Annotated in this window: 41 protein-coding genes, 1 pseudogene and 1 riboswitch (1 of these 43 only partly in view); of the genes and pseudogenes, 20 read left to right on the top strand and 22 right to left on the bottom strand. The window is 72.0% G+C overall.

Annotated elements, in window-relative coordinates; translation table 11 throughout:
- The first annotated feature begins 135 nt into the window (after positions 1–135).
- A complete protein-coding gene (locus tag ACFWI4_RS12560) occupies positions 136–786 on the top strand; it encodes a phosphatase PAP2 family protein (RefSeq protein ID WP_387194322.1) in 651 nt (216 codons plus the stop codon).
- Here ACFWI4_RS12560 and ACFWI4_RS12555 read toward each other — a convergent pair.
- From ACFWI4_RS12555 to ACFWI4_RS12520, 8 genes are all read right to left on the bottom strand, one after another.
- Positions 725–2,563, bottom strand: coding sequence for a chitinase (locus ACFWI4_RS12555; protein WP_387194319.1), 1,839 nt, complete (start codon positions 2,561–2,563; stop codon positions 725–727). The genes ACFWI4_RS12560 and ACFWI4_RS12555 overlap by 62 nt on opposite strands.
- A gap of 122 nt (positions 2,564–2,685) precedes the next feature.
- Entirely contained in the window at positions 2,686–3,144 is a 459-nt protein-coding gene (locus ACFWI4_RS12550; RefSeq protein ID WP_387194316.1) for a hypothetical protein, read from the bottom strand.
- A gap of 127 nt (positions 3,145–3,271) precedes the next feature.
- Positions 3,272–4,699 (bottom strand): NAD(P)/FAD-dependent oxidoreductase, encoded by a 1,428-nt coding sequence (locus ACFWI4_RS12545; RefSeq protein ID WP_385403881.1) that lies wholly within the window; start codon positions 4,697–4,699, stop codon positions 3,272–3,274.
- Between the two features lie 30 nt (positions 4,700–4,729).
- Positions 4,730–5,530: an ABC transporter permease gene (locus ACFWI4_RS12540; protein ID WP_339131907.1), complete on the bottom strand. Its 801-nt coding sequence runs from the start codon at positions 5,528–5,530 to the stop codon at positions 4,730–4,732.
- A complete protein-coding gene (locus tag ACFWI4_RS12535) occupies positions 5,531–6,454 on the bottom strand; it encodes an ABC transporter permease (protein ID WP_385403884.1) in 924 nt (307 codons plus the stop codon). It lies immediately after the preceding gene.
- A complete protein-coding gene (locus ACFWI4_RS12530) occupies positions 6,454–7,608 on the bottom strand; it encodes an ABC transporter ATP-binding protein (RefSeq protein ID WP_387194342.1) in 1,155 nt (384 codons plus the stop codon). The genes ACFWI4_RS12535 and ACFWI4_RS12530 overlap by 1 nt, the downstream gene beginning before the upstream one ends.
- Positions 7,609–7,613: 5 nt before the next feature.
- On the bottom strand, positions 7,614–8,861 hold the full coding sequence (locus ACFWI4_RS12525; RefSeq protein ID WP_387194311.1) for a spermidine/putrescine ABC transporter substrate-binding protein: 1,248 nt from the start codon (positions 8,859–8,861) through the stop codon (positions 7,614–7,616).
- A 76-nt stretch (positions 8,862–8,937) separates the two neighbouring features.
- Positions 8,938–10,464 carry a gamma-aminobutyraldehyde dehydrogenase gene (locus ACFWI4_RS12520; RefSeq protein ID WP_387194308.1) on the bottom strand — a complete coding sequence of 509 codons (1,527 nt, stop codon included), beginning with the start codon at positions 10,462–10,464 and terminating at the stop codon, positions 8,938–8,940.
- A gap of 178 nt (positions 10,465–10,642) precedes the next feature.
- Here ACFWI4_RS12520 and ACFWI4_RS12515 point away from each other — a divergent pair, with 178 nt between their 5' ends.
- Both ACFWI4_RS12515 and ACFWI4_RS12510 read left to right on the top strand, forming a co-directional pair.
- Positions 10,643–11,236, top strand: coding sequence for an NADAR family protein (locus ACFWI4_RS12515; RefSeq protein ID WP_387194305.1), 594 nt, complete (start codon positions 10,643–10,645; stop codon positions 11,234–11,236).
- Positions 11,237–11,598: 362 nt separating this feature from the next.
- Complete coding sequence (locus ACFWI4_RS12510; protein WP_387194302.1) at positions 11,599–13,125, top strand: MFS transporter; 1,527 nt, start codon at positions 11,599–11,601, stop codon at positions 13,123–13,125.
- A gap of 36 nt (positions 13,126–13,161) precedes the next feature.
- On the opposite strand, the gene ACFWI4_RS12505 is transcribed toward ACFWI4_RS12510, so the two are convergent.
- Positions 13,162–13,962 (bottom strand): hypothetical protein, encoded by an 801-nt coding sequence (locus tag ACFWI4_RS12505; protein ID WP_387194299.1) that lies wholly within the window; start codon positions 13,960–13,962, stop codon positions 13,162–13,164.
- A gap of 209 nt (positions 13,963–14,171) precedes the next feature.
- Here ACFWI4_RS12505 and ACFWI4_RS12500 point away from each other — a divergent pair, with 209 nt between their 5' ends.
- Complete coding sequence (locus tag ACFWI4_RS12500; protein ID WP_387194297.1) at positions 14,172–15,233, top strand: adenosine deaminase; 1,062 nt, start codon at positions 14,172–14,174, stop codon at positions 15,231–15,233.
- A gap of 17 nt (positions 15,234–15,250) precedes the next feature.
- The gene (locus tag ACFWI4_RS12495) at positions 15,251–15,934 is read left to right on the top strand and encodes a glycerophosphodiester phosphodiesterase (protein ID WP_387194294.1); all 684 of its coding nucleotides are present in this window, start codon (positions 15,251–15,253) and stop codon (positions 15,932–15,934) included.
- 9 nt (positions 15,935–15,943) lie between these two features.
- Here ACFWI4_RS12495 and ACFWI4_RS12490 read toward each other — a convergent pair whose 3' ends face one another.
- Positions 15,944–17,308, bottom strand: a complete 1,365-nt coding sequence (locus ACFWI4_RS12490) for an FAD-dependent oxidoreductase (protein WP_387194291.1) — start codon at positions 17,306–17,308, stop codon at positions 15,944–15,946.
- Positions 17,309–17,436: 128 nt separating this feature from the next.
- On the opposite strand from ACFWI4_RS12490, the gene ACFWI4_RS12485 reads away from it, so the two are divergent.
- On the top strand, positions 17,437–17,880 hold the full coding sequence (locus tag ACFWI4_RS12485) for a hypothetical protein (RefSeq protein WP_387194288.1): 444 nt from the start codon (positions 17,437–17,439) through the stop codon (positions 17,878–17,880).
- Between the two features lie 84 nt (positions 17,881–17,964).
- Here ACFWI4_RS12485 and ACFWI4_RS12480 read toward each other — a convergent pair whose 3' ends face one another.
- The 3 genes from ACFWI4_RS12480 to ACFWI4_RS12470 form a co-directional block, all read right to left on the bottom strand.
- Complete coding sequence (locus ACFWI4_RS12480) at positions 17,965–18,456, bottom strand: RNA polymerase sigma factor (protein ID WP_387194285.1); 492 nt, start codon at positions 18,454–18,456, stop codon at positions 17,965–17,967.
- 94 nt (positions 18,457–18,550) lie between these two features.
- Positions 18,551–19,201, bottom strand: coding sequence for a class F sortase (locus ACFWI4_RS12475; RefSeq protein WP_387194282.1), 651 nt, complete (start codon positions 19,199–19,201; stop codon positions 18,551–18,553).
- The gene (locus ACFWI4_RS12470; RefSeq protein WP_387194279.1) at positions 19,198–19,632 is read right to left on the bottom strand and encodes a sortase-dependent protein; all 435 of its coding nucleotides are present in this window, start codon (positions 19,630–19,632) and stop codon (positions 19,198–19,200) included. Before ACFWI4_RS12470 ends, ACFWI4_RS12475 begins: the two co-directional genes overlap by 4 nt.
- A gap of 335 nt (positions 19,633–19,967) precedes the next feature.
- On the opposite strand from ACFWI4_RS12470, the gene ACFWI4_RS12465 reads away from it, so the two are divergent.
- The 3 genes from ACFWI4_RS12465 (at position 19,968) to ACFWI4_RS12455 (ending at position 28,899) form a co-directional block, all read left to right on the top strand.
- Positions 19,968–22,529, top strand: a complete 2,562-nt coding sequence (locus ACFWI4_RS12465; RefSeq protein ID WP_387194276.1) for a S8 family serine peptidase — start codon at positions 19,968–19,970, stop codon at positions 22,527–22,529.
- Positions 22,529–25,483: an FG-GAP repeat domain-containing protein gene (locus ACFWI4_RS12460; protein ID WP_387194273.1), complete on the top strand. Its 2,955-nt coding sequence runs from the start codon at positions 22,529–22,531 to the stop codon at positions 25,481–25,483. Before ACFWI4_RS12465 ends, ACFWI4_RS12460 begins: the two co-directional genes overlap by 1 nt.
- Positions 25,484–25,563: 80 nt before the next feature.
- Positions 25,564–28,899 (top strand): ATP-binding protein, encoded by a 3,336-nt coding sequence (locus ACFWI4_RS12455; RefSeq protein WP_387194270.1) that lies wholly within the window; start codon positions 25,564–25,566, stop codon positions 28,897–28,899.
- An 86-nt stretch (positions 28,900–28,985) separates the two neighbouring features.
- On the opposite strand, the gene ACFWI4_RS12450 is transcribed toward ACFWI4_RS12455, so the two are convergent.
- From ACFWI4_RS12450 to ACFWI4_RS12440, 3 genes are read right to left on the bottom strand one after another with little or no spacing between them, the layout of a single operon-like run.
- Positions 28,986–30,176 carry a spermidine/putrescine ABC transporter substrate-binding protein gene (locus ACFWI4_RS12450; protein ID WP_387194267.1) on the bottom strand — a complete coding sequence of 397 codons (1,191 nt, stop codon included), beginning with the start codon at positions 30,174–30,176 and terminating at the stop codon, positions 28,986–28,988.
- Positions 30,177–30,227: 51 nt separating this feature from the next.
- Positions 30,228–31,577 (bottom strand): sensor histidine kinase, encoded by a 1,350-nt coding sequence (locus ACFWI4_RS12445; RefSeq protein ID WP_387194264.1) that lies wholly within the window; start codon positions 31,575–31,577, stop codon positions 30,228–30,230.
- Entirely contained in the window at positions 31,574–32,230 is a 657-nt protein-coding gene (locus ACFWI4_RS12440) for a response regulator transcription factor (RefSeq protein WP_387194261.1), read from the bottom strand. Before ACFWI4_RS12440 ends, ACFWI4_RS12445 begins: the two co-directional genes overlap by 4 nt.
- Positions 32,231–32,716: 486 nt before the next feature.
- Here ACFWI4_RS12440 and ACFWI4_RS12435 point away from each other — a divergent pair, with 486 nt between their 5' ends.
- Positions 32,717–33,421, top strand: a complete 705-nt coding sequence (locus ACFWI4_RS12435; RefSeq protein ID WP_387194258.1) for a hypothetical protein — start codon at positions 32,717–32,719, stop codon at positions 33,419–33,421.
- Positions 33,422–33,494: 73 nt separating this feature from the next.
- Here ACFWI4_RS12435 and ACFWI4_RS12430 read toward each other — a convergent pair whose 3' ends face one another.
- Complete coding sequence (locus ACFWI4_RS12430; protein WP_387194256.1) at positions 33,495–34,934, bottom strand: gamma-aminobutyraldehyde dehydrogenase; 1,440 nt, start codon at positions 34,932–34,934, stop codon at positions 33,495–33,497.
- Between the two features lie 203 nt (positions 34,935–35,137).
- Here ACFWI4_RS12430 and ACFWI4_RS12425 point away from each other — a divergent pair, with 203 nt between their 5' ends.
- From ACFWI4_RS12425 to ACFWI4_RS12395, 7 genes are all read left to right on the top strand, one after another.
- Positions 35,138–35,638 (top strand): Lrp/AsnC family transcriptional regulator, encoded by a 501-nt coding sequence (locus ACFWI4_RS12425; protein WP_387194252.1) that lies wholly within the window; start codon positions 35,138–35,140, stop codon positions 35,636–35,638.
- Positions 35,623–37,005 carry an aspartate aminotransferase family protein gene (locus ACFWI4_RS12420; RefSeq protein WP_385403928.1) on the top strand — a complete coding sequence of 461 codons (1,383 nt, stop codon included), beginning with the start codon at positions 35,623–35,625 and terminating at the stop codon, positions 37,003–37,005. Before ACFWI4_RS12425 ends, ACFWI4_RS12420 begins: the two co-directional genes overlap by 16 nt.
- A 273-nt stretch (positions 37,006–37,278) precedes the next feature.
- Positions 37,279–38,016 carry an ABC transporter ATP-binding protein gene (locus tag ACFWI4_RS12415; RefSeq protein ID WP_385403930.1) on the top strand — a complete coding sequence of 246 codons (738 nt, stop codon included), beginning with the start codon at positions 37,279–37,281 and terminating at the stop codon, positions 38,014–38,016.
- Entirely contained in the window at positions 37,998–39,608 is a 1,611-nt protein-coding gene (locus tag ACFWI4_RS12410; RefSeq protein ID WP_387194247.1) for a hypothetical protein, read from the top strand. Before ACFWI4_RS12415 ends, ACFWI4_RS12410 begins: the two co-directional genes overlap by 19 nt.
- A gap of 142 nt (positions 39,609–39,750) precedes the next feature.
- Positions 39,751–40,158 carry a VOC family protein gene (locus ACFWI4_RS12405; RefSeq protein WP_385403934.1) on the top strand — a complete coding sequence of 136 codons (408 nt, stop codon included), beginning with the start codon at positions 39,751–39,753 and terminating at the stop codon, positions 40,156–40,158.
- An 843-nt stretch (positions 40,159–41,001) separates the two neighbouring features.
- On the top strand, positions 41,002–42,117 hold the full coding sequence (locus ACFWI4_RS12400) for an LOG family protein (protein ID WP_387194244.1): 1,116 nt from the start codon (positions 41,002–41,004) through the stop codon (positions 42,115–42,117).
- Between the two features lie 187 nt (positions 42,118–42,304).
- Complete coding sequence (locus ACFWI4_RS12395) at positions 42,305–42,964, top strand: LAETG motif-containing sortase-dependent surface protein (RefSeq protein WP_387194241.1); 660 nt, start codon at positions 42,305–42,307, stop codon at positions 42,962–42,964.
- A gap of 72 nt (positions 42,965–43,036) precedes the next feature.
- Here ACFWI4_RS12395 and ACFWI4_RS12390 read toward each other — a convergent pair whose 3' ends face one another.
- The 5 genes and pseudogenes from ACFWI4_RS12390 to ACFWI4_RS12370 form a co-directional block, all read right to left on the bottom strand.
- Entirely contained in the window at positions 43,037–44,113 is a 1,077-nt protein-coding gene (locus tag ACFWI4_RS12390) for an ABC transporter ATP-binding protein (RefSeq protein WP_387194238.1), read from the bottom strand.
- Positions 44,114–45,712: an ABC transporter permease gene (locus ACFWI4_RS12385; protein ID WP_387194339.1), complete on the bottom strand. Its 1,599-nt coding sequence runs from the start codon at positions 45,710–45,712 to the stop codon at positions 44,114–44,116. It lies immediately after the preceding gene.
- Between the two features lie 182 nt (positions 45,713–45,894).
- Positions 45,895–46,953, bottom strand: coding sequence for a thiamine ABC transporter substrate binding subunit (locus ACFWI4_RS12380; protein WP_387194336.1), 1,059 nt, complete (start codon positions 46,951–46,953; stop codon positions 45,895–45,897).
- Positions 46,954–47,075: 122 nt separating this feature from the next.
- Positions 47,076–47,181, bottom strand: a riboswitch (TPP riboswitch).
- Positions 47,182–47,274: 93 nt separating this feature from the next.
- Entirely contained in the window at positions 47,275–48,381 is a 1,107-nt protein-coding gene (gene rlmN, locus ACFWI4_RS12375) for a 23S rRNA (adenine(2503)-C(2))-methyltransferase RlmN (protein ID WP_385403948.1), read from the bottom strand.
- A gap of 227 nt (positions 48,382–48,608) precedes the next feature.
- Positions 48,609–49,353 (bottom strand): annotated as a pseudogene (locus tag ACFWI4_RS12370) (GntR family transcriptional regulator).
- Between the two features lie 78 nt (positions 49,354–49,431).
- Between ACFWI4_RS12370 and ACFWI4_RS12365 the strand changes: the two are divergent.
- The 3 genes from ACFWI4_RS12365 to ACFWI4_RS12355 form a co-directional block, all read left to right on the top strand.
- Positions 49,432–49,710 carry a hypothetical protein gene (locus ACFWI4_RS12365; RefSeq protein ID WP_387194235.1) on the top strand — a complete coding sequence of 93 codons (279 nt, stop codon included), beginning with the start codon at positions 49,432–49,434 and terminating at the stop codon, positions 49,708–49,710.
- 535 nt (positions 49,711–50,245) lie between these two features.
- A complete protein-coding gene (locus tag ACFWI4_RS12360; RefSeq protein ID WP_387194232.1) occupies positions 50,246–50,470 on the top strand; it encodes a hypothetical protein in 225 nt (74 codons plus the stop codon).
- Positions 50,467–50,497: the start of a GntR family transcriptional regulator gene (locus tag ACFWI4_RS12355; protein ID WP_387194230.1), read on the top strand. The gene runs 713 nt beyond the window's last position; 31 of the gene's 744 nt are visible here — the first part of the coding sequence; it begins with the start codon at positions 50,467–50,469; the stop codon falls past the right edge of the window. Before ACFWI4_RS12360 ends, ACFWI4_RS12355 begins: the two co-directional genes overlap by 4 nt.

Raw genomic sequence — 50,497 nt, 5'->3', positions numbered from 1 at the left:
CACCGGAACCAACCACCCTTTTCCGGGGCGGCCGACTCCCTCTCTTCTTCTCCGCCGCTTCCCCGCCGGCGCGGCTCGCGCCTTTCGCCCGGGCCCTGTTCCGCGGCGGCTCCGGACGATGGCAGGCTGTCCCCCATGCCCCGCTCGTCCCTCTTCTTCGGCCTGCCCGCGCTCTGCTTCGTCCTCATCACCTGGCAGGTCGTGGCGGGCGGCCCGCTCGTGCGGCTCGACGAGCGGCTGAGCGGCGCCCTCGTCCACCCGGACCGGTTCTCCGAACTGCTGGCCGACCTGGGAAGCGTCCAGGTGGCGGTTCCGGTCCTCCTGCTGGCGCTGGTCCACGTCGCCCTGCGGGGCCGCGCCACCGGTCTGGACCGATGGTGGCTGCCGCCGGCCGCCGCCGCGGTCCTGATGGCCCTCGTCCCCGCGGTGGTCGTCCCACTGAAGGAACTGATCGCCCGGCCGGGCCCCCCGGTCATGGGGCCCGGCACCGGCTTCTACCCCTCGGGCCACACGGCCACCGCGGCCGTCGCGTACGGCGCCGCCACCCTGCTCCTCCTCCCCCTGCTCCGCACGGCGGGCGCCCGGGGCGCGCTGCTTTGCGTGTGCGGCGCCCTGAACGCCTGCGTGGCCTTCGGTCTGGTCAGGCGCGGCTACCACTGGCCACTGGACGTCGTGGCCAGCTGGTGCCTCTGCGCGGTGCTGCTGGGCTGTCTGCGGCTGTTCGTCAGCCGAAGTACGCGTCGAAGGTCCGCGCGAACTCCCCTCCTCCGAACCGGTCCCAGTTGATCGACCAGGTCATCAGACCGCGCAGCCCCGGCCAGGTGCCATGCGTCGCGTACGAGCCGCAGTTGGTCTTCCTGGTGAGGCAGTCGAGGGTCTTGGTGACCTCGGCGGGAGCCACGTAGCCGTTGCCGGCGTTGGTGGTGGCGGGCATGCCGATGGCTATCTGGTCCGGGCGCAGCGGCGGGAAGACGTTGGCCGTGTCGCCCGCGACCGGGAAGCCGGTCAGGAGCATGTCGGTCATCGCGATGTGGAAGTCGGCGCCGCCCATGGAGTGGTACTGGTTGTCGAGGCCCATGATCGACCCGGAGTTGTAGTCCTGGACGTGCAGGAGGGTCAGGTCGTCGCGGAGGGCGTAGATCACCGGGAGGTACGCTCCGGCGCGCGGGTCCTGGCCGCCCCACTTCCCGGTGCCGTAGTACTGGTACCCGAGCTGGACGAAGAACGTCTCGGGGGCCATGCTCAGGACGAATTTCGAGCCGTACTTGGCCTTCAGGGTCTTCAGGGCCGAGATGAGGTTGACGATCACCGGGGTGGTCGGGCTCTTGAAGTTCGTGTCGCTCGCGTCCAGGGAGAGCGAGTGGCCCTCGAAGTCGATGTCCAGGCCGTCCAGGCCGTAGGTGTCGATGATGTTCGAGACCGAGGAGACGAAGGTGTCGCGGGCGGCCGTGGTGGTGAGCTGGACCTGTCCGTTCTGGCCGCCGATCGAGATCAGCACCTTCTTGCCCGCCGCCTGCTTGGCCTTGATCGCCGCCTTGAAGTCCGCGTCGCTCTCGACCGTGGGGCACTCGGTGACCGGGCAGCGGTTGAAGCGGATGTCGCCCGAGGTGGCCGAGGTCGGTTCGCCGAAGGCCAGGTCGATGACGTCCCAGCTGTCGGGCACGTCGGCCATGCGCGTGTAGCCGGCGCCGTTGGCGAAGCTGGCGTGGAGGTAGCCGACGAGGGCGTGCGTGGGCAGGTCGGAGGAGCCTCCGCCTCCGCCGCCTCCGGAGCCCGCCGAGGTGGTCGCGGTGACGGTCGCCGACTTCGCGGACTCGCCCGCGTCGTCGGTCGCGGTGACCTGGAAGGAGTACGCGGTGGAGGCCGAGAGCCCGCTCACGGTGGCGGAGGTTCCGGTGACGGTCTGGACCTTGGCCCCGTCGCGGTAGACGGCGTACCCGGTCGCGCCGGGCACCGCCGTCCAGGACAGGCCGACCGAGGAGGACGTGACCGTGCCGGCCGTGAGACCGGTGGGCGCGGCCGGCGGCTGTCCCGCGGAGACGCCGGGGCCGGTCAGCGAGAGGTCGTCGGCCCAGTAGGCGCCGGTGCCGTACCAGCCGTGCGTGTAGATCGTGACCTGGGTGGTGGACGCGCCGGTGCGGAAGGTGGTGCTCAGCTGCTGCCAGTCGGTGGCGGACGGGGTCCAGGTGCTGACGTCGGTGGTGCCGGTGCCGGTCGCGCCGAGGTAGACGTAGGCGCCGCGGACATAGCCGGAGAGGGTGTACTGCGCGTCGGGCTTCACGGTCACGGTTTGCGAGCACTGCGCGTAGTCGCTGCCGGCCGGGGTCGCCATCATCGCCGAACTTCCGCTGTGCACGGGTGAGTTGACGGTGGTGGACGCCGTGCAGGTCCAGCCGCTCAGGCCGGACTCGAAGCCGCCGTTGCGGGCGAGGTCGGCGTCGGCCGCGCTGGCGGCCGACGAGAGCGCGACGAGGCCGGGCACGGCCAGGGCGGCGGCCGCGGACGCGGCGAGCAGCCTGCGGCGACGGCGTGCGAGGGGTCTGCCGGGTCGGGTGGGGTCCATGACTGCCTCCGGGCATGGGGGAGTTGGAGGAGAGAACGCGCGCCCAACTTGGTCCAGACCAATTCGGTTGTCAAGTCCCCCGGCAGGCAGCGGAGTTCGCAGGCCCGCCGGAGGACGGCCCCTCACTCCCGCCGGTGCCTGTTCGCAGCGAGGCCCGCCGCCGCCTCGTGCATGGCCAGTTCCAGCAGGGCCGGGTCCGTGAGGGTGCCCGAGCCGTCCGGCGGGACCAGCCAGCGGACCCCGCCGGTCGCCCGTCCGGGGTAGGGCACCACGATCCAGGTGCCGTGGCCCGCCGTGCGCACCCCCGTGCCCAGCCAGCGGGCCGCGGTGCCCGCGGGCACGAAGAAGCCCATCCGGGCGTCACCGAAGTCGACGAGCACCGGCCCGGGCTGGTCGAGCACCCGGGTCAGGACGTCGAGCGTCGGGTAGCCGAGCTCGCCCGGCAGGATCAGGACGTCCCAGGCCTTCCCCGCGGGCAGCAGCGCGATCCCCCGCGGATTGCGCTCCCACTCCCGACGGCAGGCCTCGGGGTCCGGAGCCACCGATGAAAGCCACTCGACCGCCGCCTTGGGCCCTGTCATGACGGAACCTCCCTCTCGTGTCGACGCGGGTCGCGTCACAGGGGAGAGGGAGGTCCGGGTCGTGCATTACGCGGGTTCAGGCCACGATTCGGCGGCGGCCGCGTACGGACCCACCGCCCGCCGTCCGTCAGCTGTCGAAGCCGAGGCCCAGCTTGTCCATCGTCTTCAGCCACAGATTGCGCCGGCCGCCGTGCGAGTCCGCCCGTGCCAGCGACCACTTGGTGAGCGCGATGCCGGTCCAGGCGAACGGCTCGGGCGGGAACGGCAGCGGCTTCCTGCGGACCATCTCCAGCTCGGTGCGCTCGGTGCGCTCCCCCGCCAGCAGGTCGAGCATCACCTCCGCCCCGAACCGGGTGGCGCCCACACCGAGGCCCGTGTAGCCGGCCGCGTAGGCGACCTTGCCCTGGTGGGCGCTGCCGAAGAACGCCGAGAAGCGGGAGCAGGTGTCGATCGCCCCGCCCCAGGCGTGCGAGAAGCGGACGTCCTCCAGCTGCGGGAAGCAGGTGAAGAAGTGCTCGGCGAGCTTGGCGTAGGTCTCCGGGCGGTCGTCGTACTCGGCGCGCACCCGGCCGCCGTACGGGTAGATCGCGTCGTAGCCGCCCCACAGGATGCGGTTGTCGGCGGACAGCCGGAAGTAGTGGAACTGGTTCGCCGAGTCGCCGAGACCCTGGCGGTTCTTCCAGCCGACGGACGCGAGCTGGTCGGCGGTGAGCGGCTCGGTCATCAGCGCGTAGTCGTAGACCGGGACGGTGAACGCGCGGACGCGCTTGACCAGGTTGGGGAAGATGTTGGTGCCCAGGGCCACCCGGCGGGCGCGGACCGAGCCGTACGGGGTGCGCACGGCCATGCCGGCGCCGTACGCCTTCAGTTCGAGGGCGGGCGTGTGCTCGTAGACCCGCACTCCGAGCTCGACGCACGCCCGCTTGAGTCCCCAGGCCAGCTTGGCCGGGTGGAGCATCGCGACCCCGCGGCGGTCGTGCAGCCCGGCCAGGAAGGTCGGGGAGTCGACCTGTTCCCGGACCGCGGCGGTGTCGAGGAACTCGATGCCCTCGGCGAGGCCCCTGCGCTCCAGCTCCTCGTGCCACTCGCGCAGTTCGGCCGCCTGGTGCGGCTCGGTGGCCACGTCGATCTCGCCGCTGCGCTCGAAGTCGCAGTCGAGGGAGTAGCGGGCGACGGCCGCCTCGATCTCGTCGAGGTTGCGGGCGCCCAGCTCCTCCAGTTTCGCGATCTCGTCCGGCCAGCGGGTCAACCCGTTGGACAGGCCGTGGGTGAGGGATGCGGCGCAGAAGCCGCCGTTGCGGCCCGAGGCGGCCCAGCCCACCTCGCGCCCCTCCACCAGGACGACGTCCCGCCCCGGGTCGCGCTCCTTGGCGATGAGCGCGGTCCACAGTCCGCTGTAGCCGCCGCCGACGACGAGCAGGTCACAGGTCTCGGCTCCGGTGAGCGCGGGCTCGGGGTGCGGCTTGCCGGGGTCGTCCAGCCAGTACGGGACCGGCTGGGCGTCGGAAAGGGATTTCGTCCACTGATTACCACGGGTCATGGCGCTCGGGGCCATGATTTCAACTCCCTACGAAGGTGAAAGGCGTTATGCCTTCTGCCTGTTCCGGCGATTTCCGATGATCATTCCGGACAGGACGAACAATACGGCGACGAGGAACATGGCCGTACCGATGACATTGATCTGAACGGGTGTTCCGCGCTGTGCCGAACCCCAGACGAACATGGGGAACGTGACGGTCGAGCCCGCGTTGAAATTGGTGATGATGAAATCGTCGAAGGAGAGCGCGAAGGCGAGCAGCGCGCCCGCGGCGATTCCGGGGGCCGCGATGGGCAGGGTGACCCGCAGGAACGTCTGCGCCGGGCCGGCGTAGAGGTCCTGGGCCGCCTGTTCCAGCCGCGGGTCCATCGACATGACACGGGCCTTGACGGCCGTGACCACGAAGCTGAGGCAGAACATGATGTGGGCGATCAGGATCGTCCAGAAGCCCAGCTGGGCGCCCATGTTGAGGAACAGGGTGAGCAGCGAGGCGGCCATGACGACCTCGGGCATCGCCATCGGCAGGAAGATCAGCGAGTTCACGGCGCCGCGTGCGCGGAAGCGGTAGCGGACGAGCGCGAAGGCGATCATCGTGCCGAGGACGGTGGCCCCGATCGTCGCCCAGACGGCGATCTGGAGGCTGAGTCCGAGCGAGCCGCACATGTCGGCGACCCCGCACGGGTCCTTCCAGGCGTCGGTGGAGAACTGCTGCCACTCGTAGTTGAAGCGTCCCTTCGGCTTGTTGAAGGAGAACACGGTGACGACGACGTTCGGCAGCAGCAGATAGCCGAGGGTCAGCAGTCCCGCGATGACGACGAGATGGCGCTTGAGCCAGGTGACGACGGACATTTAGACCAGATCCTCCGTCCCGGACCGGCGGATGTAGACCGTGACCATGAGCAGGATCGCGGCCATGAGGATGAAGGAGAGGGCGGCGGCCGTCGGATAGTCCAGGATCCTCAGGAACTGGGTCTGGATGACGTTGCCGATCATGCGGGTGTCGGTGGAGCCGAGGAGTTCCGCGTTGACGTAGTCACCGGCCGCCGGGATGAAGGTGAGCAGCGTTCCGGAGACCACGCCCGGCATCGACAGCGGGAAGGTGACCTTGCGGAACGTCGTCCAGGGCTTCGCGTACAGGTCGCCCGCGGCCTCGTGCAGCCGGCCGTCGATGCGCTCCAGCGAGGTGTAGAGCGGCAGGATCATGAACGGCAGGAAGTTGTACGTCAGCCCGCACACGACGGCCAGTGGTGTCGCGAGGACGCGGTCGCCCGCCGTCCAGCCGAGCCAGTCCGTGACGTTCAGGACGTGCAGCGTGTTCAGCGTGTGCACGACCGGGCCGTTGTCGGCGAGGATCGTCTTCCAGGCCAGGGTGCGGATCAGGAAGCTGGTGAAGAACGGGGCGATCACCAGGATCATGATCAGGTTGCGCCAGCGGCCCGCCCTGAAGGCGATCAGGTAGGCCAGCGGGTAGCCGAGCAGCAGGCACAGGATCGTGGCGGCGGCCGCGTAGAAGACCGAGCGCAGGAACTGCGGCCAGTACTCGGCGAGCGAGTCCCAGTAGGTCACGAAGTGCCAGGTGACCTTGTAGCCCTCCTCCAGGGAGCCCGTCTGCACGGAGGTGGAGGCCTGGTAGATCATCGGCAGCGCGAAGAACACGACCAGCCAGAGCAGGCCGGGCAGCAGCAGCCAGTACGGGGTCCATCTGCCGCGCTTGCGCGGCGGCTTCTTCTCGGGGGTCGGCGTCACGGGTGGCGCCTCGGTGACGACGGCCATCAGGCGGCCTCCTCCTCGGCCGTGTCGACACCGGCGTCGATGTCCTGGGCCGCGTCGAGGCCGAACGTGTGCGCCGGGCTCCAGTGCAGGACGACGTCCGCGCCGGGGACCAGCCGCGGGTCCCGCTCGATGTTCTGGGCGTAGACCTCGAACTCGGGGCAGACGGGGGTGTCGATGACGTACTGCGTGGAGACGCCGATGAAGCTGGAGTCGGCGATCTTGCCGGTGATCCGGTTGCGGCCGACGGGTATCTCGCCCGCGTCGTCGGCGTGCGTGAGGGAGATCTTCTCCGGGCGGACGCCGACGAGCACCTTGCCGCCGGTGCGCGCCGGGGCGGAACAGCGCGCCTCGGGCAGGACCAGCTTGCCGCCGCCCGCCTTCAGGACGATGTCCGCGCCGCTCTTGGAGTCGACCTCGGCCTCGATGAGGTTGGACGTGCCGAGGAAGTTGGCGACGAACGTGGTCTTCGGGTTCTCGTAGAGGTCGGCGGGCGCGCCGAGCTGCTCGACCCGGCCCGCGTTCATCACGGCGACCGTGTCGGCCATGGTCATGGCCTCCTCCTGGTCGTGCGTGACGTGCACGAAGGTGATGCCGACCTCGGTCTGGATCCGCTTGAGCTCCAGCTGCATCTGGCGGCGCAGCTTGAGGTCGAGGGCGCCCAGCGGCTCGTCGAGGAGCAGCACCCTGGGGTGGTTGATCAGGGCGCGGGCGACCGCGACGCGCTGCTGCTGGCCGCCGGAGAGCTGGTGGGGTTTCTTGCGCGCCTGCTCGCCGAGCTGGACCAGGTCGAGCATGTCGTCGACCTGCTTCTTGACGCTCTTGATCCCGCGCCGGCGCAGGCCGAAGGCGACGTTCTCGAAGATGTCCAGGTGCGGGAAGAGGGCGTACGACTGGAAGACGGTGTTCACCGGCCGCTTGTAGGGCGGCAGGTACGTCACCTCCTCGTCGCCGAGGTGCACGGTGCCGGTGGAGGGCTCCTCCAGGCCGGCGATCATGCGCAGGGTGGTGGTCTTGCCGCAGCCCGAGGCACCGAGCAGGGCGAAGAAGGAGCCCTGCGGAACGGTCAGGTCGAGCGGTTGTACGGCGGTGAAGCCGTTGTCGTAGGTCTTGCTGATCCCGGTGAGGCGGACGTCGCCGCTGGTTTCTGTCGTCATCATCGTCACGCCCCTGTGAGCTTCGCGAACTTCTCTTCGTAGGCCGTCTCTTCCTTCTGGCTCAGCGAGCGGAAGGAGTGGGACCGGGCCTGCATGGCCTTGTCGGGGACGATCAGCGGGTTGTTCGCCGCGTCCTTGTCGATCTTGGCAAGGTAGGGCTTCACGCCTTCGACGGGAGTCGCGTAGTTGATGTACGCGGCGAGCTCGGCGGCCTGCTGAGGCTCGTAGTAGAAGTCGATCAGCCGCTCGGCGTTCGTCTTGTGACGCGCCCTGTTGGGGACCAGCAGGTTGTCGGTCGACGTCATGTAGCCGCTGTCCGGGATGACGAAGTCGACGTCCGGGCTGTCGTGCTTGAGCTGGACGATGTCGCCGGCCCAGGCCACACAGGCCGCGATGTCGCCCTTGGTCAGGTCGGACGTGTAGTCGTTGCCGGTGAAGCGGCGGATCTGGCCCTTGTCGACGGCCTTCTGGAGCCGGGCTATCGCCGCGTCGAAGTCGTCGTCGGTGAACTTCGACGGGTCCTTGCCCATGTCGAGCAGGGTCATGCCCATGGTGTCGCGCATCTCGGACAGGAAGGAGACCCGGCCCTTGAGCTTCGGGTTGTCGAGGAGGTCGGAGACCGACTTCACCTCGATCCCGTCGAGCGCCTTCTTGTTGAAGGCGACGATCGTCGGGATGCCCTGCCAGGGGTAGGAGTAGGCGCGGCCCGGGTCCCAGTCCGGGTTGCGGAACTGCGGCGACAGGTTGGTGTAGGCGTGCGGCAGGTTGGACGGGTCGAGTTTCTGGACCCAGCCCAGGCGGATCACGCGCGCGGCCAGCCAGTCGGTGAGGACCATCAGGTCCCGGCCGGTGTCCTGGCCCGCGGCGAGCTGCGGCTTGATCTTGGCGAAGAACTCGTTGTTGTCGTTGATGTCCTCGGTGTACTTCACCGTGATGCCGGTCCGGCGGCGGAACGTGTCCAGCGTCGGATGGTGCTTGCCGCTGTCGTCGAGGTCGATGTACTCGGTCCAGTTGGAGAAGTTGAGGGTCTTCTCCGTGGCCGAGTGGTCCTGGGCGGACGTGCCGCCCTGGGTCCTGCCGGCGGCGGGGATCCCGCAGCCGCTCAACGCCCCGAGTCCGCCGACGGTCAGCGCGCCGCCCGCGGAGGCGCGCAGCAGTGAACGACGGGTGAGGGCCGCCCTGCCGTTCCGGAGGCTGCGCCGCATCGCGGCCAGTTGTACCGGGGACAGGCGTTCGGGCTCGTACTGCTCCATGCTCTGATGCCCTTTCGGAAGGGTCGCGGCCGTGGTCGCGGCCTGGTGTGCCACTGGGCCGTAGCCGGTGTACGGGCTACGGCCGGTCCCCGAAGACCGTGCGGTGCCAGTCCTTCTCGGCTACCGCGGTGTTGTCGAACATGACGTGCTTGACCTGCGTGTACTCCTCGAAGGAGTAGGCGGACATGTCCTTGCCGAAGCCGGATGCCTTGTATCCGCCGTGCGGCATCTCGCTGATGATCGGAATGTGGTCGTTGACCCACACACAGCCGGCCTTGATCTCGCGGGTCGCGCGGTTGGCCCGGTAGACGTCACGGCTCCAGGCGGAGGCCGCGAGTCCGTACGGTGTGTCGTTGGCCAGCGCGATGCCCTCGTCGTCGGTGTCGAACGGGAGCACCACGAGGACCGGGCCGAAGATCTCGGCCTGCACGATCTCGCTGTCCTGTGCGGCGTCGGCGACGAGCGTGGGCGCATAGTACGCGCCGCTCTTGAGGTCTCCCTGGGGAGCCTCGCCGCCGGTCACCACGCGCGCGTAGCCGCGGGCCCGGTCGACGAATCCGGCGACCCGGTCGCGCTGCGCGTGCGAGATCAGGGGGCCGAGGTCGGTGCCGGGTGCGAAGGGGTCGCCGACGCGGACGCCCGCCATCAGGGCGGCGGTGCGCTCCACGAACGCGTCGTAGAGCGGCCGTTGCACGTACGCGCGCGTGGCGGCCGTGCAGTCCTGGCCGGTGTTGATGAGCGAACCGGCGACCGCGCCGTTCACCGCGGCCTCCAGGTCCGCGTCGTCGAAGACGAGGAAGGGGGCCTTGCCGCCGAGCTCCAGGTGCAGGCGCTTGACCGTCGAGGTGGCGATCTCGGCGACGCGCCTGCCGACGGCGGTCGACCCGGTGAAGGACGTCATGGCGACGTCGGGGTGGCCGACGAGGTGCTCGCCCGCCTCCTTGCCCAGGCCCGTGACGATGTTGATGACACCGTCCGGGATGCCGGCGTGGGTGGCCGCCTCGGCGAACAGCAGGGAGGTGAGCGGGGTCAGTTCGGCGGGCTTCAGCACGATCGTGTTGCCGGCCGCGACCGCCGGGAGGATCTTCCAGGCGGCCATCTGGAGCGGGTAGTTCCAGGGCGCGATGGAGCCGACGACGCCGATGGGCTCCCGGCGCACGTACGAGGTGTGGTCGCCGGAGTACTCGCCGGCCGACTGCCCCTGGAGGTGCCGGGCGGCGCCCGCGAAGAACGCGGTGTTGTCGATGGTGCCCGGGACGTCGAACTCACGGGTCAGCTTGAGGGGCTTTCCGCACTGGAGCGACTCGGCCTGGGCGAACTCCTCGGCCCGCTCGGCGAGCACGGCGGCGAACCGGTGCAGCGCGTCGGACCGCTCGCCCGGCGTGGTGGCCGCCCAGCCGGGGAACGCGGCGCGGGCGGCGGCGACGGCCGCGTCCACGTCCGCGGTGCTCGCCAGCTCGTAGGTGTACACCTCCTCGCCCGTGGCGGGGTTCACGACCGCGTGGGTACGACCGGAGGTGCCCTTCGTCAGACGGCCTCCGATGTACTGCGCGCCGTCCGCGAGGCGGTCCTGCGCCTGGAAGCGATGGCCCGGATTGTGCATGTCGCTCTCCTCCGCCGCCCTCCCCGTCGAGACGGGGGTCGGCGTAGCTCCAGCTCGATTTGAGTGCCGATCCTGGCAGAGCAAAGGGACTCCAACAAGTGATTCCGTTGTTGCCTTTTGGTTACGCGACGGAATCCTTTGACCAGGTGTCGAGTCCCCCTGGTAAAGGCAGGACGGAATGTCAGTGGTGCGTGCCACAGTGGCGTGCATGGGGAAGATCGATACGCGGGACGCGCTGGTCAGTGTCGTCGAGTCGGGGACGCGAGTGAAGTACCTGCACTTCTGGGGGCACCGCCCGAGGGCCGACGGCCAGGTCGGAGCGGCCTGCCTCAGCCAGTGGTGGCCGTCACCCTTCGTGGTCGGAGGGGTCTCCTACGCGACGGCGGAGCACTGGATGATGGCGTCCAAGGCCCGCCTCTTCGGGGACGCGGAGGCCGAGGAGCGGGCGGTCGGCGCATCGAGCCCCGCGCTCGCCAAGAAGGCCGGGCGGCTGGTGCGCGGTTTCGACGAGGCCGTGTGGGAGCGGGAGCGGTTCGGGATCGTGGTGGAGGGCAGCGTCCACAAGTTCGCCGCCGATCCGGGCCTGAGGACGTTCCTGCTGGGCACGGAGGGCCGGGTGCTGGTCGAGGCGAGCCCCATGGACCGCATCTGGGGCATCGGTCTCGCCGCCGACGACGAGAGAGCCGCCGACCCGCGCCGCTGGCGGGGGGCGAACCTGCTGGGCTTCGCCCTGATGGAGGCACGCGAACAATTGCGCGGGCCGCTGGCCTGAGGAGGAGCCGAAGCCGGGGGCTCCGGGGGCGGTGTCCGCGGGGGCGGGGGGCGGTACGGCTTCGCGGGGGCCCGGGCCGCGGGCACCCCGGGGAGCACGGGTGGCCATGTGGCCTTGCGGGGCTCCTCGCCGGGGTCGTGGGCGGGGGTGGTGGTGTGGGTGCCCGGATGCGGGGGTGGGGGAAGCGGCCGAGACTGTGGCCGTGACCGGCATCGATGCGTCGCGGGACGAGACCGCGTCCACAGGACCCCGTACCCCCAACCAGTCGCTCGCGCTGGCGGCGATGCTCTTCGCCGTGGCGATGACGTTCATCGACCAGACGATCGTCTCCATCGCCGCGCCGGACATCGCCGCTGGCGGCGATGCTCTTCGCCGTGGCGATGACGTTCATCGACCAGACGATCGTCTCCATCGCCGCGCCGGACATCGTGCGCGAGCTGGGCCTGTCCGCGTCCGGCATGCAGTGGGTGGTGAACGCCTACCTGCTGTCGCTGGCCGCGTTCTTCGCACTCGGCGGACGTCTCGCCGACCTGTTCGGACCACGCCGAGTGGTCGTCGTCGGCACCCTCGTCTTCGTGATCTCGTCGGTGCTGTGCGGCTGTGTGCCCAAGGGCGGCCTCGCCCAGACCTGGCTGATCGTGTTCAGGGCGACCCAGGGGCTCGGCGCCGCCCTGCTCTTCCCGGCGGCACTGGCCGTGGTCGTGGCCGTCTTCCCCATCGAGCGGCGCGGCCGGGCCCTGGCCCTGTTCTTCGGGCTGTCGGGTGCGCTGACGGCCATCGGCCCGCTGCTGGGCGGCTGGCTCACGGCGTGGACCTGGCGCGCGATCTTCTGGGTCAACGTGCCCGTCGCCGTGGTGGCACTCGTCCTCACCGTCATGGCGCACATCCCCGACCGACGGCGGCAGGAGTCCCTGGACCGGGTCGGGGCGCTGCTCATCGCCGTCGGCATGGGCCTGAGCGTGCTCGGTTTCCAGCAGGCCGGGTCCTGGGGCTGGGGCAGCGTGGCGACCTGGGCCTGCATCGCGGGCGGCCTCGTCGTCCTGATCGCCTTCTGGCGCTACGAGCGGGACAGGCGCCATCCGCTGGTCAATCTGGCGGTGTTCCGGGACAAGGCGTTCACCGTGAACTCCCTGGTGCTCTTCTTCGCCATGCTCGCGTTCGTCCCGGTGTTCTTCTTCGCCTCGGTGTACGCGCAGGTCTCCCTCAGCGCCTCGCCCAACCAGGCCGCGCTCTACCTGCTCTACTTCTTCGCGGGCTTCGCGATCGCCTCCCAGTGGGGCGGCCGCATGCTCGACAAGCAGGGCGCCCGGCCGGCCATGAAGATCGGCACGATCCTCGGCGCGATCGGGTTCTACCTGTGGGCCGGCAAACTGACCGACCTGTCCATGCACGACCAGTGGCCGTACGTGGCCCTCGCGGGCGCGGGCATCGGCTTCATCCTGGCGCCCGCGTCCACCGACGCCGTCAACCGGTCCATCGGCGCCTCCTACGGCGAGGTCACCGGCGTCACCCAGACGGTCCGCAACTACGCGGCGAGCGTGGGCCTCGCCGTCTTCGGCACCATCCTGACCCACACGACGACGGACAAGGTCGTGTCGACGCTCACGTCCCACGGCATGACCTCGGCCCAGGCCCACGACGTGGCCGACGACATCGCCCAGGCCATCACCGGCAACGCCGACACCCAGCAGCCCACGGGCACCGGCGCCGCCGCGTCGACCATGCGCGAGGTCATGTCGAGCGTGCGGACGGACTTCGCCGAGGCCAACCAGTACGTCTTCTACGGCATGGCGATCGCGCTCGCCGTCGGCTTCCTGTGCGCCCTGCGCCACCCCGGAGGCCGAGGCGGGACGACGGAGGAGGCGGAGAAACCGGCCCCGGACGCGTGAGCAACAGCGCCGGACCGGTCCCCGCAGCGGCCCGGGTCAGTGCCGGTGGGTCACCAGGGACGTGGAGAAGCCGTCGCCGCCCGAGTCCTTGCCGCCCTGGTCCTGGGCGACGAATGCGATGAGGACGAACACGCCGACGGCCAGGACGAGTCCGACGGCTCCGCAGATGACCCCGGCCAGCGCCTGCCCGGAGTTCGTGGCCTCGCCGCGGCGGGCCCTGGCCCCGCCGATCAGCCCGAAGATCACGGCGAGGACGCCCAGCACGATCGCCAGCGGCCACACGATGAACAGGACCGCCGCGAGGATGCCGAGCACGAGCCCCGCGGTTCCCAGCCCATTGCTCGCCACGGGCCGGGCGACGGGCCAGCCGTAGCCGTACGCGCCCGGGTGACCGGCCCCGACGGGAGCGCCGGGGTGCTGGGGGAGGCCGGTGCCGTAGCCGTAGCCGTACGGGAGGCCCGGACCGTCGGGGGCGATGGGCGGCGGGGGGACGTGCTCACCGGGGACCGGCTGCGGGTAGGGGGTGCGGGCGGGCGGCGGGGCGAAGGGGTGGTGCCCCGCGGGCGGGGCGAAGGGGTTGTCCCAGGGTCCGGCGCCGGAGTTCCCGGGGCCGGGCGGTACCTGCGCGCCGGGCAGCGAGGTGATCGCAGGAAGACCGTACGCCGGAGGGGGCTCGGCACTCCCCCGTACGCTCCCCCCGGCCGAGGCGATCTCCTCGGGCGGCGCCCACGGGTCGAACTCCGGTTCCCCGGCGGCGGACGCGGACCGGTCCACGCCGGGGGCGGATATCTCGTCCGCGTCGCGTGGGGCTGTCGGGCTCTGGGCGTCGTCGGACATGCGCGAGGTCCCCTCTCTCGTACGTTCCGTCATGCTACGGCCCGGGCCGTTCCGCGGATCTCCCGCGTACGGGGGCCCGCCCGTGCCCCGCGCGGGGCACACCGCCCCGGAGGCCGGGGGCCGCCTACGATGATCCCGAACCGTCGATCAGCCGATCATCCGCGTCCCGCCGAAGCCGGCACGGGGACGCCGTTCCGGGGAGGAACCCGTTGACCGAGCACATCACCGCACGCGACGACGCCCGTGACCTGGGCACCTTCATCGCCGGGCTGCCCAAGGCCGAACTGCACGTCCACCACGTCGGCTCCGCCTCCCCGCGCATCGTGTCCGAGCTCGCCGCCCGCCACCGCGACTCCCGGGTGCCGACCGACCCCGAGGCGCTCGCGGACTACTTCACGTTCACGGACTTCGCCCACTTCATCGACGTGTACCTGTCCGTCGTCGACCTGATCCGCACGCCCGAGGACGTACGGCTGCTGACCTACGAGGTGGCCCGTGACATGGCCCGCCAGCAGGTGCGCTACGCCGAGCTGACGATCACTCCGTGGTCGTCCACCCGGCGCGGAATCGACGAGCGCGCCTTCATGGACGCGATCGAGGACGCCCGCACGTCCGCCGAGAAGGAACTCGGCGTCGTCCTGCGCTGGTGCTTCGACATCCCGGGCGAGGCCGGACTCGAGGCCGCCGAGGAGACCATGCGGCTCGCGACCGACGACCGGCTGCGGCCGGAGGGGCTCGTGTCCTTCGGGCTCGGCGGCCCCGAGATCGGCGTCCCGAGGCCCCAGTTCAAGCCCTACTTCGACCGTGCCCGCGCGGCGGGACTCCACTCCGTGCCGCACGCCGGCGAGACGACAGGCCCGGAGACGGTCTGGGACGCGCTGAACCACCTCGGCGCCGAACGCATCGGCCACGGCACGAGTTCCGCCCGGGACCCGAAGCTGCTCGCCCATCTCGCCGAGCACGGCATCGCGCTGGAGGTCTGCCCGACCTCGAACATCGCCACCCGCGCGGTCCGCACCCTCGACGAGCACCCCGTCAAGGAGTTCGCGGCGGCCGGGGTGACGGTCACCGTCAACTCCGACGACCCGCCGATGTTCGGCACCGACCTCAACACCGAGTACGCGGTCACCGCCCGCCTCCTCGGACTGGACGAGCAGGGCGTCGCCGAACTCGCCGGGAACGCGGTGCGGGCGTCGTTCCTCGGCACGGCGGAGAAGGCGGAACTCCTGGCGGAGATCGAGACGTACACCGCCACCTGGCTCGCGTTCTGACCCAGCACAATGGGCACATGCGCACCGTGACCGCAGTCGCCCACCGCGGCGACCCCTATCGCGCCCGTGAGAACACGATCGACTCCCTGCGTTCCGCGCTCCACCGGGGCGCGGACGCCGTCGAGATCGACGTACGTCTGACGCGCGACCGTGTACCCGTCCTGCTGCACGACGCGACGCTCAAACGCCTGTGGGGGCACGACCGCGCGCTGAACTCGCTCTCCGGCGACGAGGTGCGCGGACTCACGGCGGGCGGTGTGCCGACGCTGGCGGAGGCCCTCGGGGCGACCGGCGACAGCAGGGTCATGGTCGACCTGCCGGGAACGGTGGACGTGCGGGTCGCGCGGACGGTCGTGGACGTGGTGCGGGCCTGCGGGGCCGGGGAGCGGGTGTACTACTGCGCCGCGGCCCCCGCGATGCTCTCGGTGCGGGCGGCCGATCCGTCCGCGGAGATCGCGCTGACCTGGACGAGCCTGGCCCCGCCGCGCCCCGGCCTGCTCGACGTCGTACGCCCGCGCTGGCTCAACTACCGCTTCAGCCTGGTGAGTCGGGACCTCGCGGCCCAGGTCCACCGCGGCGGGCATCTGCTGTCCGTCTGGACACCGGACACCCGCCGCTCCATGCGCCGGCTGCTCGACGCGGGGGTCGACTCGATCACGACCAACCGCATCGACGCGCTGACCGCGCTGCGCAGGGACTGAGCCGGCGGCTCAGGCGCCGCTCTCCCGCAGCATGTCCTCGCGCTCGACGAGCTTCACGCGCTCACGGCCCTGCGGTTCGCCCAGGGCCTTCTCCGCGGCGTCGAGCCGGTACCAGCCCTCCCACGTGGTGAAACGGACGTCCCGCTCGCCGAGGAAGGCGTCGACGGCCTCCGGGTCGGGCGAAGTGGGCGTCAGCAGACGGCCGTTCGCGTGGTCGTCGAGCAGGCTCGCGACGGTCTCGTTGGCGTCGCCCTTGGTGTGACCGATCAGACCGATGGGGCCGCGCCGGATCCAGCCGGTGACGTAGGTGGACGACAGGTGCTCGCCCGAGTCCTCCAGCACCCGGCCGGCCGCGTCCGGCACCGTGCCCGACTCGACGTCCCAGGGCAGCTTGGGCAGGCTGTCGGAGAGGTAGCCCACCGCGCGGTAGACCGCGCTGACGTCCCAGTCCTTGAACTCGCCGGTGCCCTTGACGTTCCCGGTGCCGTCGAGCGCGGTGCGCTCGGTGCGCAGTCCGGTGACCTCGCCGTTCTCGCCGAGGATCTCGGTCGGCGACTCGAAGAAGTGCAGGAACAGCTTGTGCGGGCGGTCGCCGGTGTCGCGGATCGCCCAGTTCTCCAGGGTCTTGGCGACCATGTCGGCCTGCTTGTTGCCGCGCCGGGTGGCGATCGAGCCCTCGTCGTAGTCGATGTCCTCGGGGTCGACGATGACCTCGATGTTCGGCGAGTGGTCCAGCTCGCGCAGCTCCATCGGGCTGAACTTCGCCTGCGCGGGACCGCGGCGGCCGAAGACGTGGACCTCCAGGGCCTTGTTGGCCTTGAGCCCCTCGTACACGTTCGGCGGGATCTCGGTGGGCAGCAGTTCGTCCGCCGTCTTGGCGAGGATGCGGGCCACGTCCAGGGCGACGTTGCCGACACCGAGGACGGCGACCTTCTCGGCCTCCAGCGGCCAGGTGCGCGGGACGTCCGGGTGACCGTCGTACCAGGAGACGAAGTCCGCCGCGCCGTACGAGCCGTCGAGGTCGATGCCGGGGATGTCGAGGGCCCGGTCGGCCGTCGCGCCGGTGGAGAAGATCACCGCGTCGTAGAAGGCGCGCAGATCGTCCAGGTTGATGTCGCGCGGGTAGTCGACGTTGCCGAAGAGGCGGATCTGCGGCTTGTCGAGCACCTGGTGCAGGGCGGTGATGATGCCCTTGATCCGAGGGTGGTCGGGGGCGACGCCGTAGCGGATGAGACCGAACGGGGCCGGCATCCGCTCGAACAGGTCGATGGAGACACCGGGCTCGGCGGCCACTGCGGATTTCAGCAGCGCGTCGGCGGCGTAGATTCCGGCGGGGCCGGCTCCGACAATGGCTACCCGCAGAGGGCGAGGCATGATCAGGTTCCCTTCGGGCAGGGGCAGGGGGCTCGACGGGAAGCCTAAACTGAGGCAAACCTAAGTCAGTAGGCGGGTCCGGGCTATGACCTCATAAGGCTGACTTATGGGTGATCAAGGCCGGCTTTATGGGCCCGCGGCCCGGCTACCGCTGGACCGCCCTCGACGGCGTCGGCACCGCCCGGCTCCCGGTCCCCGCTCCGCTCCCCCCGCTCAGGCCGACGGACGGTTCGGCGGACGTGGACGCCGGTGCCGTCGGCGCACCGGTGCGGGCGGGCGAAGGGGTCCGTGATCCGCGCGTGGGTACGGTACTCGGCCCCGTACTCCGGTCGGAGCGGCCCCTCCCGCCGGGGCGGGGGCTGACCCGGGCGGGCGACGCCGACGGGGTGGGATCGGCCGAGGGGCTGCTCGCGGGCGGCGGGGCCAGCGGCACGACCGGGGACACGGGCGCCCGCGGCGCGGTCGCCCGGAACGGCAGCGCGACGAGCACCGCAATGGCACAGGCCGTGCCGACCCCGGCCGCCGTGCGCAGCAGCCTGCGCCGGGACGCGCCCCGGCGGATCGCCTCGTAGCGGCCGGGCGGTGGTGACAGGTACTCGGACGGGGGGCGCATGATGACGGCGAGCGGGTCGTCGGGGCCGAAGTCCGGGCCTTCGTCAGAGTGTGTGATCAAGACTTCTCCTCAGGTGGGCGCGGAGCAGTTCGCGGGCCGCGTGGAGATCGGCCTTGATCGTTCCTTCCTTGCGCCCGGTCAGCGCGGCCACGTCCCGGATCGGCATGTCAGCGTAGTAGTGCAGCAGGATCGGGACGCGCAGCCGTTCGGGCAGCGACTGCACGAGCAGGCGCACGGAGGGGTCGGCCTGCTCGTTGGGCGGGCCGACGGCGGCCTCGTCGGTGGCCCGGCGCACGGCCCGGCGCTCCCGCTCCAGTTTGCGCCAGTGGTCGCGGACGAGGTTGGCCGCCGTGACGTAGAGGAACCCCCTCGGCTCGGCGACGGAGGTCCAGCGGGACCAGAGCCGGGTGAACGCCTCCGAGGCGATCTCGTGGGCCGTGCCGTCGTCGTCGACGAGACGGCGGCACCAGCCGGCGAGGCGGGGGTAGAGGGCGGCGAACAGCTCGGACGCCGCCTTCTCGCGGGACCCTTTCAACTCTCTCCATGGTCGTGACGGTGCCGGCGGCGGTGGATCCCGGGCCGCGGGGCTACGGCCCGCGGGCCCGGGATCCCGGACAACCGGCCGGGTTTCAGGGGCTCGCGGAGGTCAGGGCCGCGAACACGATCACGTTGTCGCGGTAGCCGGTTCCGGAGCGGGGGCCGCCGCAGGTGACGAGCCGCAGCTCCGGGCGGTCCACGTCGCCGTAGACCGCGTCCGCCGGGAAGTCGGCCTTGGCGACTGTACGGACCTCGCCGGCGGTGAACACGGCCGACCTTCCGTTCTCCAGGCGCACCACGATCCGGTCGCCGCGGCGCAGGCGCGCGAGGTGACGGAACACACCGTCGCCGTAGGCGCCGACCGTGACATGGCCGAGGATCACCGAGGGGCCCTTCTGGCCCGGCGTCGGCGAGTACCGGTACCAGCCGGCCAGGTCGTGCGGGGCGATCGGGGGCACCTGTACGGCGCCGCCCGAAGCCAGTCCGAGCCGCATCAGCGGGGTGTCGACCCCGATGGCGGGGATCCGCAGGCCGACCGGAACCGAACGCCCCAGCGCGCGCACCGGCTTCATCCCGGACGGCGAACCGGACGGCGGACCGGCCGGTGAGCCGCCGGACCGCGCCGTCGCGGTGGCGCTGCCGGGCCGCGGGTCCGCGGCCGACGGGGGCCCGTGGCCGCCGCAGCCCACGAGCAGCGCGGCCGACACCGCGACGAGGAGCGCGCGCCTGGAGAGGGAGGTCATGCCCCCGTCGCCCGCCGACGGCGTACGACGACGAACGCCGCGCCCGCGGCGAGCACGGCGGCCGCGCCTCCGCCGACGAGTCCGGCCTGGCCCGGAGAGGAGGAGGCGGCCGGTGCCACGCCGGTGTCGGGCGCCCCGTTCGGCCGGACGGAGACCTGCGCGGATCCGGCCGCCCGGCTGGGTACGGGGCTGGGGGCGGTGCCGGATCCGGTTCCGCGGCTGGGCGCGGCGCTGGGGACGACGGAGGGCGCCGTGCTGGGCCGGGCGGTGGCCTGACCCGATCCCGCGGTGGAGCGGGACGGGACCGGGGAGGCGGTGGCGGCGGGACGGGTCGTCGCGCCCGAGGAGGCGCCGTCGGCGAACGCGGGCACGGTGCCCACGAGTACGGCGGTGCACGCGAGTGCGGTGGCGCTGAAGACGGTTCGGCGCATGAGTCGCTCTCTTTCGTCGGTCCGCCCGCCCCTGTGCGGGGCGGGCTGCTTACGGATCGAGCGGAGAGACGAGCCGGCGCGGGGCCGGGTTGTAAAGAGCGGGCAAAGACGTTGCGGGGCCTGTGAATTCGCCGGCCGGTCGGGGAGGCGGGCCACTCCCCCGCCGCAAGTCCGCTGTTCTTCGAGGGTGTTGATGCCATGGCCGCCCTGCACACAGGTCGATTCACCCTGGAAAATGGGCAGTTGTGCGGTCGGCTCGGTCCCTGTAATGCCCGAGTAACGGCGGCTGCCTAGCGTCCGTGCTCCCCCGTCCCGTTCCCGGAGGAGCACCCCCGATGCACCTGCCCCAACCGCCCCGGCGCAGACGCGCCGTCTGGGCGGCGGCCGCGTTCACCGCGACCGCCCTGCTGACCGTGTCGACACCCGCACTCGCCGCAGGCACCGCCCCGTCGGCCGAGGTCGACTCCGCGCTCACCGCCGCCGTGGCCAAGGGCGGGGACGCGACGTTCTTCGTCGTCCTGAAGCACCAGGCGGACCTGTCCGGAGCCAAGAAGCAGAAGACGCACGCCGCGAGGGCCAAGGCCGCCTTCAAGGCACTGCGCGCGAACGCCGCCGACAGCCAGGCCTCCCTCACGTCCTTCCTGGACCAGAAGAAGATCGGCCACCGGGACTACTGGATCGCCGACGCGGTCCAGGTCACCGGTGACCAGGCCCTCGTGAACGAGCTGGCGAAGCGTTCGGACGTCGCGTCGATCGTCAAGGAGCAGCACTACAAGCTCGACGACATCGAGACGGCCGACAAGAAGATCACCGCGTCGCGCTCGGGCACGGACTCCTCCGCGAACGGCGACGACACCCCCGAGTGGGGCGTCGCCGACATCAACGCCGACGACGTGTGGAACCAGTACGACGACCGCGGCGAGGGCATCGTCATCGCCAACGTCGACTCGGGCGTGCAGTACAACCACCCCGACCTGGTCGCCCAGTACCGCGGCAACAACGGCGACGGCACGTTCACCCACGACTACAACTGGTACGACCCGACCGGCCAGTGCGGCACCAGCGGTGTCCCCTGCGACAACAACGGCCACGGCACCCACACCATGGGCACGATGGTCGGCAAGCACGGCATCGGTGTCGCCCCGAACGCCAAGTGGATCGCCGCCAAGGGCTGCGAGTCGTCCTCCTGCTCGGACGACTCGCTGCTGGCGGCCGGGCAGTGGATCCTCGCGCCGACGGACCACAACGGCCAGAACCCGCGTCCGGACCTCGCGCCGAACATCGTCAACAACTCCTGGGGCGGCGGCGACACGACGTTCTACCAGGACATCGTCGAGGCCTGGAACGCCGCCGGCATCTTCGAGGCGTTCGCGGCCGGCAACGACGGTGACGGCAAGACCTGCTCCACCGCCCACGCCCCCGGCTCGCAGGCCCCGTCCTACGGCGTCGGCGCCTACGACTCCACCGGCACCATCGCCTCCTTCTCCGGCTTCGGCCCCTCGCTGGTCGACGGCTCGATGAAGCCGAACATCTCGGCGCCGGGCGTCAAGGTCGAGTCCACGTGGCCCGGTTCGTCGTACAACACCGAGTCCGGTACGTCGATGGCGACACCGCACGTCGCGGGCGCCGTGGCGCTGCTGTGGTCGGCGGCACCCTCGCTGATCGGCAACATCGACGAGACGCGCAAGCTGCTCGACCAGGGCGCGCGCAACGTCGACGACACCCACTGCGGCGGCACCGCAGACATGAACAACGTGTGGGGCGAGGGCAAGCTCGACATCCTCGCCTCGGTCGACCTGGCCCCGCACACCGCGGCCACCGTCACCGGTGAGGTCACCGACAGGGCGACCGGCTCGGCCCTCGCCAACATCACCGTGAAGGCCACCGGCACCGGCGGCGACGTCCGCACGGTCACCACCGCCGCCGACGGCACGTACAAGCTCGCGCTGCCCGCCGGCACGTACACCTTCGCGTACAGCGGCTACGGCTACGCGACCGGTTCCGCCGGCGTCACGGTCACCGAGAACCAGGCCCTCACCCAGGACATCGCGCTGACCGCCGTGGCCTCGCACAAGGTCAGCGGCACCGTGCTCGACGTCACCGGCAAGGCGCTCGCGGGTGCCACGGTCGAGGTGACCGGCGCCCCGGTCGCCGCCGCCACCACCGACGCCAAGGGCACGTACTCCTTCGCGGCGGTCGCCGAGGGCACCTACGGCCTGACGGTCAAGCCGGCGGCCCCGGTCCTGTGCAACGGCGTCTACACCGGCACCGCCACCGTCGCCTCGGCCGCCCTCACCAAGGACGTCCAGGTCCCGGCCCGCACCGACGGCTACGGCAACAGCTGCGCCCCGGCCCCGTACTCCTGGATCGCCGGCACCAAGAACGTCTCGCTGACCGGTGACGAGGACGCGGCGAGCGTCTCGCTGCCCTTCCCGGTGAGCCTGTACGGCGTCTCGTACTCCTCCGCCTCCGTCACCACCGACGGCCTGGTGAACTTCCTGTCCTCGCGCGTCGGCGACTACAGCAACACCGCGCTGCCGGTGACCGGCGCGAACGGCGTCAAGGGAATCGTCGCCCCGCTGTGGGACGACCTCACCCTCGACAAGAAGTCCTCGGTGCAGACCGCCACCACCGGCACCAAGGGCAGCCGCCGGTTCGCCGTCGTCTGGAACAACGCCGCCTACGCCAACGGCACTTCGGGACGCTCCACCTTCGAGGTCGTCTTCGAGGAGGCCACCGGCGCCGTGACGCTCCAGTACCGGTCGGTCGCCGACAAGGGCGCGGGCGCCACCGTCGGCATCGCGAACCAGTCCGGCACCGACGCCCTCCAGTACTCCTACAACCAGTCCGTGATCGCCGACGGCACCGCCGTCCGCTTCGCGCAGGGAGCCAAGTGATGAGAGCCCCCCAGACCCGGCGGGCCCTGCGCCTCGCCTCCGCCCTGGTCGCGGCGGGCCTGTGCCTGACCGCCGCCCCGCAGGCCCTGGCCGCCGACGACAGCGGTTCGGCCATGAAGCTGACCGGCACCGAGGCCGAGACCCTCGCCGCCCACGTCGCCCTCGACCCGAACGCCGACACCGCCGCCGGCGGCACGGTGAGCCCGAAGTCCGCCGACTCCACGAAGTCCGCCGAGTCGGACGACGGCACGGGCGCCGGCAGCGGCTCGCAGCTCGACGGCGCCTCCACCGACGTCGACCCGAGCACCAAGGTCACGCTGACCGCCGGGTCCAGGCTGGAAGGCGTGCGCGGCATGGGCGCCACCGTGCCGGTCGGCAAGAACGGCGACTACTTCACCTTCAACAGCATGGGCTACGTGCAGCGGCACACGGCCGACGGCGGCGAGACCTGGGCGCGCACCAGCAGCTCGTTCTTCACGGACTGGCAGGTCAAGCCGACGCAGCCGTGGCGGGTCGAGCCCTACCCGGCGCAGATCCTCATGGGCTACAACGCGGTGTCGCCGTTCTCCGCCAACTCGGACAACGGCTACTCCACCGGTGACCTGTCCGGCGACGGCGTCCCGGACGTGGTCTTCTCGGCCCAGGTCGGCACCACGCCGTACCCGCGTCCCTTCACCTCGCCGGGCTCGTCGCTGACCACGGGCACGTTCGTCACCGTCCTCGACGGCAGGACCGGAAAAACCATCTGGTCGAAGCTCTACAACCACGCCTCCATGGTCAAGATCGTCGACGGCACCCTGCTGGTCGCCGACGCGCCCCGGCTGAGCGGCGACTCCAAGGTCCCGGCCGCCGCCACGGCGACCCTGACGGGCGTCCGCTTCTCCTCCTCCGCGGACGGCGCCCTGACGCCGGCGCAGACCTGGACGTACGACACCGGCGAGGCCCGCAAGGCCAACTGGGGCGACATCCAGGACCTCGGCAAGGGCAAGGTCGCCGTCTCCTGGAACCTGGCCAAGGCCACCGGGGTCGACCCCCGCGGCCGCACCCTGGTGCTCGACACCGCGGACGGCTCGGTCGACTGGCAGACCGACAGCATGCTGTACGGCCGTCAGCTGCGCGTGGACGCGGGCCGCAAGCGGATCGTCGCGCTGGAGCAGCAGGACTCCACGGACGCCGTGCACTACGAGGTGGCCTCCTACGACCTGAAGACCGGTCACCGGGCCACCCTGGAGGGCCGCGACAACGTCCTGCCCACCGCGCTGACGGTCGGCGACCTCACCGCGAGGGACGGCGACGAGTACGCGGTCGCCGAGTCCTCCCTCGACGCGGACTACTACGTCAACGCCAGCACCGTCCGCGTCCTCGACGGCGCCGACCCGGACAAGCTGCTGTGGTCGAGCACGGTCAAGCGCGACGCCGCCAACGCCAAGGACGGCCCGAGCGTGTGGCGCCTCCAGGTGGCCGGCGGCAGGCTGGTCGCCTCCGCCCAGGACGACCGCGAGATCAACGGCGCGGGCAACCCAGGCGGCGGGCGCTACGCGGCCCTGACCGTGTACAACGCCAAAGGTGTGGTCAGCTGGCAGAGCAAGGGTGTTGCCGCCGCGCCGATGTACCAGGACGTGTTCGGCGACACCGCGGGCACGCACGTGCGGATCGTCGACCAGGCGGAGAACATCCGTACGTTCAAGCTCGGCAACGGCAAGGCCGAGGGCGTGACGCCGCTGCTGGCGGACATCGGGTACGCCAAGGCCACCGACCTGGACAAGGACGGCAGGAACGACGTCGTCATGGCCGGCTCGTCCGACGGAGTGTGGGCCTACTCGGGTCCGTCCCTGGTGAACGGCAAGCCCGAGAAGCTGTGGCAGGCCACCGTGCCCGGCGCGGTGCACGACGTCGAGACCGGTGACGTCAACGGCGACGGCAGGCCGGAGGTCGTCGTCGCGGCCGACACCGCCGTGGTCGTCCTCAACGGGAGGACCGGCAAGACCCTCGCCACCATCGAGGGCGGCGAGGGCCAGTACGTGCGCTCGGCGAAGCTGGCCGACCTGAACGGCGACGGCGAGCTCGACATCCTCGTCCCGACCGACGCCCTGCGCGCCTACTACGGCGACGGCCACGCGATCTGGACGTACAGCGCGCCCAAGGCCGCGGGCGACGTCCGCTTCACCGACCCGTCGGCGAACGACGGCAAGGTGTACGCGGCCTACGCCAGCCTGAACGCGTACGGCCTGGACAGCCCGGTGACCGACGCCGTCGCGCTCGATGCCAAGAGCGGCAAGGCCCGCTGGGACCTCGCGCCGAAGGCCCCGGCCGACGCGGCGGGCCCCATCCGCACCGCCACCCCGAACGACGGCATCCTCGCGTCCAAGGAGATCCCGTACGCGGACGGGCACGCGGTCGTCTACCAGTGGAACGTCACCGCCCCCATCAACATCGACGGTGCCGAGTCCCTCAGCCCGCGCAACTACTTCGAGATCCGCGACGGCCGCACCGGTGAGGTGCTGCACTCCGGCTACGAGGGCGGCCTGTGGACGCACTTCAGCTACTGGGCCGAGGACGGCGCCCTGTACGAGGGGGGCACGGCCGCCTTCCGCAAGCACGAGGCCGACGGCAAGGACGGCAAGGCCGGCGTGATCGCGCAGTCGTACGGCGGCGGCTTCCTGACCGGCCCCGGCGGCCGCAGGCTGCTGGTCGCCGGCATGGACGGCGGGCTCGGCCTGTGGGACCCGAGCATCTTCGACAGCTCCGACACCTGGTCCGACAGCGTCGGCGGCGTCACCCTGATGGGGGCCCGCAACTACCTCGCCGCCGACCTGGACGGTGACGGGGTCGACGAGGTGCTGTCGCTCGCGGGCGACGACAACGGGTTCGACCGGACGGCCGAGGAGTTCGGCGGCCGCTACTACATCCCGAACAACGCGATCCACCAGGTCGCCGTGTACAAGCTCTCCTGACCCCCCTCCACAGGGGTCTGCCGGACCCCCCGGGCCTCGCCCGGGGGGTCCTCGGCGTGCTCGGCTAGTCTGACGCCGACATGAACGCGCAGGAGACGTCCGGGACGGAACCAACCCCTCCACTGCTTCGCCTGCACCTTTTCGGCGGGTTTCGCGCGACGCGCGACAACGGTCCCGAACCGGCCGAGAAATGGCCGAGACCCGGCGCCCGCGCCCTGGTCAAGCTCCTCGCCGTGACCCCCGGCCACCGCCTCCACCGCGGACAGGCCATGGACGTCTGCTGGCCCGACGCCGACGCCCAGGCCGCCGCCGGCAGCCTGCGCGTCGCCCTGCACGCCGCCCGTCACGCCCTGGAACCCGAACTCGCCCCGCGCGCCGCCTCCTCGTACCTGATCTCCGACGGCACCCTGCTCCACCTCGACCCGGCCACGGTGTGGATCGACGCCGACGACGCCGAGACCGCGGCCCGTTCGGCCCTCGCCGACGGCGACGTCGACGAACTGACCGCCGCGCTGGGCCGGTTCACCGGCGAGATGCTGCCCGAGGACCGCTACGCGAGCTGGGCCGAGGAACGACGCGCCCAACTCGCCCAGCTGCGCGAACAGTTGCTGCTCCGGCTGGCCGAAAGGCACCTCGAGCGGGGCGACACCGCCGAGGCCACGGCCGTCGCCGAACAGATCCTCGCCGTCAGCCCGGCCGAGGAACTGGCCCACCGCGTCCTCATCGACGCCTCGCTGCGCCAGGGCCTGCGCCGCCGCGCCGTACGCCAGTACCACGCCTGCCACGAGATCCTCTCGGCGGAACTGGGGGTGAGACCGGGCCCGGAGACGGAACGGCTGCACCGGGCCGCGCTCGCCGCGGCCCCCGCCTCCGTCCCCACCGCCCCGCCGCTGCCCGCACCGCTGCGGGCCACCCGCAACGGGCCGCCGCTGCGCGGCAGGGACACCGAGCTCGAACGTCTCCTCGCCGCGGACGGACCGCCGGTCACCCTGCTCGGCGGCGAGGCGGGCGTCGGGAAGACCCGGCTGGTGAGCGAGGTCGCCCGGCGGGCCGGCGCGGCCGGAACCGCCGTGCTCTGGGGCGGCGGCCAGGACGCCGAAGGACACACGCCGTACGGGGCGTTCGCCGAGGCGCTGGAGGGCTGGCTCGCCGGGCACAGCGCCGCCGAGCTGGCCCAGGTCGGCGCCGAGTACCCCGAACTCGCCTCCTTCCTGCCCTCGCTCGGGCAGGTGGGGACCTCGGGCGAACGCAGCCCGGAGGAGGAACGGGACCGGCTGTTCCGGGGGATCACGGCCCTGCTCGGCGACCTGGCCGCGACCCGCCCCGTCCTTGTCGTCCTCGACGATCTGCACGCCGCCGACACGGGCTCGTACCGGCTGCTCAGCCATCTGGCCCGACGGACCGTGGAGCGCGACACGGCCCTGCGGTTCCTGGTGACCTACCGCGAGGAGGAACTCCCCGACGGCGACGCCCGCCGCTCGGCCCTCGCCTCTCTGCTGCGCCGCCGACACGGCGTGCGCGAGGAACTGAGCCGGCTCGGCAAGGAGGCGTGCCTGGCCGTCGTACGCGACGCGGCGGCGGACGGACCGCACGAGGACCGGGTCCACCGGGTGTGGGAACTCTCCCTCGGCAACCCGCTGTTCGCCCTCGAACTCGCCCACGGCCTGGCCGAAGGGAACGACGGCACCCTCGCCCCCGAAGGGGTACGGGGACTGGTGGCCGACCGGCTCGTACGGCTCGACGCGGACGCGCGCCGGATCGTCGAGGCGCTCGCCGTGGCGGGCGGCGACACCGCGCTGTCCGAACTCCTCGACGTCGCCGAACACGGCCTGCGTCCCCCGGTGGCCGGGGCCGCCGCCGCCGACGCCCTGGAACAGGCCATCGCCGCCTCGCTCGTCGAGGAACGGCAGGTCGTGGTGGCCGGCCGGTCCGAGGAAGGCGTCGCCTTCCGGCATCCGCTGGTCCGGCTGACCTGCTACGAACAGCTCGCGGCGGTCCGCCGCCGGCAACTGCACTCCGCGTTCGCGCAGGCGGTCCGGCGGCGCCGCCCCGACGCCGTCGACACCCTGGCCTCCCACTTCGCCCGCGCCGACGACCCGCGCGCGGCCGAGTACCTGCGCCGCGCCGCGGAACGGGCCGCGGCCCTGTACGCCAACGACACCGCCGACCGCTACTACCGGGACCTGGTGGCCCGGCTGGACGTCGACGCGGCCCGCGCCCGGCTCGCCCACGCCCGCGTCCTGCGGCGCATGGGCCACTACGAGCAGGCGGCCGACGCCCTGCGGCTGTCGCTGGCGGAGTTCGAGCGGCGCGGGGACCGCGACGACGCCGTCCTGACCTCGGCGCTGCTCGCCGAGACCCTGGTCAGGACGAGCTCCATGGCGGCCGCCCGCCGCACCCTGCGGGAACACCCGGTGACCGAGGACACCCGGCCGGAGCCGGCCGCCGGTCACTTCCTCGCCCTGTCCGTGGTCCGCTGCGTCCAGGGTCACTACACGGCCGGCGCCGAGGCCGCCCGGCAGGCCCTGGCCGCGGCCCGGAACGTGCCGGGAACGTCCGGCCAGGCGCTGGTGGCCCGCGCCTTCGCGATGCAGGCCGCCAACCTCGGGCTCGCCGGCCGCTTCGACCAGGCCCGCGAGGCGGGCGACCAGGCGCTGGCCCCGGCCGAGGCGTACGGCGATCCGACGCTGCTGGGCTCGGTCCTGTCGATGCTGCGCGAGAACGCGCGGCGGGCGGGACGGCTGCGCGAGGCCGTCGAGATCGGGACCCGCGCGCTCGGCCTCGCCGAACGGTCGGGCGATCCGACCGCCGCCGCGTTCGAGCGCGGGAACCTCGCGGAACTGCGGCTGCTGCTGGAGGAACCGGGTCCGGCCCTCGCCCTGGCGGAACAGGCGGTGACGGGCGCCGAGGCCTACGACGCCTGGTGCCTCCCCTACGCGCTCGCGACCCTCGCCCGGGTACGGCTGTTCGCGGGCGAGGCGGACCGGGCCGGGGTCCTCCTGGACCGGGCGGAGGCGGTCGCCGCCGAGCTCGGTGACCGGCAGGCGGAGCACGAGGTGCGCACGGCGCGGGCCGAACTCGCGCTGCGCACCGGCCGCCCTGACCGGGCGCTGCGCGCCCTCGACGGTCACACCGAGGAGGCGCCGGTGCTGACGGCCTGGGCGGAACTCCTGTCGGGGCGGGCCGAGTCCGCGCTGCGGCTCGCGCGCGCCGAGGCGGCACGCGCCGAACGGACCGGGGAGCGCCTCACCGAGGTGGAGGCGCGGATCGTCCTCGGGACCTCCCTGGCGCGGCTCGCCCCGACACCGGAGGGCGCGACGGAGCTGACCCGGGCCGAGTCGCTGGCCGGGGCGCTGCCCTATCCGGCCGGGACGCGGCGGCTGGCCCGGGCACGGGACCTGCTGCGCGAACGGTGACACCGGCCGGCCGGCACGAGGGCCGTCCCGCCGTCACCGGGCGGCCGGCACCGAGGACGTCCCGCCTCCGGCGCCGGGGGCCCGGGTCACAGGCCCGCTATCGCGTTCCAGCGCTTGGCGAACTCCGTGCGTTCGTCGGCGGTGATGTCGCGGGCGATCGCGAGACGCTTGCGCATGCTCGCGTTCGGGAAGATCAGGGGGTCCTCGGCGAGGGCGGCCGTGTCCTTGTCCTTGGAGGAGGCGAGGACGTCCTGGGCGGCGGGCACCGGACAGACGTAGTTGACCCAGGCGGCCAGCTCGGCGGCGACCTCGGGCTCGTAGTAGTAGTCGACGAGCTTCTCCGCGTTGGCCTTGTGCCGGGCCAGGTTGGGGATCATCAGCGACTCGGCCCACAGTTCGGCGCCCTCCTCGGGGACCACGAACCGGATGTCGGGGTTGTCGGCCTGGAGCTGGATCACGTCGCCCGAATAGGCCTGGCAGGCCAGTACGTCCCCGCCGGCCAGGTCCTTGATGTAGTCGTTGCCGGTGAAGCGGCGGATCTGGCCCCGGCGCACCTGCTTCTCGACCTGGTCGCACACCTGGTGGAAGTCGTCGGCCCGCCACTTGGTGATGTCGACGCCGTTGCCCTGCATGAGCAGCGCGAACGCCTCGTCCAGGCCGGACAGCAGGGTGATCCGGCCCTTGAGGTCGCCGGCCCACAGATCGGACACGTGCCTGATCTCGCGGCCGAGCCTGCGACGGTTGTACGCGATGCCGGTGATGCCCGACTGCCACGGCACCGAGGACTTGCGGCCGGGGTCGAATGCGGGCGAACGCAGCAGCGGGTCGAGGTACTTGGCGACGTTCGGCTGCCGGCTCCGGTCCATCTCCTGGACCCAGCCGAGCCGGACGAAACGGGCGCACATCCAGTCGCTGATGACGATGAGGTCGCGGCCGGTCCGCTGGTGGTTCATCAGCGACGGGCTGATCTTGCCGAAGAACTCGTCGTTGTCGTTGATCTCCTCGTTGTAGTCGACGGAGATCCCGGTGCGCTTCTCGAAGGCCTCCAGGGACGGCCGCCGGGTGGTGTCCTTGTCGTCGGTGTCGATGTACAGCGGCCAGTTCGCCCAGGTCAGCCGCTTCTCCGTGGCGGAGAGGTCGGCTCCGGCCCGTTCACCGGGTCCCACGTACGCCGCGGGTACCCCGCAGCCCGCGAGGGCTCCGAGCGCGGCACCGCCGCCCAGGGCGCGCAGCAGGGACCGGCGGGACGGGGGCGAGGTCTTCCGATTCACTGACACGCGCGAAGCATGCCGACCCCGGCTCGGTCCGGACAATGGACGCTGCGTCGATCAGTCGCCCGGCGATCCGACACCCTGTCGATCGGTTCGCGTGCCCGGCGCCGGGCAGGGCGGGAACGTGACCCGCACCGACAGACCGCCCCGCTGCCGTGGCCACGCCTCGACCGTGCCGCCGTGGGCGGTGGCGACGGCCGTGACGATGGACAGGCCGAGCCCCAGGCCCTCGTGGGACCGGCCCTTCCCGTGCGTTCGGGTCCGGTCCGTGCCCAGTCGCCGGAACGGCCGGAAGAGTCCGGCCACTTGATCGCGCGGGACGACCGGGCCGGTGTTGTCGATCCGCAGCGCCGGTCGCCCGTCCTGCATCCCGGTCCACAGCCGGACCCAACTCCCCTCCTCGCCCTCGGTGTTGTGCCGTACGGCGTTGTCGGTGAGGTTGACCACCAGCCGCTCGATCAGCTGGGGGTCGCCCAGCACGGGGGCGGGGCCGAGGTCGGCGCGGATCCGCGGGCCCTGTTCACCGGATCCGGAGCCGGAGTCCGCGAACTCGGCGGCCGGCAGCCGGTCCCGTACCAGCTCGGCCAGGTCGAGGAACTCCCGGTGTTCCAGGCCCCGTTGGCTGCGGGCGAGGGTCAGCAGGGCTTCGATGAGACGTTCCTGTTCCTGCCCGGCGGCGCGGACGCGCAGGCACGCGGCCCGCAGACTCTCCACCGACGCCCCGGGGTCGGCGAGGGCGACGTCCACGATCGCCTGCTGGAGCGTGAGCGGGGTGCGCAGTTCGTGCGACGCGTTGGCGACGAACTGCTTCTGCGCCTCGAACGCGCCCTCCAGCCGTCCCAGCACCTCGTCGAAGGTGTCCGCCATCGCCTTCAGCTCGTCCTCGGGACCGGTCACGGCCAGCCGCCGCCCGAGGTCGTCCGCGGAGATCCGGCGGGCGGCGGCCGTCATCGTGCGCAGCGGCGCGAGGACGCGTCCGGCCATCAGCCTGCCGAGGGCCACCGAGGCGAGGGTCATCACGGCGAGCGCGATGCCCGCCTCGACGAGCAGTTGGTGCAGCTGATCGGCGCGCAGGGCCTCGGCGTACAGCGTGAGCGTGGGCGGATCGGGGGTGGTGAGGCCGTCGCCCCCGGGCAGCCCGGGTGACACGGACGAGGCGGCCGTGGTCGACGGCGCGGCCCGTGACACCAGCAGATAGGTGAAGCCGAGCAGGGCGGCCCCCGCCACCACGAACAGCGCGCTGTAGAGCAGGGTGAGCCGCCACCGGATGCTGCGCGGCGCGATCCGCCACCGGACACCACCGCCCGTGGCGTGCCACGGGCGGTGCCCGTGCGGGGCGTGGAGGACCGGCCCGAGGTACGGGTCGTACGGGGTCCGGCGGGCCGCTCCGGGGGACGCGTCCGTCATGCGATCCGGTACCCCGCCCGGTCCACCGTGGCGATGAGCTGCGGCTCGCCGAGTTTGCGGCGCAGCCGGCTCACCGTGACCTTCACGGTCTGGCTGAAGGGGTCGGCCGCCTCGTCCCAGGCCCGTTCCAGGAGTTCCTCGGTGGAGACCACGGCACCCTGCGCGGCCAGCAGGAGTTCGAGCACGGCGAACTCCTTCGGGCTGAGGGCGAGTCCCGATCCGGCCCGGGTCGCCTGCCGCCGGGCGGGGTCGAGGCGCAGTTCACCGCGGACCAGGACGGGAGGCAGCGCGGGCTGCGCTCGCCGCGCCAAGGCCCGTATCCGCGCCACCAGTTCGGCGAAGGCGAAGGGCTTCGACAGATAGTCGTCGGCACCGAGACCGAGTCCCGTCACGCGGTCGGCCACCGTGCCGGACGCGGTCAGCATCAGCACCCTGGCCCGGCTGCCGCCCGCCGCCAGCGTCCTGCACACCTGGTCGCCGTGGACGCCGGGCAGATCGCGGTCGAGCACGACGACGTCGTACCCGTTGACGGCGGTCCGCTCCAGCGCCGTGGGGCCGTCCGGCGCGAGATCGACCGCCATGCCCTCGCGGCGCAGCCCGGTGGCCAGGGTCCAGGCGAGTTCTTCATGGTCCTCGACCACCAGCACACGCATGGCGCCCAGTGTGGCGGGCCGCCGGTTACACGCGGATAAGCCCCCGCTGTGCGAGGACCCTGGCCGGGCCGGAGTGCGCCGGGACAGGGTGTGCGGGGACACGATGTGCCGGGACGGACTGCACGCTCGCGGGGTGCGCGGTAACGGAGTGCGCGGGGACAGCGTGTGCAGCGACAGCGTGCGCAAGGCCGGAGTGTGCCGGGACAGGGTGTTCAGGGACTGACTGCACGAGGGCGGGGTGCGCGGGGACAGCGTGTGCAGGGCCGGAGTGCGCAGGCACAGCGTGTGCAGGGCCGGAGTGTGCCGCGACAGGGTGTCCAGGGCGAAGTGCGCCGGGACAGGGGGCGGGTGTCGCGTGGTGATAAGGACGGCCGTTCCCGTGCCGTAACCGTCCGCGGGCTTGTCTGGGGCACGGCACGGCGGCGCGCCGCCTGCTCCATCGCGTCCGACCCGGCGGCACCGCCGCCCGTCCCCTGGAGGAACCCCATGCGTGCACCGGCCACTCGGCCACAACGACTCGCCCTGGCCTGCGTCTTGATCTCGACCGCCACCCTCGGGACCGTCAGCGCCTCTGCCGCCTCCGCGTCCGACAGGACCACCGCGACCACCAGGACCGCCGCGACGGCGGGAGCGGCCGCGTCGGCCGTGCCGGCACGGCAGGCCGGGGCCGGCGGACGGCCCGGCGCCTCGGTGGCGTCCGGAGCCGCCATGCCGGCCGTCGGGTACCGGCCCACCGCGCACGCGCCCGGCGACGTGAACGCCGCCGACGCGGCGTTCGCGGCCTGTATGCGCGGCCACGGCCAGCAGGTCTTCCCGTCCTTCCACGCCTCGAAGGACGGGAAGGGCCGCGTCCGGTTCGACGTACGGGTGCGGGCGGCCAAGGGATTCGACCCGGCGTCCAAGGACTACCGGGCCGCGCAGAAGGCGTGCGCGCCCGTCCTGAGGAAGGCCGGCATCAGCTTCTCCACGGGATCCGGGCTGCCCGGGCTGCCCCCGCTGCCCGCCCCGGGCAGGCCTGGCAAGCCGGGAAGCGAGCACGGCACCGGGACCGGCTCCGCCGGCGGCTCCGTCAGCGGGTCGGCCGGCGGCTCCGTCGGCTCCCCGCGGGAACTGCCGGGATTCCACACGGAGAAGGCGGAGCCGGGCACACCCGCCCGGACCACCCTCTCCGCCGTGACCGAGACCGCCTGATCCGGCGCGGAGGGGGAACGGCGCGGCCCCGGACGGGATCAACTCCCGTCCGGGGCCGTGTGGTTCAAGGCCGTCAGCCGTCCAGCGACGTCATCACGTGCTTGATGCGCGTGTAGTCCTCGAAGCCGTAGCCCGACAGGTCCTTGCCGTAGCCGGACTTCTTGAAGCCGCCGTGCGGCATCTCGGCGACCAGCGGGATGTGGGTGTTGATCCACACGCAGCCGAAGTCGAGGGACTTGGACAGGCGCATCGCGCGGCCGTGGTCCTTCGTCCAGACGGAGGAGGCCAGCGCGTACTCGACGCCGTTGGCCCACTCGATCGCCTGCGCCTCGTCCGAGAAGGACTGGACGGTGATGACCGGTCCGAAGACCTCGTTCTGGATGATCTCGTCGTCCTGCTTCAGACCCGAGACGACGGTCGCGGCGTAGAAGTAGCCCCTGTCGCCGACCTGCTTGCCGCCGGCCTCGACCTTGGCGTGCGCGGGCAGGCGGTCGATGAACCCGGCGACCTGCTTGAGCTGGTTGGGGTTGTTCAGCGGGCCGTAGAGCACGTCCTCGTCGTCCGGCTGGCCGGTCTTGGTCTCGGCGGCGGCCTTGGCGAGAGCGGCGACGAACTCGTCGTGGATGGAGTCCTGGACGAGGACGCGGGTGGCGGCCGTGCAGTCCTGGCCGGCGTTGAAGAAGCCCGCGACCGAGATGTCCTCGACGGCCTTGGCGATGTCGGTGTCCTCGAACACGACGACCGGGGCCTTGCCGCCCAGCTCCAGGTGGACGCGCTTGACGTCCTTGGCGGCCGACTCGGCGACCGACATGCCCGCGCGTACGGAGCCCGTGATGGACGCCATCGCCGGGGTCGGGTGCTCGACCATCGCGCGGCCGGTGTCGCGGTCGCCGCAGACGACGTTGAAGACGCCCTTGGGCAGGATGCCGCCGAGGATGTCGGCGATCAGGACGGTGGAGGCCGGGGTGGTGTCCGACGGCTTCAGGACGACCGTGTTGCCCGCCGCGAGGGCCGGGGCGAACTTCCACACCGCCATCATCATCGGGTAGTTCCACGGCGCGACCTGGGCGCAGACGCCGACCGGCTCGCGGCGGACGATCGAGGTCATGCCCTCCATGTACTCGCCGGCCGAACGGCCCTCGAGCATGCGGGCGGCGCCCGCGAAGAAGCGGATCTGGTCGACCATCGGCGGGATTTCCTCGGACCGGGTCAGACCGATCGGCTTGCCGGTGTTCTCCACCTCGGCCGCGATCAGCTCCTCGGCCCGCTCCTCGAACGCGTCCGCGATCTTCAGGAGGGCCTTCTGACGCTCGGAGGGCGTCTTGTCCCGCCACTCCGGGAAGGCCGCCGCGGCGGCCGCCATGGCGGAGTCGACGTCCGCCTGGCCGGAAAGCGGCGCGGTCGCGTACGCCTCGCCGGTCGCGGGGTTGACCACCTCGGTGGTCCGTCCATCGGCGGCATCGCGGAACTCTCCGTCGATGTAATTGCGCAGACGACGCAGCTCGGTGCTCACTGCCCGGCCCTCCTGTCGGATGTCCAACGACCCAGGTGTCCACTACCTGAGATGTCTGGGTCCCCACCCTAATCCGTGGCTCCGCGTTTTCAACACCCCCGAACGGCCCAGAACTGCGAAATCCGCACGAGGTGCCGCCGTAAACAACGAATTTCATCGCCCGAACCTTGCGGAACTGTCGATACGTCGTGCAGAGTGGGGTCGTGGTCAGTCGAAGCGCGGAACCCAGGGACTCCCGCGAGTCCAGGAACGGCAGTCCCCAGTTGGACACCGTCTCCCTCGCCATCATCGAGCAGCTCCAGCAGGACGGACGCCGCCCGTACGCCGCGATAGGCAAGGCCGTGGGCCTCTCCGAGGCCGCCGTGCGCCAGCGGGTCCAGAAGCTTCTCGACCAGGGCGTCATGCAGATCGTCGCCGTCACGGACCCGCTCACCGTGGGATTCCGTCGCCAGGCGATGGTCGGCGTCACGGTCGAGGGCGACCTCGATCCGGTGGCCGAAGCGCTCGCTGCCATGTCGGAAGTCGAGTACGTGGTGATGACCGCGGGCTCGTTCGACATCCTCGCCGAGATCGTCTGCGAGGACGACGACCACCTGCTGGACGTCATCAACAAACGCATCCGGGCCCTGCCCGGGGTGCGCTCCACCGAGAGCTTCGTCTACCTGAAGCTCAAGAAGCAGACCTACATGTGGGGAACCCGATAACCGTGAGCACCAAGGACCTCAGCAAGACCGCGTACGACCACCTGTGGATGCACTTCACCCGCATGTCCTCGTACGAGAACGCGCCCGTTCCCACGATCGTCCGTGGTGAGGGCACCTACATCTACGACGACAAGGGCAAGAAGTACCTCGACGGTCTCGCGGGCCTGTTCGTGGTCCAGGCCGGTCACGGCCGCCGGGAGCTGGCCGAGGTGGCCGCCAAGCAGGCCGCCGAGCTGGCGTTCTTCCCCGTGTGGTCCTACGCCCACCCCAAGGCCGTGGAGCTGGCCGAGCGCCTCGCCCACCACGCGCCCGGCGACCTGAACAAGGTCTTCTTCACCACCGGCGGCGGCGAGGCCGTCGAGACCGCGTGGAAGCTGGCCAAGCAGTACCACAAGCTGACCGGCAACCACACGAAGTACAAGGTCATCTCGCGTGCGGTCGCCTACCACGGCACCCCGCAGGGCGCCCTGTCCATCACCGGTCTGCCGGCCCTGAAGGCCCCCTTCGAGCCGCTGGTCCCCGGCGCGCACAAGGTGCCGAACACCAACATCTACCGCGCCCCGATCCACGGCGACGACCCGGAGGCCTTCGGCCGCTGGGCCGCCGACCAGATCGAGCAGGAGATCCTGTTCGAGGGCGCGGACACCGTCGCCGCCGTCTTCCTGGAGCCGGTGCAGAACGCCGGCGGCTGCTTCCCGCCGCCGCCCGGATACTTCCAGCGCGTGCGCGAGATCTGCGACAAGTACGACGTGCTGCTCGTCTCGGACGAGGTCATCTGCGCCTTCGGCCGTCTCGGCACCTACTTCGCCTGTGACAAGTTCGGCTACATCCCGGACATCATCACCTGCGCCAAGGGCATGACCTCGGGCTACTCCCCGATCGGTGCCGCGATCGTCTCCGACCGCATCGCCGAGCCGTTCTACAAGGGCGACAACACGTTCCTGCACGGCTACACCTTCGGCGGCCACCCGGTCTCCGCGGCCGTGGGCCTCGCCAACCTCGACCTGTTCGAGCGCGAGGGCCTCAACCAGCACGTGCTGGACAACGAGGCGAACTTCCTGAAGACCCTCCAGAAGCTGCACGACCTGCCGATCGTCGGCGACGTCCGCGGCAACGGCTTCTTCTACGGCATCGAGCTGGTGAAGGACAAGGCCACCAAGGAGACCTTCACGGACGAGGAGTCGGAGCGCGTGCTCTACGGCTTCGTCTCCAAGAAGCTCTTCGAGTACGGCCTCTACTGCCGCGCCGACGACCGCGGTGACCCGGTCATCCAGCTGTCGCCGCCGCTGATCTCCGACCAGTCGACCTTCGACGAGATCGAGGGCATCGTCCGTCAGGTCCTGACGGAGGCGTGGACCAAGCTCTGACCGCGCCCGGTCGGCCGCCCGCCGCGAACCCGGATCCGCCGTCCTGACCACGGCGGGTCCCGGTCTCGCGTCCGGCTGATCACCCCGGCCCCGGGCCCCCCGTTCGAGTGAGAATGGGCGGCCCGGGGCCGCGTGCTGTCCGCCCTCCGCGCCCCGACTCCTTAGCGTGCCCTGTGACCGATCGGCCCTGCCTTCGTTCCCCCTTCCGGGGGACCGAGCGACCTCGAAGAGATCGCCGGGCACGGCACATCAGCTCTGAACGAGGTGTACGCGATGGTGGCCCCGCCTGACAACGACGTGCTCTGGGCACGCGCCCTGCACGTTGAGCACAACGGCTCGCCCGCGCTCAGCGGTGTCTCGCTCGGCGTCCGTGAGGGCGAGATCCTCGCCGTCGGCGGCCCGCGCGGCAGCGGCAAGACGACCCTCCTGCGCTGCCTGTCCGGCCAGCTGCTGCCGCAGCGCGGCGAGGTCTGGTTCAACAGCCTGCCGGTGCACACCATGGGCCGGCTCACCCGCGAGCGGCTGCGCCGGGACCGGTTCGGCTGGATCGACCCGTCCCCGACGCTGATCCCCGAGCTGAACGCCTGGGAGAACACCGCTCTGCCGCTGATGCTGCGCGGCTGGACCCGCCGGGCCGCGAAGACCGCCGCCCTGGAGTGGCTGAAGCGCCTGGACATCGACGGCTGTGCCCGCAAGCGTCCGCACGCCCTGCTCCAGTCCGAGCGCCAGCGGGTGGCCGTCGCCCGCGCCCTGGCCCCCGCGCCCACCGTGCTGTTCGCCGACGAGCCGACCGCGCCGCTGCACCGCGCCGACCGGACCCATGTGCTGCGCACCCTCACCTCGGCGGCCCGGTCGCACGGCATCACCGTCGTCCTCGCCACCCACGACCCGGACACCGCGGCCCTCGCCGACCGCACGGTGTCCCTGCTCGACGGACGGCGCGTGAACACCGTCCACCTGCCCCCGGTCGCCGAGGCGGAAGGCCGGGCCGCGTGCTCGCTCTCCGTCTAGCCCGCGGCGGCCGCCCCCTCGTCCAGCTCCGCCGGCTCCTGGTCGCCGCCGCCTCCGCGGGCACCGGGTTCCTGCTGCTGTGCACACTGGGATACGCGATGAGCCATCCGGACGCCTCGGCCGCCGGCGCGCTGCGCCTGGCCTGGTGCGTCGTCCCCCTCGCCGCCACGGTCTACTTCGCCGTCGCGGTGGCCCGCACCGACCCCGCCACCCGGCCCCGGACCGGCCTGTCGGCCCTCGGCCTCGGTCCCGGCCGGCTGATGGCGATCTCCGCCGCCACCACGGCCCTGTCCACGCTCCTCGGATCGCTGCTCGCCCTGCTCCTCTTCCTCCAGCTGCGCGGCGATCTGACCGGCGTCCCGTTCGGCGGCACGGCGACGGACTTCCTCGCCTCCGGCCAGTCCCTGCCGCTGCCCGCGGCCCTGACGCTGCTCGCCCTGGTACCGGCCGCGGCCTCCGGGGCGGCCGCCCTGGCGCTGCGGCCCCGGGGCCGGGGTCCGGCGCGGGCCGCGTGGTCGTACGGCCGCACCTGGATGTCGTCCCGGCAGAACACGGCCGTCGACACCCGGCGCCCCGGCACGCCCGTCGCGGTGCCGGCCGGCCCCGCGGACACGGCCGAAGGTCCGACCGTGGCCGCGCTGGGCGACGGGTTCCGGACCGCGCCGGGCGGCGACGGTGCCGGCCCCGCCGCACCGGGTCCCGGTGCGGACGGCGGCCCGCGCTTCGACGACTTCCACTGGACGGCCGCGGCGTACGCCTCCGGGGAGGTCCCGGGAACGGCCGAGGACCGTCCGTCAGCCGCCCCCGACCGACCCCGCCCGGCCCCGGCGGCCTCCCCGTCCCCGGCCCGGCACGAGCGGCTCTCGTACGAGCGCGTGGACCTGCCGTACGAGGGCACGGAGACGGCGTACGAGGGCGCGGCCGTGCCCGGTGCGCGCCCCGACCCGCGCCGGGCCGCCGAGGCCGGTGCGCCCCCGGCGCCGCTGTCCTACCCCGGCGGGCTCCCCTGGGGCGCGGCCACCGTGGCGGCCGGGCTGGCCGTGGAGACGTACGCGAGCCGTTCGGGCCCCGCGCCCGCGCTCGCCCTGCCCGGCGGCTTCGCCGGCGGCCCGGCCGGGGTCCTGCTCGGCTGGGTGCTGACCGCGGTCGGGCTGGCCCTGGCCGGACCCGCGATCACCTTCGTGTGCGGCTGGCTTCTCCAGGCCGTACGTCCGGGCGCGCTGCGGCTGCTGGCCGGACGGGTGCTCCAGGCGGAGGCGAAGCGCATCGGGCAGCCGCTCGGCGTGGTGTGCGCGGTGGCGTCGGGCGCGTTCGCGGTGACGACGCTGTACACCGGCGCCCGGCCCGCGTTCGGGCCGCTGACCACCCTCGGCGGTCTGCTGGTCGCCGGGTGCACGCTGCTGACGCTGGCGACCGCCGCCGTCGAGGCGAAGCAGGCGCGTGCCGACACCACGGCGGCGCTGCTGCGGCTGGGGGCTCCCGCCTCGATGCTGCGTGGTGCCGCCGCGCTGCGCACCGGGGCGCTGCTCCTCGTGTTCGCGCCGCTGACCTGGGCGGTCGCCGAACTCGCCGCGATCCCTCTGATCGGCTGACCCCTCCGCGGGCGTGCCGGCCGGCGCGCCCGCGGACGGCTCCGCCCGGTCCCCCCGAGAAAAGCTCCGGGGCGGCGATGATTTCCGGGCGGGTCCCCGGTCTACCCCTGCGAACGGCATCACATCGACGGGAGAACCTCGCATGTACCAGCAGATGATCTTCGTGAACCTGCCCGTGTCCGACGTCGCCGCGTCCAGGAAGTTCTTCACGGAGCTCGGCTACTCGATCAACCCGCAGTTCTCCACCGACGACTGCGCCTGTGTGGTGATCAGCGACACGATCATCGCGATGCTGCTCGGCAGGCAGCGGTACGCGGACTTCACCAAGAAGGAGATCGCGGACGCGACGAAGACCAGCGAGGTGCTGCTGTGTCTGAGCGCCGAGAGCCGCGCGAAGGTCGACGAGCTCGTCGACGCGGCCATCGCCGCGGGCGGCTCGGGAACGGGCGAGGCGCAGGACCAGGGCTTCATGTACGGCCGCGCCTTCGACGACCTGGACGGCCACACCTGGGAGGTCATGTGGATGGACCCGGCAGCGATCCAGAACTGACCCGATCCTCCGTCGACTATCCCGGCCGACGCCAAGGGGGGCTGAGCCTCAACGCCGACCGACGCCAAGGGGGCTGAGCCTCAACACCGGCCGACGCCAAGGGGGCTGAGCCTCAACACGGGCCGGTGTTCCGGGGCTGAGCCCCGCAGAGGGACCGGCGGACGTCACGGTGGCCGGCGCGCGGTACAGGGGTCCGCGCGCCGCCCCCGGACCGTCCCCCGGCCCCGCCCTCACCATCCCGACGCCCCGGCCCTCCAGGGCCCCGCCCAGAGGCACCTCCCAGAGGTCCAGGGGCCGCCCCCGGACCGCCCTCCCGCACCTCGGCCCCGCCCTCACCATCCCGGCGACTCCGCCCTCCGGGCCACACCCTCGCCATCGAGGCGACCGCCTTCAGGGCCCCGCCACCCCGGCCCCGTCCTCACCATCCCGGCGACTCCGCCCTCCGGGCCCCGCCCAGGGGTACCTCCCGGAGGACTGCGCGCCGACGCTGGACCGTCCCCCGCTGCCCCGGCCCCGTCCTCACCATCCCGGTGACTCGGCCCTCCTGGGCCGCCCTCGCCATCGAGGCGACTCCGCCCTCCAGGGCCCGCCCAAGGACACCTCCCGGAGGGTCACCCGCCACCGGCCCCAGACCGTCGTCGAGGCGACCGCCCTCGGGGCCGCCCAGGGCACCTCCCGGGGGGGGGCACCCGCCCGACGGGCCCCCCCGGGTCGCGGCCGCGGAACCGGCCCCGGGCACATCGGGGCCGGGCCAGAGCCCCGGGTCGCGGGGGCGTACCTGAACATCGCACGCCGGTGACACCGGGCCCTGGTGTCCCGGGCGGCAGCCCCTAGCATGGCCGCGTGCTCCCGACCCCCCTTCATGTCTCCGACGACCGTGAGATCGAGTCCCTCGCCGAGTTCGACGAGGTCGTCTCGGCGGGCGGTTCGCTCGCCGGGTTCCGTGTCCAGGCCGTCGATCTGACCGCCCGTACGCGGGAGTTGTCCGACCTGGACACCACGGGTGCCGTGTTCCTCGGCTGCCCGATGGACCCCGAGGCCGCCGCCCGCGTCCGGGCCTCGGGCGCGCTGGTGTTCCCGCCCGTGCCGGACCTCCCGCTCAACCCCTACCGCGGCCGCCTCTACTCCCCCGACGAGCTCTTCGCCTCGCTCGGCACGGGGTACGAGTCGACGCCCGACGCCCGCGCCTACGCCTGGTTCCAGCGGACCAAGGCCGACGGCGACATATTCGCCTCGACGGTGCGCGCGCTCCACGACGACTCCGTCTCGGACGCGCTCGACGAACTCCTCGCCGGCGTACGGGTGGTCGGGGTGATGGGCGGCCACGCGATGGCGCGCGGCACCGAGGCGTACGCGGGGGCCGCCCGGCTCGGCCGCACCCTCGCGCGCTCCGGCCTCATGGTCGCCACCGGCGGCGGCCCCGGTGCCATGGAGGCGGCCAACCTCGGCGCGTACGCGGCCCCGTTCGAGGACGCCATGCTCGACGAGGCGCTCGGGGTGCTGGCCGCCGCCCCCTCGTTCACGCCGTCCGTCACCGACTGGGCGCGCGCGGCGTTCGAGGTGCGCGAGCGCTGGCCCTCGGGCGGCCCCTCGGTCGGCGTCCCCACCTGGTTCTACGGCCACGAGCCGCCGAACGCCTTCGCCTCGCACATCGCCAAGTACTTTGCCAACGCGACCCGCGAGGACGGGCTGTTGGCCCGCTCGAACGCGGGCGTCGTGTTCCTGCCCGGCGCCGCCGGGACCGTACAGGAGATCTTCGACAACGCGACCCCCAACTACTACGGGTCGAAGGGTGAGCCGACCCCGATGGTGCTGGTGGACCGCGTGCACTGGACCGAGAGGTTTCCGGCCTGGGACCTGCTCAGAGCGCTGGCCAGGGAAAGGGCGATGGAGTCGTCGATCGCCCTTGTGGACGGGGTCGATGACGCTCCGCACGCGCTCAAACACCTGGGAGGTTAACGACTCGGCAAAGCCAACGCCGAGGCGGCGCCTACGCATTGACAGCACTTAGGCCGCACTTATAAACCTGTGAAACCTCTGGGGGTGCTGTTGCTGGAATGAATTACAGCAAATCCCCCTACACCCCCCGCAGTTGCGCAACCTGTGAAGGGCAATCGTGTCCATATCTCGACGCACCGCACGTTCCGTGCGAATCCTCGGCGTTGCCTCCGCCTCTGCCGCGCTCGCGCTCGGCGTCGCCGGCAACGCACTCGCTTGCAACATCGGTGACTTCTCGGCTGCCGCCACCTGTGACGGCAACGGGAAGGGCATCATCACCGTGACCGACATCGACGGCTCCGCCAAGGAAGCCACGGTCACGGTCTTCCTCGAGCGCAATGGCGCCGACGACCACCAGGTCGGCGCCGCTCAGACGGTCACCGGCAGCAAGAACGGTGCCACCATCTCCTTCTCGGAGGACTGGGCGCCCAAGGCCGAGTACCGGATCCACGTCAGTGTCCCGAAGGTCCTGGACAAGGACATCACTCCGAACCTGGTGACGAAGGACGAGGCCTGCTCCACGAAGTCCGAGTCCCCGTCCCCCTCGGCGAGCCCGGAGCCGTCGGAGTCCGCCTCCTCGGCGGCTCCCTCGGACTCGGCCACCCCGTCCGAGTCGGAGAGCAGCGCCGCTCCGGCCACCCCGGGCGACAACCAGCCGTCCGCGGCCGCCGGTGAGTCCAACCTCGCCGAGACCGGTGCGAACTCCAACACCCCGATGATCGCCGGTATCGCCGGTGCGTTCGTCATCGTCGGTGGCGGAGCGGTCTTCTTCGGCATGCGCCGCCGTGGCGCCTCGAAGGCGAGCTGACCCGCACCCCGAACGACCGTGTGGCCCGCCCCCGTCGAGGGGGCGGGCCACACGCCTTTGCGGAGGTTCCGCTCAACCCGCCCGCCGCGCGGGGCTCTTCGCGACCGTCTGTGTCCCGGGCGCCTCGGGCCCTCCCAGGACGACGACCTCGGCGGCGTCGAACTCCACCCCGACCACGTCCCCGGGCTCCGGCGCGTCCCGCAGCGCGCACGCCGCCTCCAGCCGGGGCGCGCCCTCGGGCTGGAGCCGTACGGCGACATGGGTGCCCCGGAAGGTGCGCGCGGCGACCGTGCAGCGCAGCCCGTCCGCCGCGGCCACGAGCCGTACCCCGGCGGGCCGGACGAGGAGCGTGCCCGGCCCCTGGGCGGAGCCCCCGGGCACCGGGACCCGGCCCCACGGGGTGTCGGCGGCCGTCGCGCCGACCGTCGCCTCCACCACGTTGTCGAAGCCGAGGAAGCGGGCCACGAAGGCGTCCGCGGGCCGCTGCCAGACGTCCAGGGGGGTACCGGACTGGGCGATCCGTCCGTCCCGCATCACCACCACCCGGTCGGCGAGCGCGAAGGCCTCGCCCTGGTCATGGGTGACGGCGAGCACCGTCGTGCCCAGCTCTCCGAAGAGTTCGCGCAGTTCGACGACGAGCCGTTCACGCAGGGAGCGGTCCAGCTGGCCGAGCGGCTCGTCGAGCATCAGCAGCCGCGGGCGCGGCGCCAGGGCGCGGGCCAGCGCGACGCGCTGCTGCTCACCGCCGGAGAGCGAGGCGACGGCCCGGTCGCGGGCCCCGGGCAGGCCGACGAGGTCCAGCAGCTCGGTTACCCGGGCCGTCTGTCCGTTCCTCGGCGTGCCCTGCATCCGCAGGCCGAAGGCGACGTTGCCGCCCACGTCCCGCTGCGGGAACAGCTGGTGGTCCTGGAACATCAGGCCGACGCCCCGCTTGTGCGCGGGAACACCCGCCTGGTCCCGTCCGTCAAGCAGCACCCGGCCCGCGTCCAGGGGCTGAAGACCGGCCACCGTCCGCAGCAGCGTGGACTTGCCGCTGCCGCTCGGCCCGAGCACGCACACGGTCTCGTGCTCGGCGACCTCCAGGTCGACGGCGTCGAGCACGGGCCGCCCGCCGAAGCGTACGGTCGCGCCCTGAAGGCTCAGCAGCATCTAGAACTCCCCGGTCCGGTCGGTCCGTACCCGCTCCAACAGCAGCAGCGACACCGCGCACACCACCATGAGGATGGTCGAAAGGGCCATCGCCTGGCCGTAGTTGAGGTCGCCGGCGCGGCCGAGCAGCCGGGCCACGGCGACCGGCAGCGTCGGGTTGTCGGGCCGCGCGATGAAGACGGTCGCCCCGAACTCCCCGAGGGAGACGGCGAAGGCGAAGCCCGCCGCGATCAGCAGCGCCCGGCGCACCATCGGCAGGTCGACCTCGCGCCAGACCCGCCAGGGCGACGCCCCGAGGACGGCCGCGGCCTCCCGCAGCCGCCCGTCCACCGCGCGCAGCACGGGCAGCATGGTCCGTACGACGAAGGGCACGCCCACCAGGGCCTGCGCCAGCGGCACCAGGACCCAGCTCGCGCGCAGATCGAGCGGCGGCTCGTCCAGGGCGATCAGGAACCCGAAGCCGACGGTCACGGCGGAGACGCCGAGCGGCAGCATCAGCAGCGCGTCGAAGCCCCGCATCAGCCGTCCGGCCCGCCGGGTGAGGGCGGCGGCGGCCAGACCGCCGATCAGCACGGCTATGGCGGTGGCGGCGAGCGCGTACTCCAGCGAGTTGCCGATCGCCGCGATGGGGGCGACGAGGAAGACGCTTCCGTCGTCGTGGGCCAGAGCCCGGTAGTAGCCGAAGCCCGGAGCACCGAGGGAGCGCTGGACGAGGACGGCGAGCGGCAGCACCAGCAGGAGCGCGATGCTCGCCAGCACGCCCGCGAGGAGCGCCCACTGTCCGGCTCCGCGCGGCCGGCGCGCGGTGGTGTCGGGGGCGACCAGCCGCAGGGCGGTCTCCCGCCGGCGCACGGTCGCCGCGTGCACGGCGAGGATCGCGCCGACCGCCACGAACTGCACGATGGTCAGCACCGCGGCCGTGGTGAGGTCGAAGATCTCGGAGGTCTGCCGGTAGATCTCGACCTCCAGGGTCGAGAAGGTGGGGCCGCCGAGGATCTGCACCACGCCGAAGGAGGTGAAGGTGAAGAGGAAGACCATGAGGGCGGCGGCGGCCACGGCGGGTCCGAGCGCGGGCAGCGTCACCCTGCGCCAGGCGGCGAACCGTGAGGCGCCGAGCATGCGCGCGGCGTCCTCCTGGCGCGGGTCGAGCTGTGACCAGAGCCCGCCGACGGTCCGTACGACGACCGCGTAGTTGAAGAAGACGTGCGCCAGCAGGATCGCCCACACCGTGGTGTCCAGCCGTACGCCCCACAGCTCGTCGAGCAGCCCGCCGCGGCCGACCAGCGCGAGGAACGCGGTGCCGACGACCACGGTCGGCAGCACGAACGGCACCGTGACCACGGCCCGCAGCACCTGTTTGCCCCGGAAGTCGAAGCGCGCGAAGACGTACGCGCCGGGGAGCGCGACCAGCAGCGTGAGGGCCGTCGATGCGAGCGCCTGCCAGGTGGTGAACCACAGCACGTGCAGGATGTCGGGCCGGGTGGCGACGTCCCAGATCCGGCCGAGCCGCCAGCCGCCGTCGCCGTGGAGACCGCGCGAGACGATCGCGGCGACGGGGTAGGCGAAGAACACGGCGAAGAACGCGACGGGCAGCGCCATCAGGGCGAACCGTGCGGCGTTCCCGCGGCGGGCCGCGCGGCCGGCCGGGGCGGCACCGGGCCGCCCGTCGGCTCCGCCGGGGCTGCCGGTGCTGCCGGGGCCGCCGTCGCCGCCGGGGCTGCCGGGGCCGCCCGTCGCCGTCGGAGCGCCGGCCTCCGCCGCAGCCCTCGCGTCCGCGTCCGCTACTTCAGTACGAGCGAGGTCCACGACTTGACCCACTGGTCGCGGTCGGCGGCGATCTTCGCGGGCGCCAGGATCTCGGGATCCTTGGCCTGCGGACCGTACTGCGTGAACTCGGCGGGCACCCGCGCGCCCTCACGGACCGGGTAGACGAACATGTTGAGCGGCATGTCCTCCTGGAACTCCTTGGTGAGCAGGAAGTCCAGGAACGCCTTGCCGCCCTTGGCGTTGGCCGCGTGGCTGAGCAGGCCCGCGTACTCCACCTGCCGGAAACAGGTGCCGTCCGCGACGCCGGTGGGGGCCGTGGTGGGCTTGGGGTCGCCGTAGATGACCTCGGCGGGCGGCGAGGAGGCGTACGAGACCACGAGCGGGCGGTCCGCCTTGGCCTTCTTGCCGCCGGCGGAGCCCGAGAACTCGTCGTTGTACGCCTGCTCCCAGCCGTCCACGACCTTCACGCCGTTGGCCTTGAGCTTCTTCCAGTAGTCCTGCCAGCCCGCGTCGCCGTAGTGGGCGGCGGACCCGAGCAGGAAGCCGAGGCCGGGCGAGGACGTGGCGGCGTTCTCCGTGACCAGGAGGTTCTTGTACGCGGGCTTGACCAGGTCGTCGAAGGACTTCGGCGGCGCGATCCTGTGCCGGGCGAACCAGGCCTTGTCGTAGTTGACGCAGATGTCGCCGGTGTCGATGGGGGTGACCCGGTGCTCGGCCTGGTCGGTCCGGTACTCCGGCTTGATCCGGTCCGCGCCCTTGGCCGCGTACGGCTGGAAGAGCCCGTTGTCGAGCGCTCGGGAGAGCAGGGTGTTGTCGACGCCGAAGAAGACGTCGCCCTGGGGGTTGTCCTTGGTCAGGATGGCCTTGTTCACGGCCTGGCCCGCGTCGCCGTCCTTGAGGACGCGGACCTTGTAGCCGGACTGCTTCTCGAAGTCCGCGAGCACGTTCTTCGACACGGCCCACGAGTCGTGGCTGACGAGCGTGACCGTCTTCGAGTCGCCCGAGCCGGCGGCGCCGGACGAACCGCACGCGGACAGCGCGGGCAGCGCGACGAGGCCGAGGCCCGCGGCCATGACGGCGAACCTTCTGCCGCCGCCGATGGTGGTGGTGATGCTCACTGAATTCCTCCTGGGTGACCAGGAAGAGACGCGGCCCTGCCCGGGACCTCTGACGGTTCCCGGGCAGGGCGCAACAGCTTGAGTAATGACCGAACTTCCTACCCAGAATGACCTGGGCAAGGTTCAGAGGGTCTGCGGTCTGTCCCGCACTCTCAGCGCTGTGGCGCTCCCCTGTCGGAATATGAAGATGTCGGACGGTGCCGCCGCCGGACGTCGGACCGTCCGGCCGCGGCGCTGCCGGACCCCGCGATGGGCGGGGGACCGACTCGGTTCAGCCTACCGCTCGGTCGCGGCGAGCTGACCACACGCTCCGTCGATCTCCTGGCCCCGGGTGTCCCGGACGGTCACCGTGACGCCGTGGGCCGCGATGGCCTCGACGAAGGCCTTCTCGTCCTCGGGCCGCGAGGCGGTCCACTTCGAGCCCGGGGTCGGGTTCAGCGGGATGAGGTTGACGTGTACGGGCTTGCCCTTGAGCATCCGGCCGAGCCGGTCACCACGCCACGCCTGGTCGTTGATGTCGCGGATCAGGGCGTACTCGATGGACAGCCGACGCCCGGACCGGTCCGCGTACCCCCAGCCGGCGTCCAGCACCTCACGCACCTGCCAGCGCGTGTTCACGGGGACGAGGGTGTCGCGCAGCTCGTCGTCCGGGGCGTGCAGGGAGATCGCGAGCCGGCACTTGAAGCCCTCGTCCGCGAACCGGTTGATCGCGGGGACGAGGCCGACCGTCGAGACGGTGATACCGCGCTGCGACAGCCCGAGCCCGTCCGGCTCGGGGTCGGTGAGGGCGCGGATCGCGCCGACCACGCGCTTGTAGTTGGCGAGCGGCTCGCCCATCCCCATGAAGACGATGTTGCTCAGCCGCGCCGGGCCCCCGGGGATCTCGCCGTCACGCAGCGCCCGCATGCCGTCCACGATCTGGTGCACGATCTCGCCGGTCGACAGGTTGCGGTCGAGGCCCGCCTGTCCCGTGGCGCAGAACGGGCAGTTCATCCCGCAGCCCGCCTGCGAGCTGATGCACATCGTGACCCGGTCCGGGTAGCGCATCAGCACGGACTCGACGAGCGTGCCGTCGAAGAGCCGCCAGAGGGTCTTGCGGGTGGTGTCCTGGTCGGTCGACAGGTGCCGCACGACGGTCATCAGCTCGGGAAGCAGCGCCTCCTGGAGCTTGCCGCGCGAGGCGGCGGGGATGTCCGTCCACTGGGCGGGGTCGTGCGCGTACCGGGCGAAGTAGTGCTGCGAGAGCTGCTTGGCACGAAACGGCTTCTCACCGATCGCGGCAACCGCCTCTTTGCGCTCGGCGGGCGTGAGATCGGCAAGGTGCCGCGGCGGCTTCTTGGCTCCGCGCGGCGCGACAAAAGTGAGTTCTCCGGGTGCAGGCATAACACGTCCAGTGTGGCAGATCATCTGCGGGGCCCCAGGCCAGAGCGGGGTGGGAGCGGTCACCGCCGGGCAGTCCCTGTCAGCTTCTGCCGACCTCGCACGGCCCAGGGACGGCCCAGGAATGATCTTGGACGGAGCCTCTGACCGGCCACGAACAGGAGAAGGAGAGGAGTCGCGGGCGGTCGCCGGGCGTCAACACCCACGACCACCCCCGCCTCCACTGAGGATCAACGATTGATCGGAATCTCGTAGACGATCTCGCAGTGAGCGACGGGCACCACGATGTCCGCCGTCTCGACGGGCCGTCCGTCGTCGCTGTAGTACGTCCGCCGGATGTGCGTGACCAGCGCCGCCTTCTGGATGCCGAGCAACGACGCCTCATCGGCGGTCGCCGTCCGCGGTTCCGGCTGCTCCACGGCGTGGCTGATGGTGACCCCGATCGCGGCCATGCGCTTCACGACACCGGCTCCGGCATGCGGGCCTCCCTCGGGGAGGACGACGAGCGTGCCCGCGGTGAGGTCGTACGGCTCCCAGCTCGTCGAGAGCTGCACCGGCTTGCCGTCCGCCAGGAACTCGTACGTGGTCCGGACGCACAGCTCGCCCTCCGCGATCCCGAGCCGCGCGGCGATGTCTGCGGGCGCCGGCACCTTGGCGTCGGTCCGACTCTCCCAGTCCCCCGCCCTGCCAATGTCCCTCATGTCGGCTCGGAACGGTGACCCGTCGCGCCGCCGACCGGACCACCCGCACCCGCTGCCGGGGCTCGGCGACGTACGTACCCGATCCGGCGCGCCCCTCCAACAACCCCTGGGAGATCAGCAGCTCCTGCGCCCGGCGCACCACGTTCTCGCCCACGCCGCACTCCTGGCCGATCTGGGTGCGAGAGGGCAGACGGTCACCCGGCTCCCATACGTGCTCCGCGATCCGGCGCCGGAGTTCGTCGGCGATGCGGAGATAGGGCGGCTGCTCAGGCATATGGAAAATCTAGTCCACTAGCCCTAATCTAGTTAACTAGCTTCACTGAAAGTGATCGCTGGTGACGGAGGCTGTCCTGTGCCCGCTTCGGAAGTTAGCGCGGCGGCCATCGCCGCCCGGCTGTCCGCCCTCGGGCTTCCCACGCGAGTGGAGGAACACCGTCGTCACTCGTCGGTCGAAGCGGAGGTGCCGGACGGGCTCTCCGCCGCGTCATGGCGGGAGGTCCTGGACGTGGTGGCCGAGGCCGATCGGTTCGGGCTCCTCGCCACCAGCTTGAACGGCCGCACCCTCTGGGCGGTCGTACGCAGAACGGTCCCCGCGACGGGCGATGTCCGGGGACCGGGCCATCAGCGATAGGAGCTGACCAGCGTGCTCAACCGAATCCGCCGCGCCGCATCCCTCACCAGGGCGCGTCACTCCGCAAGAGGCAGGCACCGCCGCCCCTTAACGACCGTCCACACACCGACCGCTTTCGCTTCCCCCACTGAGGCGTTGACGGCCTTCGCGGGCCGGAGCCCCAGCGACGGGGACCGCTGCCACCCGCTCGCGGCTGAAGACGTCTCACTCGTCCGTCCGTACGTGCTGGCCCAGGAGAAGCCCGCCCGCACGCGCACGGTGGTCATCGCTCCCCATCTGCCGACCCGTGCATGGCCGGCACTCGTGAGGCTCCGCTGATGCCTTCGATGTCCTCAAGGCCGTCTCGCCGACATCTCCACATCGCGGACGCTCCGGCCGTTCCCTACCGCTCGACCGCCTGCCGCATCGGCACGCACCCCGCCTGCGCGGAGTCCTCCCCGGCTTCGACCCCGGCCGACCTTCCCGTGATCTACGAAGCGTGCGACTGCCCGTGTCACCCGACAGCCGACCGAACCCCTCCCCCGGAGGCAGAGCGATGAACGCATGGGCAACCGGCGGCGCGCTGGTCGGCAGTGTCGAGGTCACCGCGGCCACCGTGCAGCGCGGCGACGTCATCCAACTCGGCGGCCATGCCTGCCGGGTGAGAGACCTTTTCCAGCTCCCCCAGGGGGCCAAGCAACTGGTCTTCGAGTCGGGCGAGCTGCTGACCATCCACACACGCACCCGGCTCCTCGCCGTGCGGTCGCTGACAAGGCGGTGACCGGGTCCGTGCCCTCTCGCCCTCACG

Source organism: Streptomyces sp. NPDC127038 (assembly GCF_042725875.1).
Classification (GTDB): domain Bacteria; phylum Actinomycetota; class Actinomycetes; order Streptomycetales; family Streptomycetaceae; genus Streptomyces.
This window is presented reverse-complemented; position numbering and strand designations above follow the sequence as displayed.

Coding starts and splice junctions, on each gene's coding strand:
- ACFWI4_RS12385 (WP_387194339.1), bottom strand. CDS start 45,712: ATGGCGCTGCCCGTCGCGTTCTTCGCCGTGTTCTTCGCCTACCCCGTC.
- ACFWI4_RS12550 (WP_387194316.1), bottom strand. CDS start 3,144: ATGACAGGGCCCAAGGCGGCGGTCGAGTGGCTTTCATCGGTGGCTCCG.
- ACFWI4_RS12440 (WP_387194261.1), bottom strand. CDS start 32,230: ATGCGTGTGCTGGTGGTCGAGGACCATGAAGAACTCGCCTGGACCCTG.
- ACFWI4_RS12535 (WP_385403884.1), bottom strand. CDS start 6,454: ATGGCCGTCGTCACCGAGGCGCCACCCGTGACGCCGACCCCCGAGAAG.
- ACFWI4_RS12505 (WP_387194299.1), bottom strand. CDS start 13,962: ATGTCCGACGACGCCCAGAGCCCGACAGCCCCACGCGACGCGGACGAG.
- ACFWI4_RS12490 (WP_387194291.1), bottom strand. CDS start 17,308: ATGCCTCGCCCTCTGCGGGTAGCCATTGTCGGAGCCGGCCCCGCCGGA.
- ACFWI4_RS12415 (WP_385403930.1), top strand. CDS start 37,279: ATGGTGGCCCCGCCTGACAACGACGTGCTCTGGGCACGCGCCCTGCAC.
- ACFWI4_RS12360 (WP_387194232.1), top strand. CDS start 50,246: ATGAACGCATGGGCAACCGGCGGCGCGCTGGTCGGCAGTGTCGAGGTC.
- ACFWI4_RS12510 (WP_387194302.1), top strand. CDS start 11,599: ATGCTCTTCGCCGTGGCGATGACGTTCATCGACCAGACGATCGTCTCC.
- ACFWI4_RS12485 (WP_387194288.1), top strand. CDS start 17,437: ATGGGCCCGCGGCCCGGCTACCGCTGGACCGCCCTCGACGGCGTCGGC.
- ACFWI4_RS12515 (WP_387194305.1), top strand. CDS start 10,643: ATGTCAGTGGTGCGTGCCACAGTGGCGTGCATGGGGAAGATCGATACG.
- ACFWI4_RS12435 (WP_387194258.1), top strand. CDS start 32,717: ATGCGTGCACCGGCCACTCGGCCACAACGACTCGCCCTGGCCTGCGTC.
- ACFWI4_RS12525 (WP_387194311.1), bottom strand. CDS start 8,861: ATGGAGCAGTACGAGCCCGAACGCCTGTCCCCGGTACAACTGGCCGCG.
- ACFWI4_RS12465 (WP_387194276.1), top strand. CDS start 19,968: ATGCACCTGCCCCAACCGCCCCGGCGCAGACGCGCCGTCTGGGCGGCG.
- ACFWI4_RS12475 (WP_387194282.1), bottom strand. CDS start 19,201: ATGACCTCCCTCTCCAGGCGCGCGCTCCTCGTCGCGGTGTCGGCCGCG.
- ACFWI4_RS12560 (WP_387194322.1), top strand. CDS start 136: ATGCCCCGCTCGTCCCTCTTCTTCGGCCTGCCCGCGCTCTGCTTCGTC.
- ACFWI4_RS12470 (WP_387194279.1), bottom strand. CDS start 19,632: ATGCGCCGAACCGTCTTCAGCGCCACCGCACTCGCGTGCACCGCCGTA.
- ACFWI4_RS12405 (WP_385403934.1), top strand. CDS start 39,751: ATGTACCAGCAGATGATCTTCGTGAACCTGCCCGTGTCCGACGTCGCC.
- ACFWI4_RS12445 (WP_387194264.1), bottom strand. CDS start 31,577: ATGACGGACGCGTCCCCCGGAGCGGCCCGCCGGACCCCGTACGACCCG.
- ACFWI4_RS12460 (WP_387194273.1), top strand. CDS start 22,529: ATGAGAGCCCCCCAGACCCGGCGGGCCCTGCGCCTCGCCTCCGCCCTG.
- ACFWI4_RS12530 (WP_387194342.1), bottom strand. CDS start 7,608: ATGACGACAGAAACCAGCGGCGACGTCCGCCTCACCGGGATCAGCAAG.
- ACFWI4_RS12495 (WP_387194294.1), top strand. CDS start 15,251: ATGCGCACCGTGACCGCAGTCGCCCACCGCGGCGACCCCTATCGCGCC.
- ACFWI4_RS12540 (WP_339131907.1), bottom strand. CDS start 5,530: ATGTCCGTCGTCACCTGGCTCAAGCGCCATCTCGTCGTCATCGCGGGA.
- ACFWI4_RS12545 (WP_385403881.1), bottom strand. CDS start 4,699: ATGGCCCCGAGCGCCATGACCCGTGGTAATCAGTGGACGAAATCCCTT.
- ACFWI4_RS12390 (WP_387194238.1), bottom strand. CDS start 44,113: ATGCTGCTGAGCCTTCAGGGCGCGACCGTACGCTTCGGCGGGCGGCCC.
- ACFWI4_RS12455 (WP_387194270.1), top strand. CDS start 25,564: ATGAACGCGCAGGAGACGTCCGGGACGGAACCAACCCCTCCACTGCTT.
- ACFWI4_RS12555 (WP_387194319.1), bottom strand. CDS start 2,563: ATGGACCCCACCCGACCCGGCAGACCCCTCGCACGCCGTCGCCGCAGG.
- ACFWI4_RS12520 (WP_387194308.1), bottom strand. CDS start 10,464: ATGCACAATCCGGGCCATCGCTTCCAGGCGCAGGACCGCCTCGCGGAC.
- ACFWI4_RS12380 (WP_387194336.1), bottom strand. CDS start 46,953: ATGGCCGCGGGCCTCGGCCTCGTCGCGCTGCCCGCGCTGTCCGCGTGC.
- rlmN (WP_385403948.1), bottom strand. CDS start 48,381: ATGCCTGCACCCGGAGAACTCACTTTTGTCGCGCCGCGCGGAGCCAAG.